The organism is Serratia sp. A07 (assembly GCF_058725505.1).
Genome location: NZ_JBZXDO010000028.1, coordinates 1 through 54,125, shown reverse-complemented (window position 1 = coordinate 54,125; position 54,125 = coordinate 1). Strand labels below are relative to the sequence as shown.

Below are 54,125 nucleotides of genomic sequence, written 5' to 3'. Positions count from 1 at the left end.
CGTCGCAAGCGCGACTGCGCGTTCCGCCACCGCCGCCTTTACGAGTTTTTACCGTTCTTCGCTGTGCCTGTCGCGCTGCCGGGCGCATACTGCGGACATTATTCAACCAGTGGCAACCGCCAGGCGGCAACATGCGGCAAGACGACATCGATGCTGACGATACCTTCAGCGATTTACTCAACGGCGTCGCCCTGGTGACGCTTTTCCTCATCACCCTCGTCGGCGGGTGGTACTTCAGTTAAGGGGGCAACGTGGCAACAAAACGCATGGGCAACAAACTCAGTAAAATGGTCGTGGTGCTGCTGCTGATCTGCCTGGCGTTGCTGCTGTTGCGTTGGGCGGCAATCGCCTTCGGTTAAGCTCGCGAACCGGCGCCGGCCAAGCGCCGGCGTCGTGCTCACCGCCGCCCTGGCGCGGTCGGCTCCAGCAGCTCCCGCAAATAGGCCAGACGCGCTTCCCCTTGTGGCAACCAGCGGCGGCACAGCCAATGTTGCGTTTCACCCGTGCGGCTGAGGCGGTAGTACTCCGCCAAGGTTTCGACCCAGTTCATGATGTTTTCTCCTGCTTTTCGACACCGCCAGTATTGAGCGTAAAAACCAGAAGAAATACTGATGGCTTGTTTTTTATGCTTCCTGTTTTGGGTGGCCGGTAGCGAAGCCGCAGTTCAGCTGCTACATTGGGCAAAAATCAACCAGCCGAGGTAGGCCATGACGTTCTCGGAACAGGAGATTAAACCCGTATGGGATGAGGTCGCACGCCTGATCGGCGACGGCGTGATGCAGCTGCGCCATCGTGGCGAAGCGCTGTCGGTGGAAACGCTGGAAAAACATCTGGCGCGGCAGCTGGCGGACAGCAACGATATCGAACGGCGCATCCTGCTCGGCGCCGCCATCAACATGTTGAAAGGCGGAAAATGAATCGCCAACCGAAAAGGTTGGCGATCCGACAGAAGCCCGAGGTATGCAAGCCCGGCCTTCTGCGCGCTACTATGTCACGCTAATATGACGGAATTAATAGGAATTGTCGGGTTTTTACCCAAAACGCCCTATTTTTGTTGCCAACATTACGCCAACACGAAATCGCTGGCATCCAGCGGCTGCCCCACCACTTTCACCAGGAAATCGCTGGCGCCAAAAGCGCCGCCCAGGTTGATCGCCACGTCGCTGACGTGACTTTGCGCGTCATAGCTCAACATCGCTTCACCCGCCTTGCCGCTGAACTGTTCGACGAAGCGAATGCCGTCCACGCTGCCGGTGTTGAACAGCGTCAGATCGATCTTGTCTTCACCGCGCACGAAGTCGCGGATCCAATCCGGTGCCGCCGCCGTCGATTCATCCGCCGCGAAATAGACGAAGGTGTCCTTGCCGGCGCCGCCCCACAGCTGATCCGCCCCTTTGCCGCCATACAGCACATCATCGCCCGCGCCGCCCTTGAGCACGTTGTCGGCGGCGTTGCCCACCAGCACATCGTTGCCCGATCCGCCGATGGCATTTTCAATCGTTACGCCTGCGGCGATGGACACGTTGCCTTTCAGGCCGCCAACGTCCGAGAACGCTTTTTCATTCAGGTTGATGCGCTGATTCTGGCCAAAGCCGGAGAAGTCGAAGGTGTCGTTACCGCCGGCATCCCAGGCGGTGAAAATAATCTTGTCCTGCGCGCCGGTAGCGGTGAGGAAGTCGCGATCGGTATTGGAATTGAAGCCGTAGATCGTATCGCCGGTGCGGGTGTTCATGTTGGCGCCGTAGAAATGCTGGATCGCCGTAATGTCGTTGAGCAGCGGCCCGGAAGAGTACGCGCCTTTAAAGTCCTGCCCGGTGTTGCTTTCGCTGAAATAGCTCATCACGCTGTGGGCGCGGCTGTCCTCGAAATAGGTTGCGTCCTTGCCGTAGGTGATGCTGACGCCCGGCGCGGCGTTATAGTCGCCCGGATGCTGCAGCCCCAGCGCATGGCCGATTTCATGGGTGAAGGTCTGGCGACCGTACTCGTTCTCATGGATCTGGTTGTTGACGAAGGTGTGGTTCTTGGCGTTATACCAGGTTTGCCCGGCAACCGAAGGCGAGGTATCCGGGTTATACGCAAAGGCATAGGAGCCGCGCGAGCTGTAGTCGAACAGGCCGAATTTGATGTTGGCGGCGGCGGTGTTGCTGGTTTCGGTAAAGGTGACGTTGGCCACGTCGGACCATGACTGCAACGACAGTTTGGCCTGCTCGCGCTGTTCGGCGTTAAAGCTGCTGAAGCCGCTGATGCCCATGCTCGACATGGTGCTCGGCGCCTTTTCCCAGAAGCTGAAGGTCAGGGAGACCGGCGTGTCGGTCACGCCCTTGTCGTGCCAACTGCGATCGCCGCGCACCAGCTCCAGGCCGGCGTTTTCGAACGTTTTCGACGGATGAAGCACGGTAATGCTGTCGTCTTCATCGGGTTTATAAGCGCCCAGCAGGGCTAATACGCCTTCGGCCTTAACGGAAGCATTGCTTGATGACATAACCTTATCTCCATATTCGTCAATTCAATCGGGGGGATGCCCCAACTGGCGGATTGCCTGAACGGCAGCGGCCCGGTGTTGAATCAATACGGGGATATCGGTAATGCGGTGGCGCCTTCCCTCGGCACTCTGAATGAGAACGATAATCCCTTAAGAGAAAAGAATAGACACATTTTCGCCGAGTACAGAATTTTCTTAGATAAAGTCCGACTATGCATTTGCGCCATACGAATGATTTTCAAGGTAATCATCAGCATTATCACGATAAGCGGAAGAAACGCATAAAAAAACCGGGGCAATCCAACCCCGGCTATCCATAAGAAATTCTGGACTCAGACTAACCAACCGAGCAGCAGCGTCGCGCCGATGACCGTGGAAGCGCCGCCGATGCGCGTGGCGATTTGGGCGAACGGCATTAGCCCCATGCGGTTAGACGCCGACAGGATTGCCACGTCACCGGTGCCGCCCAGGCCGCTGTGGCAACAGGTGACGATCGCCGCTTCCACCGGGAACATCTTCAGGTAAGGCGCAATCAGGAAACTGACCAGCCCCATCGACAGCACCACCGAGCCGCAGACCACCACATAACCGACCGAGAACACCGCCACCACGCTTTCCAGCGGTACGTACAGCATGCCCAGACCGATCATCAGCGGCCACACCAGCGCCGTGGAGACGAACTTGTAGAAACTGTGCGCGCCGGTTTCCATCGAGGCTGGGATCACCCGGCAGTACTTGCACAACACCGCGAACATGATCATCAGCACCGGGCCGGGAATATGCACGATGTGTTCGAACAGGCCACCGACGATAAAGAAGGCGCAGATCACCAGCAGACCGCCGCCCATCAGTTGGAAATCGACGTTGCCGCTTTGCTCCTTGATGGCGAACATCGCGTTCTCCTGCGCCGAGCGGATCAGCATGCCGTCGCCGCTCAGTGCCTTGCGCTGCATGCCGATGCGAGCCAGCACCCCGGCGGTCACGATGGCGAAGATATTGCCCAGCACCGCCGCCGGCGCCAGCTGCGCGACGTAGACGTCCGGCGTCGCTCCCAGGATCGCCGAATAGGCCAGCGACAGCGGTAAAATCCCCTCGCCGATGCCGCCGCCGATGATCGGCACGATGATGAAGAAGAAGGTGTGATAGAAGGTAAAACCGAACAGCTTGCCCACCAGCAGCCCGGTGATCACCGCCGTCACCGTACCGACCACCAAGGGCACGAACATGCGAATCATCCCCTGGATCAGGATCACCCGATTCATGCCGAGAATGCTGCCGACCACCAGACTGGCGATAACGAAATACAGCAGGTTGGCGTCTTTCATCAGCAAATGGACGGTGCCCATGACGTTAGGCTGGAAGACATTGAAATAGACCAGCACCGACGGCACCATCAAACACAAAATGGCCGGCCCGCCGATATCGCGCAGCACGGGAATGCTTTTTCCCAACTGCGCCAGCGCAAAGCCCAGCGTCATTATCACCGCCAGGCCGCCGATCATATTCTTCGGCAGGAAGTTGGCATAGGCGGAAATCGCCACGATCGCGCAAATCGTGATAAACAATGCGATCGGTACCGCACCGATATCTATTTGACGAAGTTGATTAATTAATCCTGAGGATTCGGACGATGCCGTATTTTTATCACAGGCCAGTTCTGCATTTATCTGTTTCATTATTCACCCTGCTGACAAGCGTACAGTACGGTTAGATTCACCTGGCGCAACGATCTTGCCATAGCCAAGTAAAAACAAATGATTACGAAAAATCCTATTGTGGATTTCGCTTTTTCTAATAAGAAATAAAACAGTAGACAGCTCTGACGATATGATAAAAAATAAAAATGCAAAACTAAATTACGCCCGCGGAATTCAATATTGTGACCCTCCGCCAAGGTTAGTTTTAATTAATTATCGTCAGCATTTTGTAATTAAAGTAATCGGGTTTAAATTCGCTGCTATGCTATAGGAGGGTGAAAAAGCCCCCTGCTTTATTAATAAAGAACCGGAAACGCATTAGCTGAATCCGGTCAGCTTGATCCGAACCTTAATCCTGCGCGCGGCACCGCACGGGAAAGAGGCATAATATGACTCATAAGGAAGTAGAATATGTCTTCACGCGCTGTTACCCCACAAACCCTCGCTCGCTACGGCATTCATCAGGCCGCCGACGTCGTCTATAACCCCAGCTATGAATTACTGTTCGCCGAAGAGACCCGCGCCGACCTGCCGCCGCTGGAACGCGGCACCCTCACCCAGCTGGGCGCGGTCAACGTCGCGACCGGTGAATTCACCGGCCGTTCGCCGAAGGACAAATACATCGTGCGCGACGACACCACGCGCGATACCGTCTGGTGGTCGGACAACGGCACCGGCAAGAACGACAACCAGCCGCTCTCCCCGGAAGTCTGGCAGCATCTGAAAACGCTGGTGGGCAACCAGCTCTCCGGCAAGCGTTTGTTCGTGGTGGACGCGTTCTGCGGCGCCAACGCCGACACGCGCCTGAAAGTGCGCTTCATCACCGAGGTGGCCTGGCAGGCGCACTTCGTGAAAAACATGTTTATTCGCCCGAGCGACGCCGAACTGGCAGACTTCGAGCCGGACTTCGTGGTGATGAACGGCGCCAAATGCACCAACCCGGACTGGCAGCAGCAAGGGCTGCATTCGGAGAACTTCGTCGCCTTCAACCTGACGGAACGCATGCAGCTGATCGGCGGCACCTGGTACGGCGGCGAGATGAAGAAAGGCCTGTTCTCGATCATGAACTATCTGCTGCCGCTGAAGGGCATCGCCTCGATGCACTGCTCGGCCAACGTCGGCGAGCAAGGCGACGTGGCGGTGTTCTTCGGCCTGTCCGGCACTGGCAAAACCACCCTCTCCACCGATCCGAAGCGCCAACTGATCGGTGATGACGAGCACGGCTGGGACGACGACGGCGTGTTCAACTTCGAAGGCGGCTGCTACGCCAAGACCATCAAGCTGTCGCCGCAGGCGGAGCCGGAAATCTATCAGGCGATCCGCCGCGATGCGCTGCTGGAAAACGTCACCGTGCTGGCCGACGGCAGCATCGACTTCGACGACGCCAGCAAAACCGAGAACACCCGCGTCTCCTATCCGATTTATCACATCGAGAACATCGTCAAACCGGTGTCCAAAGCTGGCCATGCGCGCAAGATCATCTTCCTGACCGCCGACGCCTTCGGCGTACTGCCGCCGGTATCGCGCCTGACGCCTGAGCAGACCCAGTACCACTTCCTGTCCGGCTTCACCGCCAAGCTGGCCGGCACCGAGCGCGGCATCACCGCGCCGACGCCGACCTTCTCCGCCTGCTTCGGCGCCGCGTTCCTGACGCTGCACCCGACGCAGTATGCCGAAGTGCTGGTGAAACGCATGGAGGCCGCCGGCGCCCAGGCTTACCTGGTCAACACCGGCTGGAACGGCAGCGGCAAACGTATCTCGATCAAAGACACGCGCGGCATCATCGACGCCATTCTAAATGGCGACATTGAGCAGGCCGAGACCTTCACGCTGCCGATCTTCGGGCTGGACGTGCCGACCGCGCTGCCGGGCGTCGATCCGTCGATTCTCGATCCACGCAAAACCTATGCCGACGAATCGCTGTGGCAGGAGAAGGCGCAGGATCTGGCGCAGCGCTTTATCGATAACTTCGCCAAATATACCGTCACCCCGGCGGGCGAAAAACTGGTGAACGCCGGGCCTAAACGGTAACGGCATTCTCCCGCTCAAGGGCCGATTCGTCGGCCCTTTTTTGTTTTCACTCCTCTTCCAGCAAACCCGGCATCACCAGCGCCACCGCCGCCGCGATGCGCTCGTCGATCGCGCTGCCCGGCGGCAACAGCCCCAGCGTCATCTGCCGCAGCGGTTCGGCGATGGTCATCGCCAACAGCAGGTCGCTGGTTTGCGCCCAGTCGCGCTCACGCAGCCACCCGCACTGCTGCTGGCGCTGCAGCCAGTCCGCCACCGTCGCCCGGCCGCGCTGAATACCGTTGCGCTGGTAGCTGTCCAGCAGCCCCTCGCGCCCCGGAAATTCGCTTTGCAGCAGCCGGAACATGCCCACCGCTTCCGCACTCAGCACCTGCTGCGCGATGGCCTGCAGCCCTTTTTCCAACAACGGCGCAACCGCCGCCCGCTGCCCGGCATCCTGGGCGAAGGCCGGCTGAAACGCCTCGGTCCAACCGCTTACCGCCTGCGCCACCAGTTCGTCGCGGTTGGCGGCAAAGCGATACAGGGTTTTTTTAGCCACCCCGGCGCGTTTCGCCACCGCATCCACCGTCGCCGCGGCATAGCCACCGTCGATCAGCAGTGCCAACGTCGCCTGAACCAGCGCCGCGCGCAGCGCCGTTTCCGGCGTGGCCGGCCGGCCGCGAGCACGCAGCGGTTCTGTATTCGGGTTTGCCATATTTATTCCTCACAAGCGTTGACAGACACAGCATAGCGGCATAGCCTTATTTTGGAAACACAATTCGTTTCCAAAATAAAAAAGGAACCCATTATGACACATCCTTCCCTGCTGGCGCCGTGGGGCGTTAACGATATCAACGAGTTGCTCAGGCCCGAACCGCTGCGGCTGGAGATGGGGCTGAGCCGCAGCGCCGACGGCCTGCTGACCGTCGCGGTTCGCACCGACCTGCACGGCTGCAAAGGGCGCATGCTGGACTGGTGGTTCACCTTCTTCGAAACGACTCAGCATATCAACTGGTGGCACCCGCACGATCACGTCGAACACCGCGGCTGGGATCGCCACTGGAAAAAGGGGGAAAGCTACGTCGGCGCCAGTATCGAAGCGGTCGAGTGGTTGGCGGAGCTGCCGCCGGTCGCGGCACGCCTCAAGTTTCACGCCGCCGAGGACTTCTTCTCGCCGCAGCCGCTGCGCCAGGCGCGCGACGCGCAGGCGCTCTCCGCCGCCGTTTGCGCGCGCATCGGCTTCGGTAACCAGGTGGCGCTGGATGACAACGGCGATCCCTGCGACGGCGAGATGCTGCACCTGGTGCGCGACACGCCCTATGGCTGCGTGCTGCGCAGCCGCTTCCTGCTGGGCAAAGCCTGCGCCAACGCCCACGACGAGCTGCCGGACGACATCGGCTTTAACCTGATGCGCCACTGCTACAACGAGTTCAGCTATCTGGCGCAGTTCCTGCCGTCGCTGTACTACGCCGAAAACGGCCGCGAACCGGCGCCGTTGCTCTGGTAATGCGTCAGCGGGGACCTGTTAATTTTTCGCGATGCCGCTATAGTGATTTTCATCGCCATTCCCGCGTTTATGACGGAGAACTCATGGAAAACCCCAGCTATAGCGGCGGCTGCCTGTGCGGGCATATTCGCTTTCAGGCACGCGGCCTGCCTGGCAATCCGCACAGCTGTTCCTGCGATTTTTGCCGCCGCCACTCCGGCGCGCCGACGCTCTGTTGGGTCGAATTTCCGCGTCACGCCATCGAGTGGAACGGCCCGGGCGGCATGCCGGCCCTATACCGTTCTTCACCCTATTCCAGCCGCGCCTTTTGCCCACGCTGCGGCAGCACGCTGGGGGCGATCGACGACGAGCCGACGGTGGCACTGGCCACCGGCAGCTTCGATCGGGCCGATCTGCCGGAGCTGTGCCCGACCTCACATGCGTTCGCCGATGTTTGCCCCGAATGGTGGCGTATCGACGGCAGGCGCTGAGCGCCTCACAGTTCCCGCTGAAATCAATTGATTGTTTTGTCGTATAAATTTAGAACTGACGAACAATAATTCAAAAGTATGGGAACGGGGATGAATCAACAGACTCTCGACGCGCGCCGCTCGCGTCAGGCGTTACTGGCCGGCTCGGTCGGCAACTTTATCGAATGGTACGAGTTCGGGGTGTACGGGTTCCTGGCCACCGTTATCGCCGCCAATTTTTTCACGCTGCAGGGTGAAAACGAAATCACCAGCCTGATCCTCACCTACGCCGCCTTCGCGCTGGCGTTCTTCTGTCGGCCGATCGGCGCGGTGATCTTCGGTCGCATCGGCGATCGCATCGGCCGTCGCCCGACGCTGATTGCGGTTCTGCTGCTGATGACGCTGGCCACCGCGCTGATCGGCGTCATGCCGACCTATGCCTCGATCGGCGTCGCCGCCCCGCTGCTGCTGACGCTGCTGCGCATGTTTCAGGGGCTGTTCGCCGGCGGCGAATTCGGCGGCGCCGTGTCGCTGATGACCGAGTTCGCCCCGAAGGGCAAGCGTGGGCTGTTCGGCGCCTGGCAGTCGCTGACCGTCGCGCTCGGCCTGCTGGCCGGCGCTGGGCTGGTGGCGCTGCTGGCCGCGCTGCTCAGCGCGCAGCAGCTGCATGACTGGGGCTGGCGCATTCCTTTCCTGCTGGCGCTGCCGATGGGCGCCGTGGCGCTGTGGCTGCGGCTCAAGCTCGAGGAAACGCCCACGTTCACCCAGGCGCAGCAACATGCGGAACACGCCGCCGCGCCACCGGAAGCGAAGCTGGGCGGCGTGGTGAAAACCATTCTGATCGGCATCGGCCGCATGATGGGCTGGTCGGCCGCCGGCTATACCTTCCTGGTGGTGATGCCTTCCTATTTGCAAACTTCATTGCACGCCACCTTCCAGCAGGCGCTGGTGGCGACGGTGCTGGCCAACGTCGGCTTCGCCCTGACCATTCTGCCGGCGGGCATCATCAGCGACAAACTGGGGCGTACAACGGTGATGCTGACGGCGGTGGCGGCGGTGATCCTGTTCACCTTCCCGCTGCTGCACCTGTTGCAGGATGCGCAGAGTTCACTGTGGGCCAAAGGGCTGGCGGTCATGATCGCCGGCGCCGTAGTCGGCCTGCTGGCCGGCCCCGGCCCGGCGATGCTGGCGGAGATGTTCCCGACCCGGGTGCGCTATACCGGCTTGGGGCTGGCTTACTCGCTGTCCAATGCGGTGTTTTCCGGCTCGGCCGGGCTGATTATCACCGGCCTCATCAAACAGACCGGTAATATCGACATTCCCGCCTACTACGTGGTCGCCACCTCGGTGGTCAGCCTGTTTGCGCTGATGACGCTGCGCCGCGACGACCATCTGCGCTCGCTGAACGAACGTTAATCCTCCGGGGGCACATCGCCCCCTTACCAACTCGTGACCTCGATCACAACGCCAAAATGTTAACGTTAACTTTTGTGATTAACATCGCACGCGTGATATCTGCTGGCTTCATCCCCTTGCGAGTTAACGTTAACAATAGAGCTAACTTCACTCACCGGGGCCCTACCCATGAACCGCGAAACTAAAAAATATTACGTGCTGCTCAGCGGCCTGCTGTTCTTCTTTTTCTTCACCTGGTCTTCCAGCTTTTCGCTGATCTCACTGTGGCTGAATCAGAAGATCGGCCTGAAAGGCGCCGAGACCGGCCTGATCTTCTCCGCTATCTCGTTGGTGGCGCTGTGCGCACAGCCACTGTACGGGTTTATTCAGGACAAACTTGGGCTGCGCAAGCACCTGCTGCAGTTTCTCGGCGTGATGCTGCTGCTGACCGGCCCGTTCTTTATCTACGTTTACGCCCCGCTGCTGGCCAGCAGCCTGCCGCTCGGCGCGCTGGTCGGCGGGGTATTTATCGGCGCCACCTTCTTCGCCGGCATCGGCGCGCTGGAATCTTATACCGAGCGAGTCAGCCGCATCAGCGGTTTCGAATTCGGCCGCGCCCGCATGTGGGGATCGCTCGGCTGGGCCAGCGCCACCTTTTTGGCCGGTTTTATCTTCAATATCGATCCGAACATCAATTTCTGGCTGGCCTCCGCCGCCGCCGTGGTATTCCTGTTGCTGCTCAGCCAGGTGCGCGAGCTGAAGCCGAACGCCATGGCCGGCCTGGCGTTCGGCAAACCGGAAAATCTGCGGCTGCAGGATGCGCTGGCGCTGCTGCGTATGCCGGGCTTCTGGGCGCTGGTGGTGTTTGTGCTCGGTATCAGCGTGTACAACGTTTTCGATCAGCAATTTTCGGTCTACTTCGCCTCGCAGTTCGCTTCTCGCGAACAGGGCAACGAGATGTACGGCTTCCTCAACTCGCTGCAGGTCTTCCTCGAAGCCGGCGGCATGTTCCTGGCGCCGCTGCTGGTGAACCGCATCGGCGCCAAACAGGGGCTGCTGCTGGCCGGTGGCGTGATGGCGCTGCGCATGTTCGGCTCAGGCTTGGTCAGCGGCGCATTGATGATCTCCGCCATGAAACTGCTGCACGCCGTAGAGTTGCCGATCCTGCTGATCGCTATCTTCAAATACATCGCCAGCCGCTTCGACAGTCGCCTCTCCTCAACGCTTTACCTGGTGGGCTTTCAGTTCATCACCCAGGTGATGGCCAGCTTCCTGTCGCCGCTGGCGGGCTACGGTTATGACCGCATCGGCTTTGCCGACACCTATCTGCTGATGGGGTGCGCGGTCGCCGCCACGACGCTTGTCTCCTGTTTCCTGCTGCGCGGCGAACGTTCCGCCAGCGCAGCCCCCTTTCAATCCGCCATTAAATCAAGTGAGTCTGTCCAATGAACACTGCCTTAGCTCAAGCCGACCATGCGGTCGAAGCCCTGCGCGCAGAACGCCGAGACGAATACTACCCGCAGTTCCATCTCGCGCCGCCCGCCGGCTGGATCAACGATCCCAACGGGCTGATCTGTATTGACGGCGTCTATCATGCCTTCTTCCAGCATCACCCCTATAGCGAGCACTGGGGCCCCATGCACTGGGGGCACGCGACCAGCCGCGATCTGATCCGCTGGCAGCACCAGCCCATCGCTCTGGCACCCGATGCGCCCTATGACAAAGACGGTTGCTTTTCCGGCTGCGCCGTGGATGACAACGGCGTGCTGACGCTGATTTACACCGGCCACGTGTGGCTGGGCGAGCCCGGCGACGACAGCCAGGTGCGGGAAGTGCAATGTCTCGCCACCAGCGAAGACGGCATACGCTTCGTCAAGCACGGGCCGGTGCTGGCCGCGCCGGACGGCATTCAGCATTTCCGCGATCCGAAAGTCTGGCGCGAGAACGGCGAATGGTGGCTGGTGGTCGGTGCCAAAGAAAACGGCCTGGGCCAGGTGCGCCTGTACCGTTCTGCAGATCTGCGCGCCTGGCGCTTCGATCGGGTGCTGGCCAGCGCGCAGGCGGCGCATCAAGGGTATATGTGGGAATGCCCGGATTTCTTCCCGCTGGGGGAACAACACCTGTTGTTGTTCTCGCCGCAGGGGCTGGCGGCACAGGGCTACCGCTACCGCAATCGCTTCCAGAGCGGCTATCTGCTCGGCCACTGGCGGCCGGACAGCGACTTTAGGGTGACCCAACCCTTCTGCGAGCTGGATGCCGGCCACGATTTCTATGCGCCGCAGACCTTCACCGCCGCCGACGGCCGTCGGCTGCTGTTTGCCTGGATGGATATGTGGGAATCCCCAATGCCCAGCAAAGCGCACCGTTGGGCCGGCGCCCTCAGCCTGCCGCGTGAGCTAACGCTGGCCGCCGACGGCAGCGTCCGCATGAACCCGGCGCGTGAACTGACGGCGCTGCGCCGAGAATCGCACACCTTTTTGGCACAGACGCTGACCAATCAGCATCTGCCGCTGGCGGACGACGTGCAGGAACTCACCCTGACGTTGAGACCGGCCGACAACGACGCCGAGCGCTACGGGCTGGCCATCGGGAGTGCGGCGCGGCTGTTCGTCGACAATCAGGCGCATCGGCTGGTGCTGGAACGTTTTCATGAAAACCCCGCCCTGTGCACCTGCCGCAGCGTGCCGCTGCCAGAAGGTGACAGCCTGTCGCTACGGATCTTCATTGACCGCTCATCGCTGGAGATCTTCGTCAATCAGGGCCAGGCCTGCCTGACCAGCCGAATTTATCCGACGGAGGGCGATCGCCGCCTCAGCCTGTTCGCCGAAGGCGGCCGGGCACAGTTTGAGCCCATCACGGGATGGCAGTTGGCAAACCTCTGGGGATAATGGGAATGAGCACCGGGCGCGCAGCGACGCACCCGGTGCGCTTACAGCGAACCACGCTCCAACAGCGGGCAAGGCACTTTCACCGTCTCACGCTGCTCCCGCTGCTCAATCACATGCAGCGCCGCAAGGCGGCCCAGCTCGTAATGCGGCAGCTGCACCGTCGTCAATGCCGGCAGGAACAGCTCGCCGGTGCCGACCATATTGTCGTAACCCAGCACCGCTACCTGTTGCGGTATCCGCCATCCTTGCGCCAGCAATACCTGATACACCAGAAAGGCTATCCGATCGTTCCCGCACACCACGACATCGCAATCGCGCCTGCCTGCAGAGAAATGCCGCTCCAGCAGCGCGACGCAGTCGCGATAGCTTTGGTCGCCGCCGCTCAGATCGAGATGATACTGCCGCAGCTGTTCAACATCGCGCCCCGCTTCGCGCCAGGCGCGTTCCAGACCGCGGCGGCGCAGGCCCGCCGCCAGCGTATCCGCCGGTAAATGAATGCACAGTGGCGCGCGATAGCCTTTGGCGATCAGCGCGCGCGTGGCGTCATACTGCCCTTGCTCGTCATCAGGAATGTAGCTGGCGATCGAATGCGCCGGGCTGACGCAGTTGGCCAGCACCAGCTTTTTGTCCAACAGTTTGGCCGGCAATGTCACCTCGCGCAGCCCCATCGTGGTGAAGATCACCCCATCTGGACGATGCGCCAGCAGCAGATCGACGGTCTGTTCGGCGTTGTCGTCGGCAAACAGGTTGACGACGAAGCTGTTCCAGCCTCGCTCGCGCGCGGTTTTCTCAATCGACAGGATCATTTCCACCGAGAACGGCGTCGTGGCGGTGTCCAGCGCCAGCACGCCGAGCGTCTGTACGCGATTTCCGTCACCGCGAATACGCCGCGCCGACAGATCCGGCACGTAGTCCAACTGGTCGATAGCCTGTTTGACGCGGCGGTAGGTTTCCGGCCGCAGCTTGCCGGGTTCATTGATGGCGCGGGACACCGTCATCAACGAGACTCCGGCAAGTTTTGCGACGTCTTTCAGCGAAGCCATGCGCCCTTCTTTATGATGATTAATGGGAAAAAGTGAATAATCCCATAACCGGGCGCAGGACTCTACTCTGCGTTAGCAGGCTGTGATGTTCGCCCACAGGAGAACGCCGTCGGCCGTCAGCGGCGCCACTTCACCACCCGCCGTCTGCCCCGCCCACCAGACGCCCTCGCGCGCCCGCAGTTCGCCGCCCCCCGGCAGCGACCAGACCCCGCTCAGCACATACAGCACGCCCGCCTGGTGGGATGGCAGGGTGACGGGCGCCGTGCTGCGCCGCACCTCGGCCGCCTGTCGGCCACGGCGCGTCATGATGTTGAAATCCTGACTGGCGCCGCCCAGCAGCGTCGCTTCCAGCGCCACGTCGCCGGAGAACGCGAACGGTTCCCCGACGCGAGCCAATTGATGGTCGATATGCCCGGCGCTGAACAGCCGCACGCCGTCGCCTTCCAGCAAAGTGATCGAGCGGTCGATGCCCGTAAAGGCGGAAAACGGCCCGTCCTGCGCGATGGTAGCGATGCTGGCGCGCCAGTCAAAATCCTGCGCGCCCGGGGGCCAACTGACGATTTCACGGGTTTCCCCACCGCCGTTGCGCCACGGGCTGACCGGCAACGCGGCGAAGCTAAAACGGGTCAGGCTCATTACGCCTCCTGCTGAAAGGTTTTCAACACCTGCAGGAACTCGGCGCTACTCTGCTGCTGCAGCGCGTGCCGCCCCCGCTCGATCACCTGCCGGCCGCCGACGAACACGTCGCGAATTTGCTCTTTGCCGCCGGCGAACAGCCAGCGGTTGAGGATCGAGGCGTCCGGCGCCGCCGCCAGATACGGATCGTCCCCGTCCAGCACCAACCAGTCGGCGCGATAGCCGCTCTGCAACCGGCCGATCGGCGCGCCGCACGCCTGCGCGCCGCCCTGCAGCGCCTGCGAGTACAGCACATCGCCCACCGCCGACTGTTCCGGCGTCGTCAGACGGTTGCGGCGCTGATCGCGCAGCCGCTGGCCGTATTCAAACCAGCGCAGCTCTTCCACCACGTTGAGCGAAACGTGGCTGTCGGAACCGATGCCCCAGCGCCCCTGCTGCTGCAGGTAAGCGTCGCCGGGGAAAATGCCGTCGCCGAGGTTGGCTTCGGTGGTCAGGCACAGGCCGGCCACCGCGCGGCTGCGCGCCAGCGCTTCCAGCTCATCGCGATCCAGATGGGTGGCATGCACCAGACACCAGCGCTGATCGACCGGCAGATGGTCATACAGCCAGGCCACCGGGCGCTGCCCGCTCCACGCCAGGCAGTCGTTCACCTCTTTTTGCTGCTCGGCGATATGAATATGCACCGGCAAAGTGCGATCCGACGCGGCCAAAATCTGCTGCATCTGGCCCAGCTCCACCGCACGCAGCGAATGGAAGCACAACCCCTGATTCTGCAACGGACGATCCGCCAGCTGGCGGGCAATCACCTGCTGCTGGTGCAGATAGCTTTCGGTATCCTGGATAAAACGTTTCTGCCCCGGCTGCGCCGGCTGCGCGCCGAAACCGGCGTAGCTGTACAGCACCGGCAGCATCGTCATGCCGATGCCGGCCTGATGCGCGGCCTCGCTGAGGCGGCCGGTCATTTCACCGCGATCGGCGTAAGGCTTACCGTCGGCGTCGTGATGCAGGTAGTGGAATTCGGCCACCTGGGTGTATCCGCCCTTGAGCATTTCGATATACAGTTGACGGGCGACCACCTCCACCTGCTCCGGCGTCAGGCGCTGCACCAGGCGGTACATCAGATCGCGCCAGGTCCAGAAGCTGTCCTGCGGGTTGCCCGCCACTTCCGCCAGCCCGGCCATCGCGCGCTGGAAAGCGTGGGAGTGCAGGTTCGGCATGCCCGGCACCGCATCGCCGTGCAGCCGGGTGCAGCCTTGCGGTTCAGCGTCGGCGGTAACTTGAGTCAGATAACCTTGCGCATCGACGTCCAGCCGGACGTTATGCGCCCAGCCCTCAGGGAGCAAAGCGCGTGGGGCAAAATAAGCAGGCATGGCAGTATTCCACTGTTGGTGTAACGGCGAATGAGGCGCGGCGATGGCGCGCATTCAGGAATTTTTGGCAGTCGCCGGCAAGTTTCTGGCGCGACGGCCACTAGTTGTATATACATATACATACGCCAACATCAACAGTAAACTGGTGTTATTATTTTTTTATTTGACGAGGTTAACGTCGTGGCTGAACAACAGACCGTGTTACAACTGGCGGCTGCAATGAGCGATGCCCCCGCCCCGATCTACCAACGGGTCAAACAGGCGATCGTGAATCAAATCCGTGCGGGGCATTGGCAACCGCACCAGCGCGTGCCCTCCGAAAGTGAACTGGTGGCGGAACTGGGCGTCAGCCGCATGACCATCAACCGCGCGCTGCGCGAGCTGACCAGCGAAGGTTTTTTGATTCGCATGCAGGGCGTCGGCACCTTCGTCGCCGAAGCCAAAGCGCATACCGCGCTGCTGGAAGTGCACAACATCGCCGATGAGATCGCCGCGCGCGGCCATCGCCACAGCAGCAAGATCCTCGAGCTGAAGGCCCGAGCGGCCAGCGAAGAAGAAGCGACGGCATTGGGCATTCAGCCCGGCCAACGGCTGTTCTACTCGCAGATCGTGCATTACGAAAACGATGTGCCGGTGCAGGTGGAAGACCGCTGCGTCAACCCGCTGGTGGCGCCGGATTACCTGAAGCAGGATTTCGACCGCGTCACGCCTTACACCTATCTGACGCAGGCCGCGCCGCTGACCGCCGGCGAACACATCGTCGAAGCGGTGATCCCCACCCGGCGCGAGCGCGAGCTGCTGCAGTTGGAAGACCACGAACCCGGCCTGCTGATTCATCGCCGCACCTGGTCCGGCAAAACCGTGGTGACCTCGGCCCGGCTGCTGTACCCCGGCAGCCGTTATCAGCTGTTCGGCCGCTTCACCAGCGAAGTCTGATTCCCGGCGGGCGCGCCCTGCGCCCGCTTCTCCGCTGTCGATCACATCCTGATAACAAAATCTCTCCCGCCTCTTGTGACATCCCGGTGAATGCGTTAGGTTGTTTTTAATTGTATATACAACCATGTGGGAGCTGCGGCTCCGGCGGAGGAAAGCAATGACGTCTGAGATTCACTGTGACAGCCTGTGGCACGGCGCCGATATCGTCACCATGCGCGACGGCAACTATCACACCCTGACCGACGGCGCGATCGCCGTGCGCGACGGCAAGATCGTCTGGATTGGCGAACATGCGGCGCTGCCGCCCGGCCTGATCGCGGACGAAACGGTGAAATTCAACGGCGGCATCATTACCCCCGGCTTTGTTGACTGCCACACGCACCTGGTGTTCGGCGGCAACCGCAGCGGCGAGTTCGAACAGCGGCTGAACGGCGTGAGCTACGCCGACATTGCCGCGCAGGGCGGCGGCATCATTTCCACCGTGAAAGCCACCCGCGAGGCCGACGAGGCGCTGCTGCTGGAGCAGGCGCTGTTCCGCCTGCGGCCGCTGCTGGCGGAAGGCGTCACCTGCGTGGAGATCAAATCCGGTTACGGCCTCAGCCCGGAGAGCGAACTGAAGATGCTGCGGGTGGCGCGCAAGTTGGGCGAGCTGCTGCCGGTCGAGGTGAAAACCACCTGTCTGGCGGCCCATGCGCTGCCGCCGGAATACGCCAACCGCGCCGACGACTACATCAATCTGGTCTGCGATACCATCATTCCGCAGGCGGCCGCCGCCGGGCTGGCGGATGCGGTTGACGCCTTCTGCGAACATCTGGCGTTCTCACCGGCGCAGGTGGAGCGAGTCTTCGCCGCAGCCGAGGCCGCCGGGCTGCCGGTCAAGCTGCACGCCGAGCAGCTCTCCGCCCTCGGCGGCAGCACGCTGGCGGCGCGCCATCACGCGCTCTCCGCCGACCATCTCGAATACGCTACCGAACAAGATGCCCGCGCCATGGGCGATGCCGGCACCGTGGCGGTGCTGCTGCCCGGCGCCTATTACCTGCTGCGCGAAACCCAGTGCCCGCCGGTAGAGCTGTTCCGCAAGCACCACGTGGCGATGGCGATCGCCAGCGACGCCAACCCCGGCACCTCGCCGGCGCTGTCGCTGCGCCTGATGATCAACATGGCCTGCACGCTGTTCCGCCTGACGCCGGAAGAAGCGCTGGCGGGCGTTACCACCCACGCCGCCAAAGCGCTGGGGCTGCAACACAGCCACGGCACGCTGGAAACCGGCAAGGTGGCGGACTTCGTTCACTGGCCGCTGTCGCGGCCGGCGGAACTGGCTTATTGGTTGGGCGGCCAGCTGCCCTGTACGGTGATTTTCCGAGGAGAAGTACGTCAATGACCATTCGCGATCCTTTTAGCTTCCAGAGCGGCAGCCTGCCGCTGCTGATCAGCATCCCGCACGCCGGCACGCAACTGACGTCGGCGGTCGAGGCCGGACTGACCGACGACGCCCGCCCGCTGCCCGATACCGACTGGCACATTCCGCAGCTGTACGACTTCGCCCGGGCGATGGGTGCCAGCGTGCTGGTCGGCAACTATTCGCGCTTCGTCATCGATCTGAACCGCCCGGCGGACGACAAGCCGCTGTACACCACCGCCACTACCGGCCTGTATCCCGACGTGCTGTTCGACGGCCGCCCAAGCTTCCTGCCGGGCAAAGCGCCGACGGACGCAGAACGCGCCGGTTATCTGCAGCAGATTTGGCAACCTTATCATCAGCAGCTGCAGGACGAACTGGCACGCCTCAAAGCGCGGCACGGCTATGCGCTGCTGTTCGACGCGCACTCCATCGCCTCGGTGATCCCGCGGCTGTTCGACGGCCAGCTGCCGGATCTCAACCTCGGCACCAACGGCGGCGAAAGCTGCGCCCAGGCGCTGAGCGATCGGCTGGTCGCCTGCTGCGAGCAGCAACAGCAGTACACCCACGTGCTGAACGGCCGCTTCAAGGGCGGTTACATCACCCGCGCCTACGGGCAGCCGCAGCAGCAACAGCATGCGATCCAGCTCGAACTGGCGCAGGTGAACTACATGTCCGAACAGTATCCTTACGCGTTCGAACCGCAGCGCGCCGCCTCGCTGCAGCGCCTGCTCAAGCAGATGATTGAAGGCCTGTTGGACGGCGCGGCCAAACTCAACTGATCCCTCTGCAGGCGCCGCCGAGCGCCTGTTTCTCCCCCTGCCTTTAGCCGCAACGTCAGCCGCAATCTGCGCGCTATATCAAAGTTTCGCGTGATTCCCCACTGACTGGTCTAAACAGCGCACAAAACAGCGGCCGACGAAAAACGCACTGCGCCACAATCAGCCGAAAAGCCCGCGCTCATCGTCAGCGCCGGGCGGCGTGTGGCCGAGCTGGCCCGTTTCGAACCATCACTCTGGAGGCCCTATGTCTGTAACACCGTTAAACTGGCGCGCTGCCGGCGCCCTCGCCGAACAATTGCTGGCCGGTTGGCAACGGCGTGGCGAACCCGGCGGCGCCATCACCCTGTTTGACGCCGAACAACTCCGCGCCACCGCCTGCGCCGGCCTGGCCGATCTGGCGCAGAATACCCCCTTCACCGTCGACAGCGTGGTGCGCTACGCCTCCGTGACCAAACATATCTTCGCCGCGCTGGCGCTGAACGCCACCGGCCGCGCCATTCGGCTCGATCAGCGCTTGGGCGAACTGCTGCCCGCCCTGCAGCCTGCGCTGGCGGACGTCACCGTCGGCCAGGCGCTGGACATGACCGGCGGCCTGCCCGACGTGCGCGAAACGCTCGGCTTGCTCGGCATCTCGCTGCACGCCGTCAGCGAGGCGCAGCCGGTCATGCAGTTTGTCGAAGGGCTGGAAAAGTTGAACTACGAAGCCGGCAGCGAGATCGCCTACAGCAATACCGGCTATCGGCTGCTGGAGGCCGCGCTGCGTAGCAAAGGGTATGATTTCGACCAACTGGTGCAACAGCACATCGCCCGGCCGCTGCAGGTGCAGATGCAAGCACCGGAAAGCTGGTTCGACGTGGTGCCGGGGTTGGTGCCGGGTTACTGGCGGGCGCCGCAGGGCTGGCAACAGGCCAGCGCCGGCCTGCACCTTTCCGCCTCCGGTAGCCTGACCGGCAGCCTCCACGCCCTCACTCGCTGGCTGCAAACGCTGCTGGCCGACGAGGGCCCCGGCCAGGGCGTGCTGGCGCAACTCGGCGCACCGCGCCGCCTCAATCAGGGCCAGCTCAGCGCCTATGGCCTGGGGCTGGCGCAGACGCCGCTGGGCCGCCGCCGCTTGCTCGGCCACGGCGGTTCCCACGCCGGTTACAAAACCTACTTCCTGCTGGCGCCCGATCGCCAGGTCGGCGTCGCGCTGGTGGCCAACCGCGAAGACTGCGACAGTTTCGGTATGGCTTTGCAGGTGATGGCAGCGCTGCTGGGCGAACCTTTGCCGCAGCGCAGCACGGCGATCCCCGACGGCCTTTACGCCACGCTGGCCGAGCCGCACTGGCTGGAGGTTAAAGACGGCAACCTGGCCTATCTGGGCAGCGGTGAACCGCTGTATCAGGGCGAGGACGGGTACGCGGTGTCGCTGTCCGCCCATATGCCAATCAAATTGAAGTGGACCGGCGAAGCGGTCGAGGGCGAAGTCGGGCATGTGGCGCGCCGTTTTCTGCCGGTCACGGCAAACGGCGACTGCCTGAAGCATGTGCAGGGGCTGTGGTATCACCCGCACTATCGCACCGCCTTTGAAATTCGTGGCGATCGGGTGCATATCGGCGTCGGCCCGGCGGCGCAGAGCGGTACGCTCAGCCCGCTCGGCCAGGGCCGCATGCTGGTAGAGTGCCAGGACGGCCCGTGGTTAAAACGCTTTTGCCTCTATTTCCGCGGTTACAACGTGGATCTCATCGCCAACCGCAGCCGGATGCTGACCTTCCGCCGCAGCACCGTCGGCCGCGACTGACGCTCAGCCTGCGCTGCCGGTTTTGACCGCCAGCAGCGCATCCGCCAGCCGCCGTTTGTCGGCGGCGCTGAGGTTAACCTGATCCACGGACGCCATAAACGCCGCCCGATCCGCCTCGCCAAGCGGGCCGGCACGCAGCCGCTCCGCCAGCCGTTGCAATATCTGGCTGCTCAACCGCGCAATCTGCGGGCGCACCTGCGCCAACGGGCGCGGCTGCCAACCGGTTTCCGGGCTCGCCAGCCAGTCGGCGCGATAGCGATACTGAATCGCCTTGGCGGCGTCCATCTGCGCGGCGATAAAAGGCCGCACCGACGCGGGCTCAAGCCCCAAACGCCCCGCCTCCGCCTGCGCGCTGGCCAACACCTTCGCCTCCTGCGCCAGGTCTTCGATCGGCAAATGCTGCTGGGCCTTGTAACCGGCAACGTCCTTCATCAACGACAGCCGTTGGTTCACCAGCTCCCCGAGAGCGGCGGCGCCGTCCGCCAACGCCGGAAAACTGGTCAAACAACAGGCGATCAATAACGCCCTGAACATGGCACCTCCCTTATGATGCGGTGAAAACGTAAGGCCTAAAGTTCACCACGTCCGCCCCGCGCTGGCAAATAAAAAGGCCCCGCCGCAGCGAGGCCCAATAACGCTCGACAGGCGTTAGTCGAACACGCCGTTGATGACGGAGGCCACAATCGCGGTGCTGAGTGCGACCAGCACCAGATCGTCGCCGGCGATACGCCACTCATACCCCGGGTACTGCGGCAGCTCACGCAGCATAGAGCGCGGCACCATTTTTTTTGCGATGCCCGGCGGCAGCGGTTTACCGCGCGCCAGATTCTTGGCGATGCCTGGCGGCAACGAACGGTAGCCGGTCAGGCCATAGTTGTGCGCCAGCGAACGGGCGCGATCGCGCGAGAGGTTGACGGTGATCAGATTGTCGTCGTTGCGATAAACGCCGTTATCATAATGGTCTTTATTGCCTTTGTTACCGTGATTGCCGTTATTGCCATGGTTACCGTTATTGCCGCTGTTGCCATGGCCATTACCGTTGCCGTTACCATTGCCGCCCTTATCGGCCAGAGCCGGAGCGGATGACAACCCCAGCGACGCGATCAGCGCCAACACCGTGAGGGTCGTACGACGTTTGTTCATGTTGTGTATTCCTGCGTGGGTGACTCTCTTGACTATAGCGGGCCTTTCCCGGACGAAGTATAAGGAAAACTCCGAGATGATGACGCGCGAGACGGCAGACGCGCCAAAATCTTGTTTTAACGCAAAACGCCTCGAAAATGCCGATACTTACCTCAGATTATTCTTGAAGAAAAATAAGCCTTACGCTAGCGTGGGAAGGTAACAAAAAAGAGTTAGCGTGCTCTTTTTCGTCGCACCTCAAATCTTATTCTTATCATCCATAATGATAATAGCGAACACTTCCCGCCTCTCCGTGCGGGATTCTTTTTCCCGCCGCCGTCGCCCCAATCTGGTGCTTTATGTTGAGATTTAGTTGCCGATAATTTACATTCGCTGTCTGAGAAACCTCAACCTCCCGCGGTGGCCAGGCTGGCAACGGGTGGGCGTTCAGGAGCAAAAGACGTGCAAATGACCCTCATGGAATACATCACTCGACACTTTAACGGCGATCTTCATCGTTACGCGCAGTCGGAAGGCGTCAGCCGTGAACAAATCATTAGTTGGATAAATAATGAATGTCACGTGATCAAAGGTAGGCTGTTTATGCCGGTGAAGCATCTCCCGGTCGAACAAGCCCAGTGATGACGAAAAAAAACCCCGCCAGGCGGGGTTTTCTGTTTCTGATAACACGGAAAATCAGAAGTTATAGCCGACCACGAGGTAATAACCCCAACCGGTAGACTTGATCGGGCCCTGCGGGGTGCCGATATCCGCGCCATCCTGCCACTGGCCGCCGTTATGGAAATAACGCGCCACGAAAGAATAGTGCCAGTGATCGTAGTTCAGCGCCAAAATATGGCTGGAGGCGATCGAGTTGCCGGTGCGTACCTGTTTGCCGGTGCCGTCAACCCAATGGCTGTCCTTGCCCAGATCGGAACCGAAGTCGAAGTTGGTGAAGCCGATGTAGCTCAGGTTGCCGCCCCACACCTGGGTCAGCGGCACGAAGTATTTCACCTTGAAGCGGTAACCGTCCCAGCTGTTCTCGTTGGCAGCCTGGTAGTTTTCCCACTGGTATTTGGCATAGATGTTCATCGACAGGCTCATCGGCAGGCCGGTGTCGATATCGGTGCCCAGACCCATGTACCAGGTGTTTTGACGGCCGTCGGCGTTGTGGCCCAGATCATAGATGTAGTTGTTGGCGAAGTACCACTCTTTGAACGGCCCGAAGCTCAGATCGGTGCCGGTCAGCTTGTCGATGGAGAAGCGCGGTTCAATCTCCATAAACATTGGGGAGCCTTTGTCCCAGATGCCGCGGTCCGGGGTGTTGCCCACGCCGAAGAACTTCGGCACGTCAACGTAACCGTAGAAATCGAACCAGTCTTTCTTGGCGAAGGCTTCGTATTCGAGATACACGTCGTTATTCAGCTGCGGTCCGAAGCGGGTGTGGTAGCTGCCCACCACGTTGACGCTCTGGTGCCACCAGTCGGAGACATATTGACTGTCTTTGCTATCAGCCATTGATGATGCACTGTAAGACGCTGCGAGCAGTACACCTGCTGCGAGAGCTATTTTTTTCATTTTATTACCACATGCTTAAAGGGCCATTTCCTGCCCGTTTAGAAAAGATGACAATGAGTCTGCCGACACCTGGCGTTGTCTTCACACAGAAACTCGGATGACGCGCGCATTATAGAAACCACTGACTGTAAGAATCTGTGATCCAGTTACGCATTTCGCGAATAGGTAATCGATTGCGTTCACATTTGTCAAATTATGTTTCATGCAAATTCACATTCGCTGTGATTTTAGTCATGCACATCGATTTTTAGCGCAGTTTTTGAGCCAACCGTCATCAGGGCGTCACCTGCCCATTATCGCGACGTGGAAAAGAAAAAGCCGACGCATGAACGCCGGCCTTCATCAAAATCAACAGAAAATACGCAAAGCGAAATCAGTTCACCGCCGGCACCGCCTTGGCGATGTTTTCCTGGCGGAACGCCACCTCCTCGCCGTTTTTCACCTCCCAGCTGGCGACCGGAATGTCGGTCTTGGGCGCCGCCGCAACGACGGAACCGTAAATCAGCTTGTCGTCGCGGCGCAAAATATAAACGTCGAGCTGATATTCATGCCGCAGATTCGCCGTGGTCAGGCGCACGGTATCGCCGCGTTCATAGTGATGCGCGTCGATTTCGGGTTGTTGAATAAATTGAATGTCGCTTCTCATCGTCGTCGTTCCTTCAGGCAACATGGCTAGTTAAATTCTAGTTCAACATTGCGCCGACGGCGGATAATTTCCGTTAATTTCCACGGGTTGCCCGCCAACAGATCAGCGAGCCGAGCGTCACCATCGCCACGCCCTGCCAGAAATTGGCGGTTAGCGAGGTGTGCAACACCAGCGCGGCGAACACCGCCGACAGCACCGGGGTAAAATAAGAGACGGTGGCCAGCAGCGTCATGTTGCCGTGCAGAATGCCGACGTTCCAGGCGGCATACCCCGCCCCCATCGCCACCCCGGCGCACAGCAGCGTCAGGGTCACGCCGAGGCTGAACTGCATGCCGCTTTCCGCGCTGAAGGCATACTTCAGCCACAGCGCCAGCGCGGTCAGCACGATGAACAGCACCACGCCGTTGCTGCCCTGGGCGATCTTCTTGGTCAGGTTGCAGTACAGCGCCCAGATCACCGCACCGCTGAACGCCAGCCCGTAGCTGAGCGGATTGCTGCGCACGTTGGCCAGCATTTGCGCCGGTGACCAGCCACCCTCGCCGCTCATGATCCAGCCGATGCCGAACAGCGACAGCAGCAGCCCCGGCAGCAGCCACCATTTGGCCTTTTGCCCGTTGAGCGCCAACGCCATCAGCACGGTGAAACAGGGCCACAGGTAGTTGATCATGCCCACTTCTATCGCCTGCAGGCGGGTATTGGCGTAGCCGAGCGACAGCGACAGGCAGATCTCATAGCTGACGAACAGCAGGCTGCCGACGATGAGATAAGGCCGCGGAAAGCTGCGCCATTTCGGCACGCCGAGCGCCACCAGCAAAAACACCGCGCTGACGCTGTAGATCATCGCCGCGCCGCCGATCGGCCCCAGCCCTTCGCTGACGCTGCGGATAAGGCCGACGACGCTGCTCCATAGCACAATGGCCAATAAACCGAACAGCGTGGCGCGGGTACGCGAGGGCAAAGCGGGCATAAGGCGGATCCAATGGGTTATTTTTTATCAGGTTTTTCACTCTACTGCCGCACGCGCCAAAAAGAAAGGCGGGAAATTCCCGCCTGTGATTTTATTGCTGCGGCTGCCGCTCGAGCTGCGGCGGCGGCTGGCGAAAACGCCGGGTCAACCAGGCCAAATAGCCGAAGCCCAGCGTCGCCCAGATAAGCCCCATGGTCAGCGAGCTCTTCTCCAGGTTCAGCCACAGCACCCCCACCGTCAGCGCCCCCACCAACGGCAGGAACAGGAAGTTGAAGCGATCCTTCCAGCTTTTGTTGCGCCCTTCGCGAATGAAGAAGTGGCTGATGACCGACAGGTTGACGAAGGTAAAGGCCACCAGCGCGCCAAAGTTGATCAACGCCGTGGCGGTCACCAGATCGAACGACAGCGCAGACAGCGCCACCAGCCCGACCATCAGCACGTTGAGCGCCGGCGTGCGCCATTTAGGGTGGATGTAACCGAAGAACTTCTCCGGGAACACGTTATCGCGCCCCATCACGTACAGCAGGCGCGACACGCTGGCGTGCGACGCCAGGCCGGAGGCCAGCGTGTTAATGAAGGTCACGCACAGGAAGATCGACTGGAACAGCTTGCCGCCGACGTACAGCGCGATCTCCGGCAGTGCCGCGTCGGGCTGGTGGAAGCGTTGAATGGACGGGAAAAACAGCTGAATGAAGAACGACACGCTGATAAAGATCACCCCGCCGTACAGCGCGGTCAGGAAGATGGCGCGCGGGATCACCTTGGCGGCGTCGGGCGTCTCTTCACACAGCGTGGTGACCGCATCGAAGCCGAGGAACGAGAAGCACAGGATAGTGGCGCCGGTAATGATCGGCAGCAGATGCGCATTCTCGCTGAGGAACGGCCGCAGGCTCCACACCGTGCCCATCCCCTCGCCGTTGTGCAGGCCGCGCACCACCAGGTAGATAAACACCAGAATGATCGCCACCTGCGCCAGTACGAACAGGGTATTGAAGTTGGCCACCAGATTGACGCTTTTCAGGTTGATGGCGGTAATCAGGATAACGAAGCCCACCACCCACACCCAGGGCGGCACTTCCGGGAACAGCGCGGTCAGGTAAATCTTCGCCAGCAGCGTGTTGATCATCGGCAGGAACAGATAATCGAGCAATGATGACCACCCTACCAGAAAACCGACGTGCGGGTTGATCGCCTTCTGCGCATAGGTGTAGGCAGAGCCGGCGGTAGGAAACTGGCGCACCAGTTTGCCATAGCTGATGGCGGTGAACAGCACGCCAGCCAGCGCCAGCAGATAGGAGGTCGGCACATGGCCGTCGGTGAGGCCGGAGACGATGCCGAAGGTATCGAACACCGTCATCGGCGTCAGATAGGCCAGGCCCATCATCACCACCTGCCACAGCTTGAGGGATTTGCGCAGCTGCGGTTTGCCCGCCGGGCCGCCGTCGATGGCTTTAATCGTCATGGCATTTCCCCTCTTGGTCCTCTGCTGTCAACCGTGCAACGTCATTCAGAGAGGCCGCGGGGAAACTGCTGCTCAGGCGGCGGGAAAAACGGGTTGGGATCACTGTCGGGCGGCCGGCGACCGGCCCGTAAGCACTGCGGCACAGGCAAACGTCTGCGCAGGGGGATGACTGAGTCATGGTTATTTCCTCGTCGGCGTCCTGTACGCCGTGATAGAAGAAATTCTGTACCGCAGCGCGCAGCCTCACCGGCCACAGGAGAGCCGATGAAATGCGCCAGACGCGCGCGGTCGTCGCAGGGCGAGCGGGATCAGGCGTTTTTCAGCATCCACTCGATTTCGGTTTCGGTGATCAGGCGCTCGAACTGCACCAGCTCATCGGTTTTGCAGGCCAGGTAGACATGGCTGAAACGTTCGCCCAGCAGTGCATTGAGCACCGGCTGATGTTCGAACTCGTACAGCGCGTCGCTCTGGCGAATCGGGAACGGCAGCCCGTCCTGCTCCAGCCCGTTGCCGGTCACCGGCTCAGGCAGCGGCAGCGCGCTTTCCAGGCCGTAGACGATGCCGGCCAGAATGGTCGCCATCACCAGATAAGGGTTGGCGTCGGCGCCCGCCACGCGGTACTCCACGCGGTGGTTGTCGCGATCGCCGCAGGGAATGCGCAGCGCCACGGTGCGGTTGTTATGCCCCCAGGAGGCCTGGGTCGGCACGTACATGCCGGGCTGGAAGCGGCGGTAGGCGTTAACGTTCGGCGCCAGCAGCGCCATCGAAGACGGCATCAGGGCGATCATGCCCGCCAGCGCCTGTTTCAGCAGCGCCGAGTCTTCGCCGTCGTCGTCGGCGAACACGTTGTTGCCCTGCGCGTTCAGCATGCTGATGTGTACGTGCATGCCGCTGCCGGCGTGCTCCTCATACGGCTTGGCCATAAAGGTCGCCTGCATGTTGTGGTTCTCGGCCACCATGCGCACCAGCCGCTTCAGCGCCAGCGCGTGATCGCAGGCCTGCAGCACGTCGTCGGTATGGTGCAGGTTGACCTCGAACTGCCCCGGCGACGCCTCCGCCACCGCGCCGTCCGCCGGAATGCCCTGCAAACGCGCCAGTTCGTCGATCTCGCTCAGCACGTCGGCGAAATGGTTCAGGTTATCGACGGAATACACCTGGCTTTGGGTGTTGCGCTCTTGCGTGCCCGGCGCGCACGGCGGCTGCAGATAGCCCTCTGCGTCGCGTTGACGATCGATGAGATAAAACTCCAACTCTACCGCTACCACGGGGGAAAGCCCGCGCTGACGCAAACGCTGCCACACTCGGTTCAGCACATTGCGCGGTTCAACGTCAAAGGGAGTGCCATCTTCATCCAGCATGGTGAGCAGCACCTGCGCAATATATTGCGGATCCGCCGCCGACGGCGTCAGCGTGCCCGGCACCGGCACGCACACGTGATCCGGCTCGCCCAGTTCCTGCCCCAGCCCGGCCTCTTCGACGACGTTGCCGAGAATATCCATCGCAAATACCGACGCCGGGAAGTAACAGCCCTTCTCCAGCTTGCTTAGGCCGCCGACCGGGATGCGTTTGCCGCGGAAGCTGCCGTTCAGATCGGTCAACAGTACGTCGACATGTTGGGTTAACGGATAACGCTCCAGGTACTTCTTCACTTCGCGCTGGAACGCGCTACTTCGTCTCTCTTCACTGTGCTGAACAAAGTTTTCCACTTCTACGATGTTGGTCTGCATGGTTCACCCGCCGTTTGTGTTTTGCTGTCGTCGATGTTTATTGACCGTCTTGTTCAATATAATGCCCACAAATGAAACGTAGATGAAACAAATTTGTTTTGCAAGTGTTACTTTTGGTTTGAATATTGCCCAATCGACTGCTAGATTTATAGAATATTGAACGAAATCGGCGGTGGAGAAGCTTATCGTTCATAATTTCGAACGTACCAAGGGGATAGCATGGACAATATATTTAACAGACCAGTCATTGGCGTCGTCATGTGCAGGTATAGGTTAAACGGGCACCTCACACAGACCTTGCAAGAAAAGTACCTGAATGCCGTTATCACCGCCGGCGGCTTGCCGATCGCCCTGCCGCACGCGCTGGCGGAGCCGGAAATGCTGGCGGAACTGCTGCCGCGCCTCGACGGCATTTTGCTGCCGGGCAGCCCCAGTAATGTGCAGCCGCACCTTTATGGTGAAAACGGCGATGAGCCTGACGCCGATCCTGGCCGAGACGCGTTGAGCCTGGCGCTGATCCGCCAGGCGTTCGACAGGCGCATTCCCCTTTTCGCCATTTGCCGCGGCATGCAGGAGATGGTGGTCGCCACCCAAGGCACCCTGCATCGCCGCCTGTACGAACTGCCCGAGCTGCTGGAGCATCGTGAAGATCACGACCTGCCGCTGGAACAGCAATACGCCCCCGCCCACGAAGTCATCGTTCAGGAAGGGGGGCTGCTTTCGCAACTGATACCGGATTGCAACAGATTCTGGGTGAACTCGCTGCACGGCCAGGGCGCCAAAACCCTGGGCGCGAGCGTTCGCATCGAGGCGCACGCCGCCGACGGGCTGGTGGAGGCGATCAGCGTGCGCGATCAGCCTTTCGCGCTCGGCGTGCAGTGGCACCCGGAGTGGAACAGCGACGAGTACGCCCTGTCGCGCCTGTTGTTTGATGGTTTCATTACCGCCTGTCGGAACTATCAAAAGGAAAAACGCCCATGAGCGACGTCAGCTTGGCACCGGGAAAACGTCTGTCGCAGATCCGTCAACAATTAGGGTTGTCGCAGCGCCGGGTCGCCGAACTGTCTGGGTTAACCCACAGCGCCATCAGTACTATCGAGCAGGACAAGGTCAGCCCGGCCATCAGCACGCTGCAAAAGCTGCTGACGGTATACGGTCTGTCGCTGTCGGCGTTTTTCGCCGAGCCGGAAAAACCGACGGAGCCGCAGATCGTGATCGGCAGTGACGATCTGATCGAAATCGGCAGCCAGGGCGTTTCGATGAAGCTTATCCACAACGGCGACCCGAACCGCACGCTGGCGATGATGATCGAGACCTACGAACCGGGCACCACCACCGGCGAGCGCATCAAGCATCAGGGGGAAGAGATCGGCACGCTGCTGGAGGGTGAAGTGGTGCTGCAGGTCAACGGCCAGAGCTATCACCTGTTGGCTGGGCAAAGCTACGCCATCAATACCGGCATCCCCCACAGTTTCAGCAACACGTCGGCGCGCATTTGCCGGATTATCAGCGCCCATACGCCGACGACATTCTGATCAACGGAGCCAGGCATGAACTTTCACCATTTGCAGTATTGGCAACAACGGGCGCAGGCCCTGAAGATTGAGCACCAGCTGTTTATCGACGGCCGCTACCAGCCGGCCGCCGCGGGGAAAAGTTTCGCCGTGGAAGATCCCGCCGGGCGTCGTGAGCTGGCGCAGGTCGCGCGGGGCGAAGCCGCCGACATCGATCGGGCGGTCAGCGCGGCGCGCGCCGCCTTTGAGCGTGGCGACTGGGCGCAAGCCGCCCCGGCTCAGCGCAAGGCCACGCTGCTGCGCTTCGCCGAGCTGATGGAGCAGCATCACGAAGAGCTGGCGCTGCTGGAAACGCTAGACACCGGCAAACCGATTCGCCACAGCCTGCGCGACGACGTGCCGAGCGCCATTCGCTGCATCCGCTGGTACGCCGAAGCGATCGATAAGGTGTACGGCGAAATCGCCCCCACCGGCCGCGATGCGCTGGCGCTGATCGAACGCGAGCCGATCGGCGTGGTCGGCGCCATCGTGCCCTGGAACTTCCCGCTGCTGCTGGCCTGCTGGAAACTCGGTCCGGCGCTGGCCGCCGGCAACAGCGTGGTGCTCAAACCCTCCGAAAAATCGCCGCTGAGCGCCATCCTGCTCGGCAAACTGGCGCAGCAGGCCGGGCTGCCGGACGGCGTGCTGAACGTGGTGCCCGGCTATGGCCACGACGCCGGCAAGGCGCTGGCGCTGCACCGCGACGTCGACGCCATCACCTTCACCGGCTCCACGCTGGTGGCGAAGCAGCTGATGATTTACGCCGGCGAATCGAACATGAAACGCGTCTGGCTGGAGGCCGGCGGCAAGAGCGCCAATATCGTCTTCGCCGACTGCCCGGATCTGGATCAGGCCGCCCGCAGCGCCGCCGCCGGCATCTTCTATAATCAGGGGCAGGTGTGCATCGCCGGCACTCGCCTGCTGGTCGAAGCGAGCATTGAGCAAGCGTTCCTGCAGGCGCTGCGCAAACACGCGGCGGCCTTCGTTCCCGGCGATCCGCTCGATCCCGCCACGGTGATGGGCACGCTGATCGACAGCGGCCACTGCGAAAAAGTGGCCGGCTATATCGATCGGGGGCTGAGCCAGGGCGCCGCGCTGTTCCTTGACGGGCGCGACCATCCGCAGGGCGACCACGCAGGCTACCTGGGGCCGACCATCCTCACCCAGGTGAACAACGCCATGAGCGTGGCGCGCGATGAAATCTTCGGCCCGGTGCTGGCGGTGACCACCTTCGACGGCGAGCAACAGGCGCTGCAGCTGGCCAACGACAGCGACTACGGCCTCGGCGCCGCGGTCTGGACCCGCGATCTGGCCCGTGCGCACCGCATGGCGCGCCAGCTGAAGGCCGGCACGGTGTTCGTCAACAACTACAACGACGGCGACATGACCGTGCCGTTCGGCGGCTACAAGCAGAGCGGCAACGGTCGCGATAAATCGCTGCACGCGCTGGACAAGTTCACCGAATTGAAAACCACCTGGATCTCGCTGGAATAAGGGCTTATCTCATGACTGAACACGTAAAAAGCTACTATGCGGCCACGGCCAACGCACATCAGCCCTATCCGCAACTGAATGAATCTATCGAGTGCGACGTCTGCGTGATCGGCGGCGGCTATACCGGCCTCTCCTCCGCGCTGTTTCTGGTGGAAGCCGGCTATAACGTGGTGGTGCTGGAAGCGGCGCGCATCGGTTTCGGCGCCAGCGGCCGCAACGGCGGCCAGTTGGTCAACTCCTACAGCCGCGACATCGATGTGATTGAAGAGCGCTACGGCGCGGAAAGCGCCCGCCTGCTCGGCAGCATGATGTTTGAAGGCGCGGAGATCATCCGCAGCCGCATCAGCCGCTACGCCATCGACTGCGACTACCGCCCCGGCGGCATCTTCGCCGCGCTGAACAACAAGCAGTTCCATGCGCTGATCGAGCAGAAACGCAACTGGGAACGCTATGGCAATACCCAGCTCGAGCTGCTCGATGCGGATCGGGTACGCCAGGAAGTTGCCAGCGATCGCTACGTCGGCGCGCTGCTCGATCACAGCGGCGGCCACATCCATCCGCTCAACCTGGCGCTGGGCGAGGCCGAGGCGATTCGCCTGCAGGGCGGGCGCATCTTCGAACAATCGGCGGTGACGAACATCTGCCACGGCGAACCGGCGCTCATCAGCACCGCCAACGGCCAGGTGAAGGCGCGTTTCGTCATCGTCGCCGGCAACGCCTATCTGGGCGACAAGCTGGAGCCGCGGCTGGCCAAGCGCAGCATGCCGTGCGGCACTCAGGTGGTGACCACCGAGCCGCTGGCGCCGGAGATCGCGCAGGCGCTGATCCCGCAGAACTACTGCGTGGAAGACTGTAACTACCTGCTGGATTACTACCGCATCACCGCCGATCATCGCCTGTTGTACGGTGGCGGCGTGGTGTACGGCGCGCGCGATCCGGACGACATCGACAACCTGATACGGCCAAAATTGCTGAAGACCTTCCCGCAGCTGAAAGGGGTGCGTATCGACTATCGCTGGACCGGCAACTTCCTGCTGACGCTGTCGCGCATGCCGCAGTTCGGCCGGTTGGAGAATAACGTGTACTACATGCAGGGCTACAGCGGCCACGGCGTGACCTGCACCCATCTGGCGGGCAAGCTGATCGCCGAGTTGATGCGCGGCGACGCCGAACGCTTCGACGCCTTCGCCAAGCTGCCGCACCTGCCGTTCTTCGGCGGGCGCAATCTGCAGATCCCGTTCACCGCCATCGGCGCAGCCTACTACACGCTGCGCGACCGCATCGGCGTCTAAAACAGCAGGCCCGGTCATCCTGACCGGGCCTGTGCGTTACCGCTTAAACGATCTTCGGCTGTCCGTCCGAGGCGGTCGCCCCGCCATCGACCGGGATGTTGGCGCCATTGATAAAGCTGGCGTCGTCGCTGGCCAGGAACGCCATCACCGCCGCCACTTCTTCCGGCTCCGCCGCGCGCCCCAGCGCGATGCGCTCATTGAACTTGTCGCGGATCTCCTGCGGCCAACCGTTGGTCATGTTGGTTTTCACCAGGCTCGGGCAGACCGAGTTGATACGCACCCCGTCACCGCCGTGGTCCAGCGCCATGGCGCGCGTCAGGTTGACCACCGCGCCTTTCGCCGCGCAGTAGTAGGCCGCGCCCCAGTCGCCGCCCAGGCCGGACACCGACGCGGTATTGACGATGCAGCCCTTGGTCTTCAGCAGGTGCGGCAAGGCGAATTTGGAGCAGAACACCACGCCGTCGATATCGACCCCGGCGATGCGGCGCCAGTCGTCGACGCTGGTTTCCAGCACGCTGCCCGCCACGTGTACGCCGGCGTTGTTCAGCAGGACGTCGATGCGGCCCAGTTTTTCCGCCACCTCGTTCATCATTTTCTCAACCGCGACGTGATCGGACACGTCGATATGTACCGCCATCGCCCGGCCCTTCGGCAGCGAAGCGGCAACCTTATCTACCGCCTCTTTGGCCCAGTCGGCCAGCACCACGATGGCGCCCTCGGCGGAGAAACGCCGCGCCGCCGCTTCCCCCATGCCGTTGCCCGCACCGGTGATAACCACGACTTTATTGTCAAAACGCATGAGACCTCCTCCATGTGAACGTATTTATATAAGTCATACAAATCTCATTACCCCGAGGATAAGGCTCCCCTCCCCTGAGAGCCAGTCAAAACGTGCGGTTTATTAACCAAAAGGAGGTATGTCAGTGATTTCAATGCGCTGGATTAACCTTTATCGGATTTTGGCCAACATATTGATGGATAAAATAAAATTACGGTGAGTCACTATTTGTCTGGCGGATTGTCAGCGGGCGAGACTATTGCAGGTGTGCGGTTATGGCCGCACAGAGATAAACGATGTGAATGAAAAACGGCAGCCGCCCGCAGGCGGCCGCGACTATTTTTTCTCGATGGGGACAACCAGCAGATCGACGTTCAGTTCGTTGATCGCCTGGCGCGCCGCAGAGACCAGCCGGCTCCAGACGTCGTGATGGTGGCCAAAGATCACCAGGTCGAACCCTTTCTCTTTCGCCACCCGGTTCAGCTCTTCCGTCAACGCGCCGCGGCTGACGATCACCTCTTCGACCGGATAGGACGACTGCCCTTTGATCGCATTGAGCATATTCTTCACCCGCTCCGAAAAGGTGCGATCGGTGTAGTTGTAATCGCCCACGCCCAGATCGACGTAATAACCGGCGCGATGAATGTCGATATAGATCAGGGAAAGTTTGGCCTTGAGCGCGGCGGCCAGTCTGGCGCCTTTGCCCAGCAGGAACTCGGCGTCTTCGCTGAGATCCGTGGCGACAACGATATGCCGGTAAGCCATGATGGCGGCCCTCCTCGTCAACTCCGTAATCCGTAAACAGGATGGCGCTCCTTGCCGCATGTTTCTCATGCATCTTAAGTTTAGCCCAGCGCGGATTCACTCGCCTGCCGCACCGTCGTTCCATCTGTGGAACGATGCATCCCGCCTGCACGGTCTACCGGATTTTTCTCCCCTCCCTACACTGTAGGCAAGTGCTGAGTTTCAGCCTTATCAATCAAAGAAGATACCCACTGACCTCACGACGAGAAAAGGAAAACACCATGAGCACTCCAGCCAACTTCAACGGCCAGCGTCCTGTTATTGATGCCAATGACGCAGTCATGCTCCTGATCGACCACCAGAGCGGCCTGTTCCAAACCGTCGCCGACATGCCGATGACCGAACTGCGCGCCCGCGCCGCTGCCCTGGCCAGCATCGCCACCCTCAGCAAACTGCCGGTGATCACCACCGCCTCGGTGCCGCAGGGCCCGAACGGCCCGCTGATCCCGGAAATTCACCAAAATGCGCCGCACGCGCAATACGTCGCCCGCAAAGGGGAAATCAACGCCTGGGACAACCCGGACTTCGTGGCGGCGGTCAAAGCCACCGGCCGCAAAACCTTGATCATCGCCGGCACCATCACCAGCGTCTGCATGGCCTTCCCGTCCATCAGCGCGGTGGCCGAAGGCTATAAAGTGTTCGCGGTGATCGACGCCTCCGGCACCTACTCGAAAATGGCGCAGGAAATCACCCTGGCACGCGTGGTGCAGGCCGGCGTGGTACCGATCGACACCGCCGGCGTCGCCTCGGAGCTGCAGGGCAGCTGGAATCGCGCCGACGCTCAGCAGTGGGCCGAGGTTTACACCAAAATCTTCCCGGCCTATCAGCTGCTGATCGAGAGCTACCTCAAAGCGCAGGACGTGGTGAAAAACAACGAACGGCTGGACTCGCAGCGTTAAGATCGCGGGCACAAAAAACCCCGGCCAGGGCCGGGGCTATTAATCATGTGCCGGTGACTTTCCCGGCTGTCATGTTATGGCGTAAGCGTCCATCCAACACTCCAACATTACGCAGCCTAAGCGCGACTTTTTCACAACAGGAAAACAGACTGGAAAGCGGCATTATTATTTATGCGAAAATCTGTTTTTCTGTTGCCAATAATAATTAATTATTGGAACGTCATCGAGGAATCGAACCCCAGTCCGCCAACGAATATTTCGCTGCCGCTCTTCCTGCTGAGCTAATGACGTATCGATAAAGACTCCGGGCGAACCCGGAGTTTATTCAGGCTGAGGGTGTTATTTCTTAACTGCTCCGGCTTAAACCTTCATCGCTGTCGTAAGAAACCGCACCTTGGCCGAAAATTATAACGCGACCACGTTGCCGGCAGAAGGCCCCTTCATACCCTTTTCGATAGTGAACTCAACCTGTTGGCCTTCGTCCAGCGTTTTGAAATCGTTGCTCTGGATAGCGGAGAAGTGTACGAACACGTCTTTGCCGCCGTCTGCCGGGGTGATAAAGCCGAAGCCTTTACCTGCATCAAACCATTTTACCAAACCCGTCATTTTAGTAGACATAGAGATATTTCCTTTCTATTTTTGCGACGCCATAGGGCGATAGAGGTCTGTTTTTATTGGAAACTTATGGGGCACTAGAGAAGAAAATTCGCGGAAGAAGAGGTATCTGAGGGATATCGCTAATACTGAGAACTGCTTTACTAAAACTGCTTTCATAAGGTCTGTACTACAAACCGATGACGCTATTTACACACGGCTGAGTTATTTAAGCAAGCAATATTTAAATTTATATTCATAAACCGCGTAAACATATTTCCCCCAGGCACCGTGGAAAACGGGCCTGGGGCAATTTATTAGCCGATAACCGCAATCCCTAACCGCTCCAGCAGCTGCGCGGCCTGGTGGCTGTCCATTTTGACACCCTGCAGATCGGTGGTGCGCAAATCCAATTCGCCCAGTTCCGCGTTGCTCAAATCGCACTGGGTGACGTCGGCAGCGCGCCAGTCGAATCCGGAGAACTCGCCGCCGGACAGATCGGAGCCGCTGAAGCTGGCGCCGAGCACCTGTGCGCCGTGCCAGCGGTTTTCCCACAGCTCGCATTTCTCCAGCACCACCTTGGCGAAGTTGGCGTAGCTCAGATTGCTTTTGGTGATATAGGCGCTGCAAAACCAGGTGCGGCTGGTGATCATGTTCATAAAGCTGGCGCCGCGAAAATCAGCACCCTGCGCGCGGCACTCGCGGATCTCCAGCCCCAGGGCGCTGGCGTGGCGGAAGTCGGCCATCGACAAATCGCAGCTTCTGAAGCTGGCGTCTTTCAGTATCGTGCGGCTGAAATTGCCGCCCTGGCGGCTGTCGCGATCGTAAAACTGGCAGCCGATAAACTCGGTGCCGGTCAGATCGGCGCCCGAAAAATCGCACAGCATAAAGCTGCCGTTTTCAATCTTCTCGCCGGTAAAGCGGTTACGGTCGATCTTTTCACCCTTCAACATCAGACTCATCGCAGCGCACCTGTTTATTTATACAGTCAGTGCGGCATTTAATCCTATTCCGGCCGGGTTGGCAACCGTCGCCGATCGGCGGGCCTCCGTTCTAACGCCACCCTGACGATGCTGAACGTCCTGGTTCTCTCCGCCTGAGCGACGTCGGCAAACAAACGGGGGTAACGCGAGTTGACGACCCACACCTCGCCATCGCGCAGCGCGGCGCCGGTCGGCCCATCCAATTCCGGCGGCGTGGCGACCGCCGTAATATGCGCGCTGGCCCAGCCGTCGTTCGAGGAGAGCAGCGTTACGTCGCCGGACATGCTCCCCTTTGCCCCCGGAAAAGACTGTACGATCATCAATTCATGGGCGTTTTTGAGCCGCAGCCCGTCCGGCCCTTTCAGCCGCTGCGGTAGCCTGATTTCACTTATCGCAGGCGCGCTATCCAACGTCACCTTCCATAACAGCCCGCGGGTGTAGTCCGCCGCAATCAGATAGCCATCCGGGTGAGACACGATGCCGTTGAGATAAGGCTGCGTGCCCTGCGCAGCGGCGGGAACCTCGGCCGGCATCAAACGCGCTGAGCGCACCAGAATCGACACCTGGCGTGTTGCCCGGTCGATCTTGTAAATCTGCGGCTGGAAGCTGTCGGTCACGTAGATATTGCCCTGCGCGTCGAGCGCCAGATCGTTGGCCAGCGTCGGCCCACGGCTTAACGATGAGAGATCGTACGTCTGCTGCAGCGCGCCGGTATCGAGGTTGAACTCCAGCACCTGCGCCACGCGATTGCGCGTACCGGGCGCAGAGCTGAGGGAGACCCCCACGTCTTCGTTGCACACCAGCACCCGATTACGCTCGGCGTCCACCAGCATGCCGGAGGTAGTGATGAGCCCCTTACCGGTGGAAAACCGCCGATAGCGGCCATCCGGGTAGACCAGGCCAAGCTGCCCACCGCGCAGGGAGGAGACCAGGAACGCACCGGCGCGCGGGTTCCAGGCGATGCCCTCAGGATAAGCGCCGGCGGCATCCGGCGAGAATTCGATACGCTGCGCGGCCTGCGCCTGCATGACGCCGCTGAGAAGCAGCGCGACGCCGGCCAAGCGGGTGACGCGCCGGCGGCGCTGTAATAAGAAAGAAAAGAGGCTGAAGCGGAACATGAGCATGACCCTGATAAGGATTCGGATCGCTAGAGTAGGATCGCGTCGCTCACGGCACCAGCCGGAAAAAAGGCAATGCACCACTAAAAAAATCGCAGCAATCAGCGCAAAAAAAAACCGCCCGGTGCGGGCGGTTGAGGTGACGGCGAACCGTTACTTCAGGGCTTCCTGAATGGCGTCGGCCATCGGGCCGATGTGCTTTTCCGCCGCCTTCAACTGGAAGTCTACGCCGTTGCCGTCGTTGGTATCCGACAGCGTGGCCTTGATCAATTCCAGCGCCGCCTGCACCGCCACCAGCCGTTTGTGCTGTTCGTCCGTGACCGGTTCGGCGCCCATATTGGCCGGATAATAATGTTCTAACATCGCGCTCTCCTTTTGATGACGTTAACCTCTAACCTACCAGAAAACCGCGCATTTACTAAGGAAACCAGGCCCTGCGCGGCCGAGTGGCGATAAATTGCACTATACTGGGCAAACACTCTCCCCTGTTACAGGATCATCGCCATGTCATTCCAGGGAAGCTGCCACTGCGGCGCCGTCACCTTCTCCGTGGACGCCGAACTGCCCACCGAAGCCCTCAGCTGCAACTGTTCCATTTGCCGCCGCAAAGGGCTGCTGCTGTCTTTCTTCCCCATCAGCGCCTTCACGCTCAACAGCGGCCAGGACCAGCTCAGCACCTACACCTTCAATCACCACAAGATCCGCCATCAGTTCTGCCGAGTCTGCGGTGCCCAACCCTTCGCCTACGGCACTGCGCCGGACGGCGCCGCGATGTGCGCCGTCAACCTGCGCTGCGTGCCTGACGTTGCGCTGGATGCGTTGCAGATCCACACCTACGACGGCGCCAGCGTCTGAGATCCCGCGTTTTCAGCGGTAGACGGAAAATTTCTTGGTCAGCGGCTTAAGCTGTTCGGCGTCGCCGTAGAGCGCCACCGCCACGAAATCCAGCTGTTCGTAAGGGGTACTGGCGGTGTCGGCGATCTGCTGTTCTGCGGAGTGCGACAGCATGGTGGTGGTGAAGAAGTTGGACAACACGCCCTCTTCCTTGCACTTCAGAATCAGGTTGCTGAGCTGGCTGCTGTTCTTGGCCTGCAGGATCACGATCGGATAGTGGCTCATATTGGCGCTGACGCCGTCGAGGCTGCTCGGATAGTGGTGAAACTCGCGCTGCTCGATCAGATCGGTGATGCCCGCCGTCAGATGGCAGGAAGCGTTAAACAGCGTGGCCGGTTCGTGATTGCGGTTGAGGATGATATAAAACTTTTTCTCGTTGTCGCTGTACATGCTCTTCTCCTTGAATAGGCAGCCAGTTTTACCCAACCGGCGCACGGTTTCAAGGCGCGATAAGGGGCCGCGTCCGGCCCCCGTGATAACGCTGCCGACTCAGACGGCGCCTTCACCCGGGCCGAGCGGCTGCGCCACCTGATGCAGCACGGTGATGTTCTGCAAAAGCGTGCCGCCGTCGATCGGCTTCATTTGGCCGTCGCGATCTTTATAGTGCGTCGGCTTGGCGCCGTGGAAGAACAGCCCGGCGTTGACCTGCACGCCCAGATAGCCTGCGCTGGCCGGCAGGCGCTGCACGTCGGTCCAGGGGTTGGAAACCGGCACGTACTGAAAGCCCTCGCCCGTCTTGGCGTACAGCGGGCGCAGCAGCGTAACAAAGGCCATCATCGGCGACAGCGCGTCTTTAAAGATCTGCACCGGCCGATCGACCGTCATCAGGAAACCCTGCGGCTGCTCCTCAACCGTGTCGAGGCTCAGGCTGCTGCTGATATCATCACCCCGGCCGCCATAGCTCCATTCAATGGCCGGTGCTCCACTCTCGTTCATCATCTCTGACATACACTGCTCCTTATAAAATGAATACCACACGCCTGCTGCGTGCCGGAACAGTAAACCGCTGAAGGGAGGCGAGCGTCCACGCCGGGCGGCACGCTGGCGAACCAAACAACGAAGGCGCGCAATCCATAAAGCTCGAAATGAATAATTTCTCCACGTGATAGCGCAGCATTTGAACGACCTCAGCCGTTGCAAGAGCACATAGTGATGGCGTTACCGCCACTGGAGAGTGTTATGACCGCGATTAAACCGGACGCCATCGACCGCGTTCTTCCCGCCGCCACACCCTGGTTAGCCGTCGTCAACGTGTTGTTCGCCGGCATCGCCGCGGCGCTGCACGTGGGCAAGGCCACCATCGCGCTGCCGGCGCTGCAGGCCGAGTTCGGCCGTTCGCTGGAGGCGCTGAGCTGGGTGATTTCGGCCTTTCCCTTCGTCGGCGTGTTCGGCGGCATCGCCGCCGGGCTGTTGGTGCGCCGCTGGGGTGACCGGCGCCTGCTGGCGCTTGGGCTGCTGATCATCAGCGCCGCCAGCTTTACCGGCGCCACGCTGCACGACTTCGGCGGGTTGATCGTCAGCCGCTTTGTCGAAGGCCTCGGCTTCGTGATCGTGGTGGTCGCCTCGCCGGCGGTGCTGAACCGCCTCGTCGCCCCAGCGCAGCGCAGCCTGGTGTTCGGCATCTGGAGCACCTTCATGCCGGCGGGCATCGCCATTTCGCTGTTTTTCGGCCCGCACCTGGCCGACTGGCAACAGAGTTGGCAGGCCGGTGCGGCGCTGACGCTGCTAGCCGCCCTGCTGCTGCCGCTGACCACCCCCCGACGCACCGCCGAGGCACACGTTCCGCCGTTACAGCTGCGGCAAGCGCTGGGCGCGATGCTACGGGCGCGCCGGCCGCTGTTGCTGGCGCTGATGTTCACCACTTACAACCTGCAGTTTTTCTCGGTGATGACCTTCCTGCCGATCTTCCTGATGCAACGCATCGGCCTGTCGCTGGCGGCCGCCGGCGGCATCAGCGCGGCGGCGGTGGCGGCGAACATCATCGGCAACCTCGCCGCCGGCGTACTGCTGTCACGCGGTCTGCCCGCCAGAACGCTGCTCGCGGCCACCAGCCTGATCATAGGCATCTTCGGCATCGGCATTTTCCTGCCGATGACGCCCAACGGCCTGCTGATCCCGCTGTGTTTCCTGTTCTGCGCCATCGCCGGCATGCTGCCCGCCACCATTCTGGCCGCCACGCCGGCGGCGACGCCGGAACCGACGCTGCTGCCGCTGAGCCTGGGGCTGGTGATGCAGGGGAACTATCTCGGCCAGGTGATCGGCCCGGTCGCGCTGAGCGCCATCGTGGCCGCGGCCGGTTGGGCGGCCCCGGCGTGGCTGGTGCTGGCGGCGGCGGTGTCAGGGGCGCTGTTGGCGCTGGCTTTTCTCAGCCGGCGGCATAATGCAGGGTGATAAGCAGAAAGGTCGTTCTGTTTGTTATAAGCGGTGCTGAATTTTCCCTGGTGCAGGTGCCTGCCTATCGCGAAGGATATGGCCAGTGATGATCAAGGCCCGATAATGACAAGGCGCCGGTGGCCGCGAAATACACCAGCAGGCCGGCAAAGGCGATCAGTAGCGTTTTCTCGATGACGCCGAGTCGTTTGTGTTCAGTCATTTGCATACTCCTTCGTGATATCGGGCGAACGGCCGCCCTCATCAACACTAGGAAAGCCTGGCGCAGGCGGCAAGCGCGGCTCACAAAATGAAACACAATCGATAAATTTTGTTAATTATTTAGCCCTCTTTCCTTTCTCACGCCGCCGCCTGTTCACCGTGCGGCGCCCGCCTTGCCCTTAATAACCCTATGGAATACGCCACTAAAAATCCCCTACCGGTTAAGCAAAGGTGATGATAGTGTTGTTTTCATTCAGTTCATCTATGCTGAAAATTCATCTTTTGAGGGACGACTATGATGTCTAAAGGCATTTCCAAAGGATTCTTTATTCTGATCCTGTTTATCGTCACCGCCGCCTTTCTCGACGTGCTGGGGCCTTACTACTCCTCGGTGCTGTGGGCAATTATTCTGGCGGTGATTTTCCATCCGGTGAAAAAGAAGCTGAAGCAGTACGTCGGCGAACGCAACGGCGTGGTGTCGCTGCTGACGGTGGCGCTGATCTGCCTGATCGTGTTCACGCCGTTGGCGATCATCGCCTCGTCGCTGGCGATGGAATTCAACGTGATCTACACCAAGCTGCAGACCAACAACAGCCAATTGCCGACCATGCTGGCGGACTTTATGCGCCACCTGCCCGGCTGGGCGCAGCGCTTCCTGGCGGAGCATAACCTCAACAGCGCCGCCGAGATCCAAAAGCAGCTTTCCGAGGTGGCGCTCAAGGGCGGCCAATACCTGGCGGGCAGCGTCTTCCTGATCGGCAAGGGCACCTTCAACTTCGTCGTCGGTTTCGGCGTAATGCTCTACCTGCTGTTCTTCCTGCTGAAAGACGGCCCCTACCTGGTGAACCTGGCGCTCGAAGCGCTGCCGCTTTCTCAGCACGTGAAGCACCACCTGTTCGTGAAGTTCGCCGCCGTCTCCCGCGCCACCGTCAAGGGCACGGTGGTGGTCGCCGTGGTGCAAGGCGCGCTCGGCGGGCTGGCGTTTTACTTTACCGGCATCGACGGCAGCCTGCTGTGGGGCGCGCTGATGGCGTTCCTGTCGATCATTCCGGCCGTGGGCTCCGCCATCATCTGGGTGCCGGCGGTGATCTACTTCTTCGCCACCGGCATGCTGTGGAAAGCCATTTTCCTGGTGGTGTTCTTCGTGGTGGTGATCGGCCTGGTGGACAACATCCTGCGCCCGCTGCTGGTGGGCAAAGACACCAAAATGCCGGACTACCTGATCCTGATCTCCACCCTGGGCGGCATGGAGATCTACGGCATCAACGGCTTCGTTATCGGCCCCTTGATCGCCGCGCTGTTCATCGCCTGCTGGAACATCCTGTCCGGCCGCGACAGCGAGGAGAACATCGAAGAGATCGACGAAGAATTCATCGAGGAAGGCAAAAACCATCCCGACGCAGCGGAGTAACCCTCCCGCAGCGAATCACGCCGGGGCCCGTTTGGGCCCCTTTTTTGTCTGTGGTATCCTTGCCCGGCTCACAAGGAAGAACGGGTTTCGTTATGCTTATTTTTTACGCCACGCTGGCTATCGCTTTCACTCTGCTGTGCCTGCTAGCCTTTATCTATTGCGCTTACCAGCTGTCGAAGCACGGCGACGTCAAGTTTTTGGCCTCGCTTTCGGTGCTGGTTTTCGCGCTGCTGGCCTTCTATGCCGCTTATGGTTACGTCAGCACCTGGCTGCAACAGCAGGCGGTCGATGTCCGATTGTATTAGCGCGCCGGGATAAAAAAGACCTGCTCCGGGTCGCCGTCATCGAGATTGTCAATCTGGCCGCTGGCGACAAAGCCGGCGTTCAGCAGCAGCCGCTGCATTGGCAGGTTGGAGCGATTGGTGGAGGTGAACAGCTTCGGGTGCCGACAGTGGGACTTCAACGCCGCAATCAGCACCAGCCCGACGCCCCGGCGGCGATAGCGCTCGCCGACCATCAGCATCTCGATGAAGCCGCAGCCGAAGAAGTGATAGTGCAGCACACCGTAGCCCATCACCATGCCCTGTTCCTCGGCAAGATAACAGATGCCCTGCCCGCACCAGGCGCGGATCTGCGCCGCGCGCTGCGGCTCGTATTCGGCAGCGCTGTCGAGGGCGATCAGGGCTGCGGCATCGGTTTCAGTGGCAAGACGAACAAACATGTTTACCCCCTCATGCTTATGAGTGACGGCGACACCGCTTCAACGAAACGGCAACCGAAGCGGGATAACTTTTACATCCCCGCCGAATTTTGTAATCCTATTATAGAGTTACTAAAACACACGCCAAGGAAGGAAAGCATTTCCCGATGAGAATCCCGCAAATCTCCGCCACCCTGCTGTTTACCCTGCTGCTGGCGGGCTGCCAGTTCCACAAAACCGTGTTCCCGCCGCCGTATATCGGCACCCCGCAAGAGATCAGCACCTACGAAGTGAAAGGGCTGACGTTCGTCACCACCGTCACCTTCAGCGGCCTGTTCGCCGAAGACCTGGTGCGCGAATACGCACAGAAACATCACTATCGCTACTATGTGGTAACGATGCGCAGCAACGGCTTTAAAGATCGGGCCGAACGCGTGAGCGCGATGATGTATCGGTAGGTATTGGCAACATATGCCGTGAAAGAATGCCGAAAAATCCAGGTTCAGCGCAGGAAAATGCGATATGGAACGTGGTAAAGCCGCAAAGTCAGAGGCTGCATGAAAGTGCGGCCTCTGACTTCTGTTTAACCCAGTTGCCGCCCTTTACCTTCTATTGTCACTACGGGCGAAATTCCAACGTGATAATTTGGAACGCATTATGGACCTCTGCCGTTGGCGGCTTAGGCAGACGCGCATCGGCAACCGCCTTCATGGCGGCACGGCAAAGATCCGGATCGCCACCTTCAGTTCGAACACCGACTGGCATGCCGTCCGGCGCCAGCGTGATACGCAATGTACAGCGCTGGCCTGAGTAAGTGGCGGCGTCTTTTAAATGGCGTTGAATCTCAGCTTGTACCTGAGTCATGTAATGTAATTTCTCTTTTCCCGGCGCCGGCGTCTTTGGGGCGCCAAGGTTGGCGAAAAGATCATCGACCTCTTTATTCGCCGTATCGTTTTGGCTGGGGGCAGTACTCTTGGCACACCCCGTTAACGTCAGCGCGGTCATCGCCGCCAATAGTATCGCGATGCCGGTTTTGTAGCCTGAATGCGTTATTTTCATATCCCTGTCCTTATGGATGATTATCAGATGAATCAACGTTGTATTCAAAAAGATCCCCGGTGAATACTTATACAGAATTAACACCCAACCACCAGAGACATTGTTAGTATCAAGCATCGGCATGCGGAGTTTCTTGGTCCGATGATGGCATGATGCCATAGCGCCCTCGCCGGGCAGTACGTCTGCGAGCCCTGACCTATCGATAACTTTGTTATCCGAACGATCAATCACCCCATCAATAAATTAAGAAATTCTTAATTTTTTTTCGCATTAAAAGCGTTTCAACGCTAACAATCTGGAGATCCTGCCTATACTTACTTTCCTGCTATTAAATTCATTTAAGTAACCAGGATGGTAAGTATGAAAAGTAAACGACTCTTTGCCACGCTTCTTACTGCGACTACGGTGATGTTCATAGCGGGCTGCGCTTCCAATCAGGCGATCAAAACAACGGATGGCAAGACCATTGTCACCGACGGCAAGCCTCAGGTCGATAAAGATACCGGGTTAGTCTCCTATCGAAATGCAGAAACGGGCAAAACGGAACAGATCAATCGAGACCAGATTGCAAACATGAGTGAGTTGGATAACTAAAAGGAGCTACAAATGAAAAAAACGCTTGTTCTTCCCGCGATCGCCCTGGTTGCCATCGCCGCACTGTCAGGCTGCACACGCACCAGCTACGCCATCCATACCCACGACGGTCGAACGCTCATCAGTGACGGCAAGCCGAAAGAAACCGCTGCCGGGTTGATCGGTTATACCGACGCCAATGGCGTTAAACAGCAAATCAACAAGACGGAAGTCAAAGAGGTTTCAGAGATCCCTCATTAAGATTTCGATAACCTTAGCCAGCTAAAACCAAGGGAGCCAATGGCTCCCTTTCTACTCAAAAAAACCGGCGTGCTTGCGTGAATTTAACGATAACGCCGATAAACACCTGACATTTAGCGCCAACGTTCTCAGGTTTGCCATAGGGATCTCTCCTTTCCCTGCATCAAGCAGCTATAATCCAAAAAGTGGAGTTTTTTGATAACGATAAGGAGGGAGTATGTATAAAACTATCTTGGTTCCCGTGGATATTACCGAGCCGGAATTAACACAGCAGGTCATCCCGCATGTCAACGCGCTCGCCAGGCTCGAAGACTCCCACGTCCATTTCCTGGCGGTGATCCCGTCGCGCGCCACCTACGCCGCTTTCGGCTTTGCCGCCACGGCGGCGATAGAAACCAAAGACGAAACCATTGCGTTAGCGACCGAGGGGTTGGCAAAAGCGGCAAAAGAATTCAGCGTGCCTGAAGATAGAGTGACCACGCACGTTGCCGTCGGCGATCCTAAAGATCAGATCCTGGAACTCGCTGATGCGCTTAACGCGGAGATTATTGTGATGGGTTCCAACCGCCCTTCTGCGATCACTTACCTCCTCGGCTCCAATGCCACCGCCGTCGTCCGCCACGCCAATTGCCCGGTGCTGGTCGTACGTGAATCGGCTAACGCCGCTCGCTGAGCCTGTCCGATACCTCACTCATATTTGAACAATAAAAAAACGGGAGCCCTAAGGCTCCCGCTCTCATTCAAGCGCTGAACACGCTTACATGTGCTTAACGATAGCATCGCCAAACTCTGAACATTTCAGCAGTTTAGCGCCTTCCATCAGGCGCTCGAAGTCATAGGTCACGGTCTTGGCAGCGATGGCGCCTTCCATGCCTTTAACAATCAGGTCAGCCGCTTCAAACCAGCCCATGTGACGCAGCATCATTTCTGCGGACAGAATGATGGAGCCTGGGTTCACTTTGTCCTGGCCGGCGTACTTCGGCGCGGTGCCGTGAGTCGCTTCGAACAGCGCGCAGTCGGAGCCGATGTTGGCGCCCGGTGCGATACCGATGCCGCCGACCTGGGCCGCCAGGGCGTCGGAGATGTAGTCGCCGTTCAGGTTCATACAGGCGATCACGTCGTATTCCGCCGGGCGCAGCAGGATCTGCTGCAGGAAGGCGTCGGCGATCACGTCTTTAACCACGATCTCTTTGCCGGTGTTCGGGTTCTTGATCTTCAGCCATGGGCCGCCGTCGATCAGCTCACCGCCGAACTCTTCGCGCGCCAGCTCATAGCCCCAATCCTTGAAGGCACCTTCGGTGAACTTCATGATGTTGCCTTTGTGAACCAGGGTCACGGAGTCGCGGTCGTTGGTGATGGCGTATTCGATCGCCGCACGCACCAGACGCTTGGTCCCTTCTTCGGAGCATGGCTTCACGCCGATACCGCACTGCTCTGGGAAGCGGATTTTCTTCACGCCCATTTCGTCGCGCAGGAATTTGATCACTTTGTCCGCTTCGGCGGAGCCGGCTTTCCACTCGATGCCGGCGTAGATGTCTTCGGCGTTTTCGCGGAAGATCACCATGTCGGTCAGCTCAGGCTGTTTCACCGGGCTTGGGGTGCCCTGGTAGTAACGCACCGGGCGCAGGCACACGTACAGGTCCAGCTGCTGGCGCAGGGCCACGTTCAGAGAACGGATGCCGCCGCCGACCGGGGTGGTCAGGGGGCCTTTGATGGCGACGCGGTAGTCGCGGATCAGGTCCAGAGTTTCGTCCGGCAGCCACACGTCTTTACCGTAAACGTGGGTAGATTTTTCGCCGGTGTAGATTTCCATCCAGGAGATTTTACGTTCGCCGTGGTAAGCCTTTTTAACGGCCGCATCAACCACGTGGATCATGGCAGGAGTCACGTCAACGCCGATGCCGTCGCCTTCGATGAACGGGATGATCGGGTTATGAGGAACAACCAGTTTACCCTGGGCGTCAACCGTGATTTTTTTACCTTCTGCCGGAACAACTACTTTGCTTTCCATCAACCTCTCCTTCAAGCGCAATTTTGTTAATGCTTTGTAAGATGCGTGTAGATACTACTTGAATATTCGGTCCGCGCCAATCCGAAACGGATTCGGTTATAATGCGCTTATCATCCGTAATCTCAACTGTTATGAAAAAATTCTCTGTTAGAAATCACAACGTTAAACGATTCAGCAAGCCGAATGCCGCCAAACCCGCCGCGCCGAAAGGGCCGCGCCGAATTGTGTTATTCAACAAGCCCTTCGACGTGTTGCCGCAGTTCACCGACGAAGCCGGCCGCGCCACGCTGAAAGCGTACATCCCCTTCCCCGACGTTTACGCCGCCGGGCGCCTGGATCGCGACAGCGAAGGGCTGCTGGTGCTGACCAACGACGGCCAGCTGCAGGCGCAGCTCACCCAGCCGGGGAAGCGCACCGGCAAAATCTATTATGTGCAGGTCGAGGGCGCGCCGCAGGAGAGCGATCTGGCGCCATTGCGCAGCGGCGTCACGCTGAAAGACGGCCCCACGCTGCCCGCCGGGGTGGAGCTGGTGGCCGAGCCGCAGTGGCTGTGGCCGCGCAACCCGCCGATCCGCGAACGTAAATCCATCCCCACCAGCTGGCTGAAAATCACCCTGTATGAAGGGCGAAACCGCCAGGTGCGTCGCATGACGGCGCATATCGGGTTCCCTACCCTGCGCCTGATTCGCTACAGTATGGGTAATCTTTCGCTGGGTTCACTGCAGCCTGGTGAATGGAAAAGCATCGATTCCCTGTAGACCGATAACTGATGGAGGCGCCATGAAATACACGCCGATCGCGCTGCTGCTCGCCGCTCTGGCGGCCCCGTTCGCCACCCAGGCCGCCAGCTTCGACTGCGCCAAGGCGGCAAACCGCGATGAGCAAGCCATCTGCGCCAACCGCACGCTGAACGATCTGGACGTGCAAATGGCCACCAAATACCAATTCCTGCGCGGCCTGTTCGCCATGGGCGCGCGCGGCGCGATGCAGGACAGCCAGCAGGCCTGGCTGACAAAACGCCAGCGGTGCGGCGGCGATACCGCCTGCCTGCTGCAAAGCTATCGCACCCGCATCGCCGAGCTGGACGACATCTACCGGCGTATCGACAAACCGCTGTAAGGAAAGGAGAGCGCATGTTCAAACCGCACGTCACCGTGGCCTGCGTAGTGCACGCCGCCGGCAAATTTTTGGTGGTCGAAGAGACCATCAACGGCAAAGCGCTGTGGAATCAGCCGGCCGGCCACCTGGAGGCCGACGAGACGCTGGTGCAGGCTGCCGAGCGCGAGCTGTGGGAAGAGACCGGCATCCGCGCCACGCCGCAGGCGTTCCTGCGCCTGCACCAGTGGATCGCGCCGGATCGCACGCCGTTCCTGCGTTTTTGCTTCGTTATCGAGCTGGAGCAGCCGCTGTCGACCGAGCCGCACGACAGCGACATCGATCGCTGCCTGTGGCTGAGCGCCGACGAGATTCTGCAGGCGCCCAACCTGCGTTCCGCGCTGGTGGCGGAGAGCATTCGCAGCTACCAGCAGCCGGAGCGCTACCCGCTGTCGCTGGTCGGCAGCTTCGCCTGGCCGTTTTAAGGGCGCCGGGCAGCACAAGATGAACAGTGCGCCGGCGCGGCCAACGTGGTAAAATCCTGCGCTTGTTTTTATCAGCACGGTTCGTGTTCAAGTTCGTGAGATCCCCATGTCAGACAACAGCCAGAAAAAAGTAATCGTCGGTATGTCCGGCGGCGTCGACTCTTCCGTTACCGCCTATCTGTTACAGCAACAGGGCTATCAGGTCGCTGGGCTGTTCATGAAGAACTGGGAAGAAGACGACGACGAAGAGTACTGCTCCGCCGCGACCGATCTGGCCGACGCGCAAGCGGTCTGCGACAAGCTGGGCATCGAACTGCACACGGTGAACTTTGCGGCGGAATACTGGGACAACGTGTTTGAGCTGTTCCTGGAAGAGTACAAGGCCGGCCGCACGCCGAACCCGGACATCCTGTGCAATAAAGAGATCAAATTCAAAGCCTTCCTGGAGTTCGCCGCCGAAGATCTGGGGGCCGATTTTATCGCCACCGGCCACTACGTGCGCCGCCAGGACGTGGACGGCAAGAGCCGCCTGCTGCGCGGCGTCGACGGCAACAAAGATCAGAGCTACTTCCTCTACACCCTGAGCCACGAGCAGGTGGCGCAAAGCCTGTTCCCGGTCGGGGAGCTGGAGAAGCCGGAGGTGCGCCGCATCGCCGAGCAGCTGGAGCTGGTCACCGCCAAGAAGAAAGATTCTACCGGCATCTGCTTTATCGGCGAGCGCAAGTTCCGCGACTTCCTCGGCCGCTACCTGCCGGCCCAGCCGGGCCCGATCGTCAGCGTTGACGGCCAGACCGTCGGCGAACACCAGGGCCTGATGTATCACACCCTGGGCCAGCGCAAAGGGCTGGGCATCGGCGGCATGAAAGACAGCAGCGAAGATCCGTGGTACGTGGTGGATAAAGACGTGGCCAACAACGTGCTGGTGGTCGCGCAGGGGCACGATCATCCGCGCCTGATGTCCGTCGGCCTTATCGCGCAGCAGCTGCACTGGGTGGATCGCCTGCCGCTGAGCGGCCCGTTCCGCTGCACGGTGAAGACCCGCTATCGCCAGCAGGATATCCCTTGCACCGTGACCCCGCTCGACGATGAACGCATCGAAGTGCGTTTCGACGAACCGGTCTCCGCCGTCACCCCCGGCCAGTCGGCGGTGTTCTACCAGGGCGAAATCTGCCTCGGCGGCGGCATCATCGAACAGCGCCTGGCGTAACTGCCCGGCAAAAGAAAAACGCTGCGTTTACCGCAGCGTTTTTTTTATTCAGAACTCCACCTGCGCCCCCAGCTCGATCACCCGGTTTGGCGGGATTTCGAACAGGTCCGGCGCCCGTAGCGCGTTGCGCTGCAACAGCTGGAACACCTTGCCGCGAATGCGCAAATACCAGGGCCGCTTGCCCAGCACCAGCGTATCGCGCGACATGAAGAACGAGGTCTCGTTCATGGTGAAGCTCATCCCTTCCAGGCCGCAGCGGTAAAGGATGTCCGTCACGTTGGGCGTTTCGCGCCAGCCGTAGCTCGCCACCACCCGCCAAAAGCTCGCCGACAGCTGTACGATCGCCACCCGCTGCACGTTGTGCACGTACGGCATGTCGGTGGTGACGATGGTCAGCAGCACCACGCGCTCATGCAGCACCTTGTTGTGCTTCAGGTTGTGCAACAGCACCAGCGGCACCGCGTGCGGCGTGCGCTCCATAAACACGGCGGTGCCCGGCACCCGCTTCGGCGGCGCCTTCTCCAGCGACTCGATCAGCGCGGTCAGCCCCTCCTGGTTGTCGCGCAGCCGGCGGATCAGGCGCGAACGCTCGGTCTTCCAGGTCAGCATGATCAGCAGAATGGTCAGCCCGAGCGCCACCGGCAGCCAGCCGCCGGTCGCCAGTTTGATCAGGTTGGCGCCGAACAGCGGCACGTCGATGCACAGCATGATAACCAGCATCAGCCCGCCCAGATAGCGCGGCCAGCCCCAGTTTTTCACCGCTACGATGCTCAGCAAAATCGACGACAGCAGCATGGTGCCGGTCACCACGATGCCGTAAGCCGAGGCCAGGTTGCTGGAGTGTTTGAAGCTAATGATCACGATCAGCACCGCCGCGAACAGCAGCCAGTTCACCACCGGAATGTAAATCTGCCCGGACTCCTGATCGGAGGTATAAATGATGCGCATCGGCGGCAGGTAGCCCAGCCGCACCGCCTGGCGCGTCAGCGAGAACACGCCGGAGATCACCGCCTGCGAGGCGATGACCGTCGCCAGCGTGGCGATCACCAGCAGCGGGATCAGCGCCCAGGTCGGCGCCAGCAGGAAGAACGGGTTGTTGATCGCCGCCGGGTTGGCCAGCAGCAGCGCCCCCTGGCCGAAGTAGTTCAGCACCAGCGACGGCGCCACCAGCGTAAACCACGCCAGGCGGATCGGTTTTTTTCCGAAGTGGCCCATATCGGCGTACAGCGCTTCAGCGCCGGTCACCGACAGCACCACCATGCCCAGCGCAAAGAACGATACTGCCTTGTACTCGAGGAAAAAATTCACCGCCCAGTAAGGGTTCAACGCCCGCAGCACGCCAGGGTGATGCAAAATGCCGCCGATGCCCAGCAGCGCCAGCGTCAGGAACCAGATCACCATCGCCGGCGCGAACAGCTTGCCGACGCTGCCGGTGCCGTGTTTTTGGATCGCAAACAGCGCGGTCAGCACCAGCAGCGAGAGCGGCACGATAAAGCGGTCCAGCTCGGGGGCGATAATCTGCAGCCCCTCGATGGCCGAGAGCACCGAAATGGCCGGGGTGATCACCCCGTCGCCATAAAAGAAGCTGCCGCCCACCAGCCCGATCAGCACCGCCGCCGGCACCCAGCGCGCATCGAGGTTGCGGATCGCCAGCGACATCAGCGTCAGGATCCCCCCCTCGCCGTCGTTGTCGGCGCGCATCACGAAACAAATGTATTTAATTGACACCACCAGCGTCAGCAGCCAGAAGATCAGCGACAGAAAGCCGTAGATCGAGGCCGGCGTCATGGTGATGCCCTCCTCTGCCGTCAGGCATTCGCGCAGGGTGTACAGCGGGCTGGTGCCGATATCGCCGTACACCACGCCGATGGCCGCCAGCGTCACCGCCGGCAGCGGCTGCTTGTTTTTTACGTGCATATAAAGGTCTTTATTTGAGGGCTCACGTTGGCAGTATAGATGCAGCCGCCGCACTTTATTTGCCGCCGCAACAATATGTTCGCGTCGCCACGCCGGCGATTTTCGCCGCCTATTTGCACAGTTCTGCGCCGCACGGCGCCTCCGCCTCGTTATGGGCGTATTAGACGCTGGGTTTACCCTCAATTTTGTGGCATGATCCGCGGCATTCGTTGTCATCGTTGTTACAGCCACGCCCGATCGTTCCCGTTCGCGGCCGCCGCCGTTATCCTGGCGATACACACAACCTTATGCAGTAAGCCATGTACCGTTCACCGCGTTTACAGGAGTCATCGTGGCGAAGAATTATTATGACATCACGCTGGCCATGGCGGGTATCAGCCAGGCGGCGCGTTTGGTTCAGCAGTTGGCCCATGAAGGGCAATGCAACCGCGAAGCCTTTCAAACCTCGCTGAAAAGCCTGCTGCAGATGGACCCGCCCTCCACGCTGGCGGTGTTCGGCGGTGAAGAGCGCAATTTGCTGGTCGGCCTCGAAACCCTGATGGGCGTGCTTAACGCCAACAACAAAGGGCCGGGTGCGGAACTGACCCGCTACACCATCAGCCTGATGGTGCTGGAGCGCAAGCTCAACGCCAACAAACCGGCGATGAACACGCTCGGCGAACGCCTCGGCCAGCTCGAGCGCCAGCTGGCGCACTTCGATCTTGAGTCGGACACCATCATCAGCGCGCTGGCCGGCATTTACGTCGACGTGGTCAGCCCGCTCGGGCCGCGCATCCAGGTGACCGGCTCGCCGGCAATCTTGCAGAACCCGCAGGTGCAGGCCAAGGTTCGCGCCACGCTGCTGGCCGGCATTCGCGCCGCCGTGCTGTGGCAACAGGTCGGCGGCAGCCGCCTGCAGTTAATGTTTTCCCGTAATCGTCTGTTCAAGCAGGCGCAAAATATCGTTGCTCATTGTTAATCGATCCCAGGAGTTGCTACCGATGGAATTATCCTCACTGACCGCCGTTTCCCCCGTTGATGGACGCTACGGTGATAAAGTCAGCGCACTGCGCCCCATTTTCAGCGAATACGGTCTGCTGAAATTCCGCGTACAGGTTGAAGTACGTTGGCTGCAAAAACTGGCGGCCTGCGCAGAAATCAAGGAAGTTCCCGCTTTTGACGCCGACGCAAACGCTTTCCTCGACAAAATCGTCGCGGAATTCAATGAAGAAGACGCTCAGCGCATCAAAACCATCGAGCGCACCACCAACCACGACGTGAAAGCGGTCGAGTATTTCCTGAAGGAAAAAGTGGCCGCGGTGCCTGCGCTGCACGCGGTGTCCGAGTTCATCCACTTCGCCTGCACCTCCGAAGACATCAACAACCTGTCGCACGCGCTGATGCTTCAAAGCGCCCGTCAGGACGTGGTGCTGCCTTACTGGCGCAAGATCATCGACGCGCTGAAAGGGCTGGCGCTGGAATACCGCGATATCCCGCTGCTGTCGCGCACCCACGGTCAGCCGGCGACCCCGTCGACCGTCGGTAAAGAGTTCGCCAACGTGGCTTACCGCATGGAGCGCCAGTACCGTCAGCTGGAGCGCGTGGAGATCATGGGTAAAATCAACGGCGCGGTCGGCAACTACAACGCCCACATCGTCGCTTACCCGGAAGTGGACTGGCACCAGTTCAGCGAGGCGTTCGTGACCTCACTCGGCATCACCTGGAACCCGTACACCACCCAGATCGAGCCGCATGACTACATCGCCGAGCTGTTCGACTGCGTAGCGCGTTTCAACACCATCCTGATCGACTTCGACCGCGACATCTGGGGCTACATCGCCCTGAACCACTTCAAGCAGAAGACTATCGCCGGCGAAATCGGCTCTTCCACCATGCCGCACAAGGTCAACCCGATCGACTTCGAAAACTCCGAAGGCAACCTGGGCCTGGCCAATGCCGTGCTGGGCCACCTGGCGGGTAAACTGCCGGTGTCCCGCTGGCAGCGCGACCTGACCGACTCCACCGTGCTGCGTAACCTGGGCGTGGGCCTGGGCTACGCGCTGATCGCCTATCAGGCCACCCTGAAAGGCATCAGCAAGCTGGAAGTGAACCAGGCGCACCTGCTGGACGAACTGGATCACAACTGGGAAGTGCTGGCCGAGCCGATCCAGACCGTGATGCGCCGCTACGGTATCGAGAAGCCATACGAGAAGCTGAAAGAGCTGACCCGCGGCAAACGCGTGGACGCTGCTGGCATGCAGGCGTTCATCGATGGCCTGGCGCTGCCGGAAGAAGAGAAAACCCGTCTGAAGGCGATGACCCCGGCCAACTACATCGGCCGCGCCACCACCATGGTCGACGAGCTGAAGTAAGCGCTTTAGCCCGATAAAAAGGCGGCCCAGGGGCCTAATGCCGATCAGTTAAGGATCACTTGAACGATCCTGTCGCTGTGTAAGAATCCGTAATCTCTCTGAGGTTACGGATTTTTTTATGTTGCTGAGTCAGGCTCTTGATACCGTTCTTAAATTCTCCCCCAAAGAATTCGCTGCGCTT

At 60.4% G+C, this 54,125-nt stretch carries 59 protein-coding genes and 1 pseudogene; 32 read left to right on the top strand and 28 right to left on the bottom strand.

Features of this window, described 5'->3' with window-relative positions:
• The first annotated feature begins 266 nt into the window (after positions 1-266).
• Positions 267-359, top strand: coding sequence for a small membrane protein YniD (gene yniD, locus AC4PR2_RS21725; RefSeq protein WP_016928013.1), 93 nt, complete (start codon positions 267-269; stop codon positions 357-359).
• A gap of 38 nt (positions 360-397) precedes the next feature.
• On the opposite strand, the gene AC4PR2_RS21720 is transcribed toward yniD, so the two are convergent.
• A complete protein-coding gene (locus AC4PR2_RS21720) occupies positions 398-550 on the bottom strand; it encodes a hypothetical protein (protein WP_169318360.1) in 153 nt (50 codons plus the stop codon).
• 157 nt (positions 551-707) lie between these two features.
• Between AC4PR2_RS21720 and AC4PR2_RS21715 the strand changes: the two genes are divergently transcribed.
• Positions 708-917: a hypothetical protein gene (locus AC4PR2_RS21715; RefSeq protein ID WP_004931526.1), complete on the top strand. Its 210-nt coding sequence runs from the start codon at positions 708-710 to the stop codon at positions 915-917.
• Between the two features lie 146 nt (positions 918-1,063).
• On the opposite strand, the gene AC4PR2_RS21710 is transcribed toward AC4PR2_RS21715, so the two are convergent.
• The gene (locus AC4PR2_RS21710) at positions 1,064-2,482 is read right to left on the bottom strand and encodes a serralysin family metalloprotease (RefSeq protein ID WP_492175449.1); all 1,419 of its coding nucleotides are present in this window, start codon (positions 2,480-2,482) and stop codon (positions 1,064-1,066) included.
• A 332-nt stretch (positions 2,483-2,814) separates the two neighbouring features.
• Positions 2,815-4,158, bottom strand: a complete 1,344-nt coding sequence (locus tag AC4PR2_RS21705) for a 2-hydroxycarboxylate transporter family protein (protein WP_492175448.1) — start codon at positions 4,156-4,158, stop codon at positions 2,815-2,817.
• A 432-nt stretch (positions 4,159-4,590) separates the two neighbouring features.
• Between AC4PR2_RS21705 and pckA the strand changes: the two genes are divergently transcribed.
• Positions 4,591-6,210, top strand: coding sequence for a phosphoenolpyruvate carboxykinase (ATP) (gene pckA, locus AC4PR2_RS21700; RefSeq protein WP_038882150.1), 1,620 nt, complete (start codon positions 4,591-4,593; stop codon positions 6,208-6,210).
• A gap of 46 nt (positions 6,211-6,256) precedes the next feature.
• On the opposite strand, the gene AC4PR2_RS21695 is transcribed toward pckA, so the two are convergent.
• On the bottom strand, positions 6,257-6,901 hold the full coding sequence (locus tag AC4PR2_RS21695; protein WP_492175447.1) for a TetR/AcrR family transcriptional regulator: 645 nt from the start codon (positions 6,899-6,901) through the stop codon (positions 6,257-6,259).
• Between the two features lie 93 nt (positions 6,902-6,994).
• On the opposite strand from AC4PR2_RS21695, the gene AC4PR2_RS21690 reads away from it, so the two are divergent.
• The 5 genes from AC4PR2_RS21690 to AC4PR2_RS21670 all read left to right on the top strand — a co-directional run bounded on the left by AC4PR2_RS21690 (position 6,995) and on the right by AC4PR2_RS21670 (position 12,425).
• On the top strand, positions 6,995-7,693 hold the full coding sequence (locus AC4PR2_RS21690; RefSeq protein WP_049200386.1) for a DAPG hydrolase family protein: 699 nt from the start codon (positions 6,995-6,997) through the stop codon (positions 7,691-7,693).
• Between the two features lie 83 nt (positions 7,694-7,776).
• On the top strand, positions 7,777-8,163 hold the full coding sequence (locus tag AC4PR2_RS21685; RefSeq protein WP_443014463.1) for a GFA family protein: 387 nt from the start codon (positions 7,777-7,779) through the stop codon (positions 8,161-8,163).
• A 90-nt stretch (positions 8,164-8,253) separates the two neighbouring features.
• Entirely contained in the window at positions 8,254-9,558 is a 1,305-nt protein-coding gene (locus AC4PR2_RS21680) for an MFS transporter (protein ID WP_492175446.1), read from the top strand.
• Between the two features lie 168 nt (positions 9,559-9,726).
• Positions 9,727-10,986, top strand: a complete 1,260-nt coding sequence (locus AC4PR2_RS21675; RefSeq protein WP_060419292.1) for an MFS transporter — start codon at positions 9,727-9,729, stop codon at positions 10,984-10,986.
• Positions 10,983-12,425 (top strand): glycoside hydrolase family 32 protein, encoded by a 1,443-nt coding sequence (locus tag AC4PR2_RS21670; RefSeq protein WP_330113483.1) that lies wholly within the window; start codon positions 10,983-10,985, stop codon positions 12,423-12,425. The genes AC4PR2_RS21675 and AC4PR2_RS21670 overlap by 4 nt, the downstream gene beginning before the upstream one ends.
• 41 nt (positions 12,426-12,466) lie before the next feature.
• On the opposite strand, the gene AC4PR2_RS21665 is transcribed toward AC4PR2_RS21670, so the two are convergent.
• The 3 genes from AC4PR2_RS21665 to AC4PR2_RS21655 all read right to left on the bottom strand — a co-directional run bounded on the left by AC4PR2_RS21665 (position 12,467) and on the right by AC4PR2_RS21655 (position 15,474).
• On the bottom strand, positions 12,467-13,468 hold the full coding sequence (locus AC4PR2_RS21665; protein WP_049200376.1) for a LacI family DNA-binding transcriptional regulator: 1,002 nt from the start codon (positions 13,466-13,468) through the stop codon (positions 12,467-12,469).
• A 72-nt stretch (positions 13,469-13,540) separates the two neighbouring features.
• Positions 13,541-14,104: a HutD/Ves family protein gene (locus AC4PR2_RS21660; RefSeq protein WP_330113482.1), complete on the bottom strand. Its 564-nt coding sequence runs from the start codon at positions 14,102-14,104 to the stop codon at positions 13,541-13,543.
• Positions 14,104-15,474 (bottom strand): formimidoylglutamate deiminase, encoded by a 1,371-nt coding sequence (locus AC4PR2_RS21655; RefSeq protein ID WP_492175445.1) that lies wholly within the window; start codon positions 15,472-15,474, stop codon positions 14,104-14,106. Before AC4PR2_RS21655 ends, AC4PR2_RS21660 begins: the two co-directional genes overlap by 1 nt.
• A 180-nt stretch (positions 15,475-15,654) precedes the next feature.
• Here AC4PR2_RS21655 and hutC point away from each other — a divergent pair, with 180 nt between their 5' ends.
• From hutC to AC4PR2_RS21635, 4 genes are all read left to right on the top strand, one after another.
• Positions 15,655-16,410 (top strand): histidine utilization transcriptional repressor HutC, encoded by a 756-nt coding sequence (hutC, locus tag AC4PR2_RS21650; protein ID WP_033646346.1) that lies wholly within the window; start codon positions 15,655-15,657, stop codon positions 16,408-16,410.
• A 157-nt stretch (positions 16,411-16,567) separates the two neighbouring features.
• Positions 16,568-17,791 (top strand): imidazolonepropionase, encoded by a 1,224-nt coding sequence (gene hutI, locus AC4PR2_RS21645; protein ID WP_043141410.1) that lies wholly within the window; start codon positions 16,568-16,570, stop codon positions 17,789-17,791.
• Entirely contained in the window at positions 17,788-18,591 is an 804-nt protein-coding gene (gene hutG, locus AC4PR2_RS21640) for an N-formylglutamate deformylase (RefSeq protein ID WP_492175444.1), read from the top strand. Before hutI ends, hutG begins: the two co-directional genes overlap by 4 nt.
• Before the next feature lie 244 nt (positions 18,592-18,835).
• Entirely contained in the window at positions 18,836-20,371 is a 1,536-nt protein-coding gene (locus AC4PR2_RS21635) for a serine hydrolase domain-containing protein (RefSeq protein ID WP_490840045.1), read from the top strand.
• Positions 20,372-20,374: 3 nt separating this feature from the next.
• Here AC4PR2_RS21635 and AC4PR2_RS21630 read toward each other — a convergent pair whose 3' ends face one another.
• Together AC4PR2_RS21630 and AC4PR2_RS21625 are read right to left on the bottom strand one after the other, a co-directional pair.
• Positions 20,375-20,905: a chorismate mutase gene (locus AC4PR2_RS21630; protein WP_060419302.1), complete on the bottom strand. Its 531-nt coding sequence runs from the start codon at positions 20,903-20,905 to the stop codon at positions 20,375-20,377.
• Between the two features lie 114 nt (positions 20,906-21,019).
• Positions 21,020-21,514, bottom strand: a complete 495-nt coding sequence (locus AC4PR2_RS21625) for an anti-virulence regulator CigR family protein (RefSeq protein WP_087763533.1) — start codon at positions 21,512-21,514, stop codon at positions 21,020-21,022.
• Between the two features lie 441 nt (positions 21,515-21,955).
• Here AC4PR2_RS21625 and AC4PR2_RS21620 point away from each other — a divergent pair, with 441 nt between their 5' ends.
• A complete protein-coding gene (locus AC4PR2_RS21620; RefSeq protein ID WP_025160261.1) occupies positions 21,956-22,135 on the top strand; it encodes a hypothetical protein in 180 nt (59 codons plus the stop codon).
• A 54-nt stretch (positions 22,136-22,189) separates the two neighbouring features.
• Here AC4PR2_RS21620 and AC4PR2_RS21615 read toward each other — a convergent pair whose 3' ends face one another.
• The 5 genes from AC4PR2_RS21615 to AC4PR2_RS21595 all read right to left on the bottom strand — a co-directional run bounded on the left by AC4PR2_RS21615 (position 22,190) and on the right by AC4PR2_RS21595 (position 27,873).
• Complete coding sequence (locus AC4PR2_RS21615) at positions 22,190-23,071, bottom strand: nucleoside-specific channel-forming protein Tsx (RefSeq protein ID WP_070914894.1); 882 nt, start codon at positions 23,069-23,071, stop codon at positions 22,190-22,192.
• Between the two features lie 373 nt (positions 23,072-23,444).
• Positions 23,445-23,717, bottom strand: coding sequence for a hypothetical protein (locus AC4PR2_RS21610; RefSeq protein WP_049272745.1), 273 nt, complete (start codon positions 23,715-23,717; stop codon positions 23,445-23,447).
• A gap of 73 nt (positions 23,718-23,790) precedes the next feature.
• Positions 23,791-24,684, bottom strand: a complete 894-nt coding sequence (gene yddG / locus AC4PR2_RS21605) for an aromatic amino acid DMT transporter YddG (RefSeq protein ID WP_049200366.1) — start codon at positions 24,682-24,684, stop codon at positions 23,791-23,793.
• A gap of 91 nt (positions 24,685-24,775) precedes the next feature.
• Positions 24,776-26,146, bottom strand: a complete 1,371-nt coding sequence (locus AC4PR2_RS21600) for an APC family permease (RefSeq protein ID WP_025302554.1) — start codon at positions 26,144-26,146, stop codon at positions 24,776-24,778.
• Positions 26,147-26,454: 308 nt separating this feature from the next.
• The gene (locus tag AC4PR2_RS21595; RefSeq protein WP_049296669.1) at positions 26,455-27,873 is read right to left on the bottom strand and encodes a glutamine synthetase family protein; all 1,419 of its coding nucleotides are present in this window, start codon (positions 27,871-27,873) and stop codon (positions 26,455-26,457) included.
• 219 nt (positions 27,874-28,092) lie between these two features.
• On the opposite strand from AC4PR2_RS21595, the gene puuD reads away from it, so the two are divergent.
• Genes puuD through AC4PR2_RS21575 form a run of 4 tightly spaced genes read left to right on the top strand, consistent with a single transcriptional unit; the run spans position 28,093 to position 32,212 of the window.
• On the top strand, positions 28,093-28,854 hold the full coding sequence (puuD, locus tag AC4PR2_RS21590; RefSeq protein ID WP_025302552.1) for a gamma-glutamyl-gamma-aminobutyrate hydrolase: 762 nt from the start codon (positions 28,093-28,095) through the stop codon (positions 28,852-28,854).
• Positions 28,851-29,408, top strand: a complete 558-nt coding sequence (gene puuR / locus AC4PR2_RS21585) for an HTH-type transcriptional regulator PuuR (RefSeq protein ID WP_049288046.1) — start codon at positions 28,851-28,853, stop codon at positions 29,406-29,408. Before puuD ends, puuR begins: the two co-directional genes overlap by 4 nt.
• Before the next feature lie 15 nt (positions 29,409-29,423).
• Complete coding sequence (gene puuC, locus AC4PR2_RS21580) at positions 29,424-30,920, top strand: aldehyde dehydrogenase PuuC (RefSeq protein ID WP_492175442.1); 1,497 nt, start codon at positions 29,424-29,426, stop codon at positions 30,918-30,920.
• Between the two features lie 11 nt (positions 30,921-30,931).
• Entirely contained in the window at positions 30,932-32,212 is a 1,281-nt protein-coding gene (locus AC4PR2_RS21575; protein ID WP_492175441.1) for an NAD(P)/FAD-dependent oxidoreductase, read from the top strand.
• A 43-nt stretch (positions 32,213-32,255) separates the two neighbouring features.
• Here the strand turns inward: AC4PR2_RS21575 and budC are convergent, their stop codons facing one another.
• Entirely contained in the window at positions 32,256-33,011 is a 756-nt protein-coding gene (budC, locus tag AC4PR2_RS21570; RefSeq protein ID WP_025302549.1) for a meso-2,3-butanediol dehydrogenase, read from the bottom strand.
• Between the two features lie 315 nt (positions 33,012-33,326).
• A complete protein-coding gene (locus AC4PR2_RS21565; RefSeq protein WP_060440104.1) occupies positions 33,327-33,755 on the bottom strand; it encodes a universal stress protein in 429 nt (142 codons plus the stop codon).
• Between the two features lie 260 nt (positions 33,756-34,015).
• On the opposite strand from AC4PR2_RS21565, the gene AC4PR2_RS21560 reads away from it, so the two are divergent.
• Positions 34,016-34,693, top strand: a complete 678-nt coding sequence (locus AC4PR2_RS21560; RefSeq protein WP_038877740.1) for an isochorismatase family protein — start codon at positions 34,016-34,018, stop codon at positions 34,691-34,693.
• A 213-nt stretch (positions 34,694-34,906) separates the two neighbouring features.
• Here the strand turns inward: AC4PR2_RS21560 and AC4PR2_RS21555 are convergent.
• The 5 genes and pseudogenes from AC4PR2_RS21555 to AC4PR2_RS21535 all read right to left on the bottom strand — a co-directional run bounded on the left by AC4PR2_RS21555 (position 34,907) and on the right by AC4PR2_RS21535 (position 37,751).
• Positions 34,907-34,984, bottom strand: a pseudogene (locus tag AC4PR2_RS21555).
• Between the two features lie 114 nt (positions 34,985-35,098).
• Positions 35,099-35,311 carry a transcription antiterminator/RNA stability regulator CspE gene (cspE, locus tag AC4PR2_RS21550; RefSeq protein ID WP_025302547.1) on the bottom strand — a complete coding sequence of 71 codons (213 nt, stop codon included), beginning with the start codon at positions 35,309-35,311 and terminating at the stop codon, positions 35,099-35,101.
• 293 nt (positions 35,312-35,604) lie between these two features.
• On the bottom strand, positions 35,605-36,249 hold the full coding sequence (locus tag AC4PR2_RS21545) for a Qnr family pentapeptide repeat protein (RefSeq protein ID WP_197804037.1): 645 nt from the start codon (positions 36,247-36,249) through the stop codon (positions 35,605-35,607).
• Between the two features lie 44 nt (positions 36,250-36,293).
• Entirely contained in the window at positions 36,294-37,388 is a 1,095-nt protein-coding gene (locus AC4PR2_RS21540; RefSeq protein WP_337046747.1) for an SMP-30/gluconolactonase/LRE family protein, read from the bottom strand.
• Between the two features lie 153 nt (positions 37,389-37,541).
• Complete coding sequence (locus AC4PR2_RS21535; RefSeq protein ID WP_004941260.1) at positions 37,542-37,751, bottom strand: hypothetical protein; 210 nt, start codon at positions 37,749-37,751, stop codon at positions 37,542-37,544.
• Between the two features lie 141 nt (positions 37,752-37,892).
• Here AC4PR2_RS21535 and AC4PR2_RS21530 point away from each other — a divergent pair, with 141 nt between their 5' ends.
• Complete coding sequence (locus tag AC4PR2_RS21530; protein ID WP_096242171.1) at positions 37,893-38,243, top strand: GFA family protein; 351 nt, start codon at positions 37,893-37,895, stop codon at positions 38,241-38,243.
• Positions 38,244-38,255: 12 nt separating this feature from the next.
• Here the strand turns inward: AC4PR2_RS21530 and AC4PR2_RS21525 are convergent, their stop codons facing one another.
• Positions 38,256-38,672 (bottom strand): DUF2000 domain-containing protein, encoded by a 417-nt coding sequence (locus AC4PR2_RS21525; protein WP_060440107.1) that lies wholly within the window; start codon positions 38,670-38,672, stop codon positions 38,256-38,258.
• A 99-nt stretch (positions 38,673-38,771) separates the two neighbouring features.
• Positions 38,772-39,230 (bottom strand): hypothetical protein, encoded by a 459-nt coding sequence (locus tag AC4PR2_RS21520; protein ID WP_060660813.1) that lies wholly within the window; start codon positions 39,228-39,230, stop codon positions 38,772-38,774.
• Positions 39,231-39,461: 231 nt separating this feature from the next.
• Here AC4PR2_RS21520 and AC4PR2_RS21515 point away from each other — a divergent pair, with 231 nt between their 5' ends.
• Complete coding sequence (locus AC4PR2_RS21515; RefSeq protein ID WP_337046748.1) at positions 39,462-40,673, top strand: MFS transporter; 1,212 nt, start codon at positions 39,462-39,464, stop codon at positions 40,671-40,673.
• 64 nt (positions 40,674-40,737) lie between these two features.
• On the opposite strand, the gene AC4PR2_RS21510 is transcribed toward AC4PR2_RS21515, so the two are convergent.
• A complete protein-coding gene (locus tag AC4PR2_RS21510; protein ID WP_162837928.1) occupies positions 40,738-40,875 on the bottom strand; it encodes a hypothetical protein in 138 nt (45 codons plus the stop codon).
• 294 nt (positions 40,876-41,169) lie between these two features.
• On the opposite strand from AC4PR2_RS21510, the gene AC4PR2_RS21505 reads away from it, so the two are divergent.
• Together AC4PR2_RS21505 and AC4PR2_RS21500 are read left to right on the top strand one after the other, a co-directional pair.
• Positions 41,170-42,285, top strand: coding sequence for an AI-2E family transporter (locus tag AC4PR2_RS21505; protein WP_049202735.1), 1,116 nt, complete (start codon positions 41,170-41,172; stop codon positions 42,283-42,285).
• Between the two features lie 92 nt (positions 42,286-42,377).
• Complete coding sequence (locus AC4PR2_RS21500; protein ID WP_070914886.1) at positions 42,378-42,590, top strand: hypothetical protein; 213 nt, start codon at positions 42,378-42,380, stop codon at positions 42,588-42,590.
• Here the strand turns inward: AC4PR2_RS21500 and AC4PR2_RS21495 are convergent.
• Positions 42,587-43,006, bottom strand: coding sequence for a GNAT family N-acetyltransferase (locus AC4PR2_RS21495; RefSeq protein WP_087763541.1), 420 nt, complete (start codon positions 43,004-43,006; stop codon positions 42,587-42,589). The genes AC4PR2_RS21500 and AC4PR2_RS21495 overlap by 4 nt on opposite strands.
• A 146-nt stretch (positions 43,007-43,152) precedes the next feature.
• On the opposite strand from AC4PR2_RS21495, the gene AC4PR2_RS21490 reads away from it, so the two are divergent.
• Positions 43,153-43,443 (top strand): hypothetical protein, encoded by a 291-nt coding sequence (locus AC4PR2_RS21490; protein WP_439070191.1) that lies wholly within the window; start codon positions 43,153-43,155, stop codon positions 43,441-43,443.
• Between the two features lie 160 nt (positions 43,444-43,603).
• Here AC4PR2_RS21490 and tolA read toward each other — a convergent pair whose 3' ends face one another.
• Positions 43,604-44,167 (bottom strand): cell envelope integrity protein TolA, encoded by a 564-nt coding sequence (gene tolA, locus AC4PR2_RS21485; RefSeq protein ID WP_337046751.1) that lies wholly within the window; start codon positions 44,165-44,167, stop codon positions 43,604-43,606.
• Between the two features lie 237 nt (positions 44,168-44,404).
• On the opposite strand from tolA, the gene AC4PR2_RS21480 reads away from it, so the two are divergent.
• The 3 genes from AC4PR2_RS21480 (at position 44,405) to uspF (ending at position 45,551) form a co-directional block, all read left to right on the top strand.
• Entirely contained in the window at positions 44,405-44,638 is a 234-nt protein-coding gene (locus AC4PR2_RS21480; RefSeq protein WP_180548461.1) for a YgdI/YgdR family lipoprotein, read from the top strand.
• 12 nt (positions 44,639-44,650) lie between these two features.
• Positions 44,651-44,878 carry a YgdI/YgdR family lipoprotein gene (locus tag AC4PR2_RS21475; RefSeq protein WP_038877767.1) on the top strand — a complete coding sequence of 76 codons (228 nt, stop codon included), beginning with the start codon at positions 44,651-44,653 and terminating at the stop codon, positions 44,876-44,878.
• 217 nt (positions 44,879-45,095) lie between these two features.
• Positions 45,096-45,551 (top strand): universal stress protein UspF, encoded by a 456-nt coding sequence (gene uspF, locus AC4PR2_RS21470; RefSeq protein WP_049202743.1) that lies wholly within the window; start codon positions 45,096-45,098, stop codon positions 45,549-45,551.
• An 84-nt stretch (positions 45,552-45,635) separates the two neighbouring features.
• Here the strand turns inward: uspF and icd are convergent, their stop codons facing one another.
• Positions 45,636-46,889, bottom strand: a complete 1,254-nt coding sequence (gene icd / locus AC4PR2_RS21465) for an NADP-dependent isocitrate dehydrogenase (RefSeq protein ID WP_015377612.1) — start codon at positions 46,887-46,889, stop codon at positions 45,636-45,638.
• A gap of 131 nt (positions 46,890-47,020) precedes the next feature.
• Between icd and rluE the strand changes: the two genes are divergently transcribed.
• The 4 genes from rluE (at position 47,021) to mnmA (ending at position 49,676) form a co-directional block, all read left to right on the top strand.
• Positions 47,021-47,647, top strand: a complete 627-nt coding sequence (rluE, locus tag AC4PR2_RS21460; RefSeq protein ID WP_060440156.1) for a 23S rRNA pseudouridine(2457) synthase RluE — start codon at positions 47,021-47,023, stop codon at positions 47,645-47,647.
• A 22-nt stretch (positions 47,648-47,669) separates the two neighbouring features.
• Positions 47,670-48,008, top strand: a complete 339-nt coding sequence (locus AC4PR2_RS21455; protein WP_060440157.1) for a lysozyme inhibitor LprI family protein — start codon at positions 47,670-47,672, stop codon at positions 48,006-48,008.
• A gap of 14 nt (positions 48,009-48,022) precedes the next feature.
• The gene (locus tag AC4PR2_RS21450; protein WP_102984806.1) at positions 48,023-48,469 is read left to right on the top strand and encodes an NUDIX hydrolase; all 447 of its coding nucleotides are present in this window, start codon (positions 48,023-48,025) and stop codon (positions 48,467-48,469) included.
• A gap of 106 nt (positions 48,470-48,575) precedes the next feature.
• Positions 48,576-49,676 (top strand): tRNA 2-thiouridine(34) synthase MnmA, encoded by a 1,101-nt coding sequence (gene mnmA, locus AC4PR2_RS21445; RefSeq protein ID WP_060440158.1) that lies wholly within the window; start codon positions 48,576-48,578, stop codon positions 49,674-49,676.
• Positions 49,677-49,724: 48 nt separating this feature from the next.
• On the opposite strand, the gene kup is transcribed toward mnmA, so the two are convergent.
• On the bottom strand, positions 49,725-51,593 hold the full coding sequence (gene kup / locus AC4PR2_RS21440) for a low affinity potassium transporter Kup (protein ID WP_492175439.1): 1,869 nt from the start codon (positions 51,591-51,593) through the stop codon (positions 49,725-49,727).
• A 331-nt stretch (positions 51,594-51,924) separates the two neighbouring features.
• Between kup and hflD the strand changes: the two genes are divergently transcribed.
• Positions 51,925-52,551, top strand: a complete 627-nt coding sequence (hflD, locus tag AC4PR2_RS21435; RefSeq protein WP_100396293.1) for a high frequency lysogenization protein HflD — start codon at positions 51,925-51,927, stop codon at positions 52,549-52,551.
• 22 nt (positions 52,552-52,573) lie between these two features.
• Positions 52,574-53,944: an adenylosuccinate lyase gene (gene purB / locus AC4PR2_RS21430; RefSeq protein WP_033638215.1), complete on the top strand. Its 1,371-nt coding sequence runs from the start codon at positions 52,574-52,576 to the stop codon at positions 53,942-53,944.
• Positions 53,945-54,125: the final 181 nt, after the last annotated feature.

Excerpts from the sequence above, each read along its gene's own strand:
- AC4PR2_RS21600 (WP_025302554.1), bottom strand. The coding sequence starts at position 26,146 with ATGACGATTAAAGCCATCGACGGCGGCCCGGCGGGCAAACCGCAGCTG.
- AC4PR2_RS21540 (WP_337046747.1), bottom strand. The coding sequence starts at position 37,388 with ATGTTCCGCTTCAGCCTCTTTTCTTTCTTATTACAGCGCCGCCGGCGC.
- mnmA (WP_060440158.1), top strand. The coding sequence starts at position 48,576 with ATGTCAGACAACAGCCAGAAAAAAGTAATCGTCGGTATGTCCGGCGGC.
- yniD (WP_016928013.1), top strand. The coding sequence starts at position 267 with ATGGGCAACAAACTCAGTAAAATGGTCGTGGTGCTGCTGCTGATCTGC.
- AC4PR2_RS21705 (WP_492175448.1), bottom strand. The coding sequence starts at position 4,158 with ATGAAACAGATAAATGCAGAACTGGCCTGTGATAAAAATACGGCATCG.
- AC4PR2_RS21495 (WP_087763541.1), bottom strand. The coding sequence starts at position 43,006 with ATGTTTGTTCGTCTTGCCACTGAAACCGATGCCGCAGCCCTGATCGCC.
- puuD (WP_025302552.1), top strand. The coding sequence starts at position 28,093 with ATGGACAATATATTTAACAGACCAGTCATTGGCGTCGTCATGTGCAGG.
- AC4PR2_RS21535 (WP_004941260.1), bottom strand. The coding sequence starts at position 37,751 with ATGTTAGAACATTATTATCCGGCCAATATGGGCGCCGAACCGGTCACG.
- AC4PR2_RS21480 (WP_180548461.1), top strand. The coding sequence starts at position 44,405 with ATGAAAAGTAAACGACTCTTTGCCACGCTTCTTACTGCGACTACGGTG.
- AC4PR2_RS21680 (WP_492175446.1), top strand. The coding sequence starts at position 8,254 with ATGAATCAACAGACTCTCGACGCGCGCCGCTCGCGTCAGGCGTTACTG.
- yddG (WP_049200366.1), bottom strand. The coding sequence starts at position 24,684 with ATGCCCGCTTTGCCCTCGCGTACCCGCGCCACGCTGTTCGGTTTATTG.
- AC4PR2_RS21455 (WP_060440157.1), top strand. The coding sequence starts at position 47,670 with ATGAAATACACGCCGATCGCGCTGCTGCTCGCCGCTCTGGCGGCCCCG.
- AC4PR2_RS21710 (WP_492175449.1), bottom strand. The coding sequence starts at position 2,482 with ATGTCATCAAGCAATGCTTCCGTTAAGGCCGAAGGCGTATTAGCCCTG.
- AC4PR2_RS21530 (WP_096242171.1), top strand. The coding sequence starts at position 37,893 with ATGTCATTCCAGGGAAGCTGCCACTGCGGCGCCGTCACCTTCTCCGTG.
- AC4PR2_RS21720 (WP_169318360.1), bottom strand. The coding sequence starts at position 550 with ATGAACTGGGTCGAAACCTTGGCGGAGTACTACCGCCTCAGCCGCACG.
- AC4PR2_RS21670 (WP_330113483.1), top strand. The coding sequence starts at position 10,983 with ATGAACACTGCCTTAGCTCAAGCCGACCATGCGGTCGAAGCCCTGCGC.
- AC4PR2_RS21685 (WP_443014463.1), top strand. The coding sequence starts at position 7,777 with ATGGAAAACCCCAGCTATAGCGGCGGCTGCCTGTGCGGGCATATTCGC.
- hutG (WP_492175444.1), top strand. The coding sequence starts at position 17,788 with ATGACCATTCGCGATCCTTTTAGCTTCCAGAGCGGCAGCCTGCCGCTG.
- kup (WP_492175439.1), bottom strand. The coding sequence starts at position 51,593 with ATGCACGTAAAAAACAAGCAGCCGCTGCCGGCGGTGACGCTGGCGGCC.
- AC4PR2_RS21560 (WP_038877740.1), top strand. The coding sequence starts at position 34,016 with ATGAGCACTCCAGCCAACTTCAACGGCCAGCGTCCTGTTATTGATGCC.
- AC4PR2_RS21695 (WP_492175447.1), bottom strand. The coding sequence starts at position 6,901 with ATGGCAAACCCGAATACAGAACCGCTGCGTGCTCGCGGCCGGCCGGCC.
- AC4PR2_RS21450 (WP_102984806.1), top strand. The coding sequence starts at position 48,023 with ATGTTCAAACCGCACGTCACCGTGGCCTGCGTAGTGCACGCCGCCGGC.
- puuC (WP_492175442.1), top strand. The coding sequence starts at position 29,424 with ATGAACTTTCACCATTTGCAGTATTGGCAACAACGGGCGCAGGCCCTG.
- cspE (WP_025302547.1), bottom strand. The coding sequence starts at position 35,311 with ATGTCTACTAAAATGACGGGTTTGGTAAAATGGTTTGATGCAGGTAAA.
- budC (WP_025302549.1), bottom strand. The coding sequence starts at position 33,011 with ATGCGTTTTGACAATAAAGTCGTGGTTATCACCGGTGCGGGCAACGGC.
- hutI (WP_043141410.1), top strand. The coding sequence starts at position 16,568 with ATGACGTCTGAGATTCACTGTGACAGCCTGTGGCACGGCGCCGATATC.
- AC4PR2_RS21520 (WP_060660813.1), bottom strand. The coding sequence starts at position 39,230 with ATGTCAGAGATGATGAACGAGAGTGGAGCACCGGCCATTGAATGGAGC.
- AC4PR2_RS21665 (WP_049200376.1), bottom strand. The coding sequence starts at position 13,468 with ATGGCTTCGCTGAAAGACGTCGCAAAACTTGCCGGAGTCTCGTTGATG.
- AC4PR2_RS21675 (WP_060419292.1), top strand. The coding sequence starts at position 9,727 with ATGAACCGCGAAACTAAAAAATATTACGTGCTGCTCAGCGGCCTGCTG.
- AC4PR2_RS21610 (WP_049272745.1), bottom strand. The coding sequence starts at position 23,717 with ATGAGAAGCGACATTCAATTTATTCAACAACCCGAAATCGACGCGCAT.
- tolA (WP_337046751.1), bottom strand. The coding sequence starts at position 44,167 with ATGCCGATGCTTGATACTAACAATGTCTCTGGTGGTTGGGTGTTAATT.
- AC4PR2_RS21625 (WP_087763533.1), bottom strand. The coding sequence starts at position 21,514 with ATGAACAAACGTCGTACGACCCTCACGGTGTTGGCGCTGATCGCGTCG.
- AC4PR2_RS21655 (WP_492175445.1), bottom strand. The coding sequence starts at position 15,474 with ATGCCTGCTTATTTTGCCCCACGCGCTTTGCTCCCTGAGGGCTGGGCG.
- AC4PR2_RS21515 (WP_337046748.1), top strand. The coding sequence starts at position 39,462 with ATGACCGCGATTAAACCGGACGCCATCGACCGCGTTCTTCCCGCCGCC.
- AC4PR2_RS21595 (WP_049296669.1), bottom strand. The coding sequence starts at position 27,873 with ATGCAGACCAACATCGTAGAAGTGGAAAACTTTGTTCAGCACAGTGAA.
- AC4PR2_RS21630 (WP_060419302.1), bottom strand. The coding sequence starts at position 20,905 with ATGTTCAGGGCGTTATTGATCGCCTGTTGTTTGACCAGTTTTCCGGCG.
- pckA (WP_038882150.1), top strand. The coding sequence starts at position 4,591 with ATGTCTTCACGCGCTGTTACCCCACAAACCCTCGCTCGCTACGGCATT.
- AC4PR2_RS21490 (WP_439070191.1), top strand. The coding sequence starts at position 43,153 with ATGAGAATCCCGCAAATCTCCGCCACCCTGCTGTTTACCCTGCTGCTG.
- uspF (WP_049202743.1), top strand. The coding sequence starts at position 45,096 with ATGTATAAAACTATCTTGGTTCCCGTGGATATTACCGAGCCGGAATTA.
- rluE (WP_060440156.1), top strand. The coding sequence starts at position 47,021 with ATGAAAAAATTCTCTGTTAGAAATCACAACGTTAAACGATTCAGCAAG.
- AC4PR2_RS21615 (WP_070914894.1), bottom strand. The coding sequence starts at position 23,071 with ATGAAAAAAATAGCTCTCGCAGCAGGTGTACTGCTCGCAGCGTCTTAC.
- AC4PR2_RS21525 (WP_060440107.1), bottom strand. The coding sequence starts at position 38,672 with ATGTACAGCGACAACGAGAAAAAGTTTTATATCATCCTCAACCGCAAT.
- AC4PR2_RS21690 (WP_049200386.1), top strand. The coding sequence starts at position 6,995 with ATGACACATCCTTCCCTGCTGGCGCCGTGGGGCGTTAACGATATCAAC.
- AC4PR2_RS21545 (WP_197804037.1), bottom strand. The coding sequence starts at position 36,249 with ATGAGTCTGATGTTGAAGGGTGAAAAGATCGACCGTAACCGCTTTACC.
- purB (WP_033638215.1), top strand. The coding sequence starts at position 52,574 with ATGGAATTATCCTCACTGACCGCCGTTTCCCCCGTTGATGGACGCTAC.
- AC4PR2_RS21565 (WP_060440104.1), bottom strand. The coding sequence starts at position 33,755 with ATGGCTTACCGGCATATCGTTGTCGCCACGGATCTCAGCGAAGACGCC.
- puuR (WP_049288046.1), top strand. The coding sequence starts at position 28,851 with ATGAGCGACGTCAGCTTGGCACCGGGAAAACGTCTGTCGCAGATCCGT.
- AC4PR2_RS21715 (WP_004931526.1), top strand. The coding sequence starts at position 708 with ATGACGTTCTCGGAACAGGAGATTAAACCCGTATGGGATGAGGTCGCA.
- icd (WP_015377612.1), bottom strand. The coding sequence starts at position 46,889 with ATGGAAAGCAAAGTAGTTGTTCCGGCAGAAGGTAAAAAAATCACGGTT.
- AC4PR2_RS21475 (WP_038877767.1), top strand. The coding sequence starts at position 44,651 with ATGAAAAAAACGCTTGTTCTTCCCGCGATCGCCCTGGTTGCCATCGCC.
- AC4PR2_RS21575 (WP_492175441.1), top strand. The coding sequence starts at position 30,932 with ATGACTGAACACGTAAAAAGCTACTATGCGGCCACGGCCAACGCACAT.
- AC4PR2_RS21635 (WP_490840045.1), top strand. The coding sequence starts at position 18,836 with ATGTCTGTAACACCGTTAAACTGGCGCGCTGCCGGCGCCCTCGCCGAA.
- AC4PR2_RS21510 (WP_162837928.1), bottom strand. The coding sequence starts at position 40,875 with ATGACTGAACACAAACGACTCGGCGTCATCGAGAAAACGCTACTGATC.
- AC4PR2_RS21500 (WP_070914886.1), top strand. The coding sequence starts at position 42,378 with ATGCTTATTTTTTACGCCACGCTGGCTATCGCTTTCACTCTGCTGTGC.
- AC4PR2_RS21660 (WP_330113482.1), bottom strand. The coding sequence starts at position 14,104 with ATGAGCCTGACCCGTTTTAGCTTCGCCGCGTTGCCGGTCAGCCCGTGG.
- AC4PR2_RS21505 (WP_049202735.1), top strand. The coding sequence starts at position 41,170 with ATGATGTCTAAAGGCATTTCCAAAGGATTCTTTATTCTGATCCTGTTT.